Annotated in this window: 50 protein-coding genes (2 of these 50 running past the window's edge); 26 read left to right on the top strand and 24 right to left on the bottom strand. The window is 62.8% G+C overall.

Translation table 11 applies throughout. The annotated features are described in order from the left end of the window. Both EAO39_RS02020 and EAO39_RS02015 read right to left on the bottom strand, forming a co-directional pair. Window positions 1-697: the 5' portion of an acyl-CoA dehydrogenase family protein gene (locus EAO39_RS02020; protein WP_120965759.1), read on the bottom strand. The gene continues 452 nt to the left of window position 1, outside the view; 697 of the gene's 1,149 nt are visible here — the first part of the coding sequence; its start codon is at window positions 695-697; the stop codon falls past the left edge of the window. 43 nt (window positions 698-740) lie between these two features. Continuing rightward, on the bottom strand, window positions 741-1,973 hold the full coding sequence (locus tag EAO39_RS02015) for a CoA transferase (RefSeq protein ID WP_120965757.1): 1,233 nt from the start codon (window positions 1,971-1,973) through the stop codon (window positions 741-743). Between the two features lie 95 nt (window positions 1,974-2,068). On the opposite strand from EAO39_RS02015, the gene EAO39_RS02010 reads away from it, so the two are divergent. The 6 genes from EAO39_RS02010 to hutH all read left to right on the top strand — a co-directional run bounded on the left by EAO39_RS02010 (window position 2,069) and on the right by hutH (window position 8,230). After that, window positions 2,069-2,962 (top strand): LysR substrate-binding domain-containing protein, encoded by an 894-nt coding sequence (locus EAO39_RS02010; RefSeq protein WP_162989470.1) that lies wholly within the window; start codon window positions 2,069-2,071, stop codon window positions 2,960-2,962. A gap of 203 nt (window positions 2,963-3,165) precedes the next feature. Then, a complete protein-coding gene (locus tag EAO39_RS02005; RefSeq protein WP_120965753.1) occupies window positions 3,166-4,143 on the top strand; it encodes an ABC transporter substrate-binding protein in 978 nt (325 codons plus the stop codon). A gap of 129 nt (window positions 4,144-4,272) precedes the next feature. Continuing rightward, window positions 4,273-5,046 carry an ABC transporter permease gene (locus EAO39_RS02000; RefSeq protein WP_120965751.1) on the top strand — a complete coding sequence of 258 codons (774 nt, stop codon included), beginning with the start codon at window positions 4,273-4,275 and terminating at the stop codon, window positions 5,044-5,046. Then, complete coding sequence (locus EAO39_RS01995; RefSeq protein WP_120965749.1) at window positions 5,043-5,825, top strand: ABC transporter ATP-binding protein; 783 nt, start codon at window positions 5,043-5,045, stop codon at window positions 5,823-5,825. Before EAO39_RS02000 ends, EAO39_RS01995 begins: the two co-directional genes overlap by 4 nt. 26 nt (window positions 5,826-5,851) lie before the next feature. After that, the gene (gene hutC / locus EAO39_RS01990; RefSeq protein ID WP_120965747.1) at window positions 5,852-6,610 is read left to right on the top strand and encodes a histidine utilization repressor; all 759 of its coding nucleotides are present in this window, start codon (window positions 5,852-5,854) and stop codon (window positions 6,608-6,610) included. 66 nt (window positions 6,611-6,676) lie between these two features. Beyond that, window positions 6,677-8,230: a histidine ammonia-lyase gene (gene hutH / locus EAO39_RS01985; RefSeq protein WP_120965745.1), complete on the top strand. Its 1,554-nt coding sequence runs from the start codon at window positions 6,677-6,679 to the stop codon at window positions 8,228-8,230. Between the two features lie 119 nt (window positions 8,231-8,349). Here the strand turns inward: hutH and hutC (EAO39_RS01980) are convergent, their stop codons facing one another. Next, window positions 8,350-9,081, bottom strand: coding sequence for a histidine utilization repressor (gene hutC / locus EAO39_RS01980; RefSeq protein WP_120965743.1), 732 nt, complete (start codon window positions 9,079-9,081; stop codon window positions 8,350-8,352). Between the two features lie 145 nt (window positions 9,082-9,226). Between hutC (EAO39_RS01980) and EAO39_RS01975 the strand changes: the two genes are divergently transcribed. From EAO39_RS01975 to EAO39_RS01920, 12 genes are all read left to right on the top strand, one after another. Then, entirely contained in the window at window positions 9,227-10,687 is a 1,461-nt protein-coding gene (locus EAO39_RS01975) for a cytosine permease (protein WP_120965742.1), read from the top strand. Window positions 10,688-10,733: 46 nt separating this feature from the next. Continuing rightward, on the top strand, window positions 10,734-12,455 hold the full coding sequence (hutU, locus tag EAO39_RS01970) for a urocanate hydratase (protein ID WP_120970586.1): 1,722 nt from the start codon (window positions 10,734-10,736) through the stop codon (window positions 12,453-12,455). 153 nt (window positions 12,456-12,608) lie between these two features. Beyond that, entirely contained in the window at window positions 12,609-13,193 is a 585-nt protein-coding gene (locus EAO39_RS01965) for a HutD family protein (RefSeq protein WP_120965740.1), read from the top strand. Window positions 13,194-13,341: 148 nt separating this feature from the next. Beyond that, entirely contained in the window at window positions 13,342-14,616 is a 1,275-nt protein-coding gene (gene hutI / locus EAO39_RS01960; RefSeq protein WP_120965738.1) for an imidazolonepropionase, read from the top strand. A 28-nt stretch (window positions 14,617-14,644) separates the two neighbouring features. Further along, window positions 14,645-16,027, top strand: a complete 1,383-nt coding sequence (locus tag EAO39_RS01955; RefSeq protein ID WP_120965736.1) for an FAD-binding oxidoreductase — start codon at window positions 14,645-14,647, stop codon at window positions 16,025-16,027. A 57-nt stretch (window positions 16,028-16,084) separates the two neighbouring features. After that, on the top strand, window positions 16,085-17,509 hold the full coding sequence (locus tag EAO39_RS01950) for a formimidoylglutamate deiminase (RefSeq protein WP_120965734.1): 1,425 nt from the start codon (window positions 16,085-16,087) through the stop codon (window positions 17,507-17,509). A 45-nt stretch (window positions 17,510-17,554) separates the two neighbouring features. Continuing rightward, window positions 17,555-18,382 carry an N-formylglutamate deformylase gene (gene hutG, locus EAO39_RS01945; RefSeq protein WP_120965732.1) on the top strand — a complete coding sequence of 276 codons (828 nt, stop codon included), beginning with the start codon at window positions 17,555-17,557 and terminating at the stop codon, window positions 18,380-18,382. Window positions 18,383-18,486: 104 nt separating this feature from the next. After that, window positions 18,487-19,563 (top strand): homocysteine S-methyltransferase family protein, encoded by a 1,077-nt coding sequence (locus EAO39_RS01940; protein ID WP_120965730.1) that lies wholly within the window; start codon window positions 18,487-18,489, stop codon window positions 19,561-19,563. A 121-nt stretch (window positions 19,564-19,684) separates the two neighbouring features. Continuing rightward, window positions 19,685-20,866, top strand: a complete 1,182-nt coding sequence (locus tag EAO39_RS01935; protein ID WP_120965728.1) for a Fe-S oxidoreductase — start codon at window positions 19,685-19,687, stop codon at window positions 20,864-20,866. 443 nt (window positions 20,867-21,309) lie between these two features. Further along, complete coding sequence (locus EAO39_RS01930) at window positions 21,310-23,862, top strand: M66 family metalloprotease (protein WP_205589335.1); 2,553 nt, start codon at window positions 21,310-21,312, stop codon at window positions 23,860-23,862. Between the two features lie 273 nt (window positions 23,863-24,135). After that, a complete protein-coding gene (locus EAO39_RS01925; protein WP_120965724.1) occupies window positions 24,136-25,125 on the top strand; it encodes a porin in 990 nt (329 codons plus the stop codon). 172 nt (window positions 25,126-25,297) lie between these two features. Further along, a complete protein-coding gene (locus EAO39_RS01920) occupies window positions 25,298-25,642 on the top strand; it encodes a DUF4148 domain-containing protein (RefSeq protein ID WP_120965722.1) in 345 nt (114 codons plus the stop codon). A gap of 160 nt (window positions 25,643-25,802) precedes the next feature. Here the strand turns inward: EAO39_RS01920 and alr are convergent, their stop codons facing one another. Then, complete coding sequence (gene alr / locus EAO39_RS01915) at window positions 25,803-26,909, bottom strand: alanine racemase (RefSeq protein ID WP_120965720.1); 1,107 nt, start codon at window positions 26,907-26,909, stop codon at window positions 25,803-25,805. A gap of 132 nt (window positions 26,910-27,041) precedes the next feature. Between alr and lplT the strand changes: the two genes are divergently transcribed. Then, window positions 27,042-28,343 carry a lysophospholipid transporter LplT gene (gene lplT, locus EAO39_RS01910; RefSeq protein ID WP_120965718.1) on the top strand — a complete coding sequence of 434 codons (1,302 nt, stop codon included), beginning with the start codon at window positions 27,042-27,044 and terminating at the stop codon, window positions 28,341-28,343. A 79-nt stretch (window positions 28,344-28,422) separates the two neighbouring features. Then, window positions 28,423-29,307: a DMT family transporter gene (locus tag EAO39_RS01905; protein ID WP_120965716.1), complete on the top strand. Its 885-nt coding sequence runs from the start codon at window positions 28,423-28,425 to the stop codon at window positions 29,305-29,307. 63 nt (window positions 29,308-29,370) lie between these two features. On the opposite strand, the gene EAO39_RS01900 is transcribed toward EAO39_RS01905, so the two are convergent. The 10 genes from EAO39_RS01900 to EAO39_RS01855 form a co-directional block, all read right to left on the bottom strand. Then, window positions 29,371-29,886 (bottom strand): AmiS/UreI family transporter, encoded by a 516-nt coding sequence (locus EAO39_RS01900; protein ID WP_120965714.1) that lies wholly within the window; start codon window positions 29,884-29,886, stop codon window positions 29,371-29,373. Between the two features lie 290 nt (window positions 29,887-30,176). Beyond that, window positions 30,177-30,974 carry a ProQ/FinO family protein gene (locus EAO39_RS01895; protein WP_240466872.1) on the bottom strand — a complete coding sequence of 266 codons (798 nt, stop codon included), beginning with the start codon at window positions 30,972-30,974 and terminating at the stop codon, window positions 30,177-30,179. A gap of 105 nt (window positions 30,975-31,079) precedes the next feature. Continuing rightward, window positions 31,080-32,342, bottom strand: coding sequence for a glycolate oxidase subunit GlcF (glcF, locus tag EAO39_RS01890; RefSeq protein WP_120965712.1), 1,263 nt, complete (start codon window positions 32,340-32,342; stop codon window positions 31,080-31,082). Between the two features lie 17 nt (window positions 32,343-32,359). Beyond that, a complete protein-coding gene (gene glcE / locus EAO39_RS01885) occupies window positions 32,360-33,514 on the bottom strand; it encodes a glycolate oxidase subunit GlcE (RefSeq protein ID WP_120970582.1) in 1,155 nt (384 codons plus the stop codon). Between the two features lie 142 nt (window positions 33,515-33,656). After that, window positions 33,657-35,021, bottom strand: coding sequence for an ammonium transporter (amt, locus tag EAO39_RS01880; protein ID WP_120965710.1), 1,365 nt, complete (start codon window positions 35,019-35,021; stop codon window positions 33,657-33,659). Between the two features lie 41 nt (window positions 35,022-35,062). Further along, window positions 35,063-35,401, bottom strand: coding sequence for a P-II family nitrogen regulator (locus tag EAO39_RS01875; protein WP_120965708.1), 339 nt, complete (start codon window positions 35,399-35,401; stop codon window positions 35,063-35,065). Between the two features lie 17 nt (window positions 35,402-35,418). Further along, window positions 35,419-36,171 (bottom strand): TorF family putative porin, encoded by a 753-nt coding sequence (locus EAO39_RS01870; protein WP_120965706.1) that lies wholly within the window; start codon window positions 36,169-36,171, stop codon window positions 35,419-35,421. 377 nt (window positions 36,172-36,548) lie between these two features. Then, window positions 36,549-37,877 carry a sulfatase-like hydrolase/transferase gene (locus EAO39_RS01865; RefSeq protein ID WP_120970580.1) on the bottom strand — a complete coding sequence of 443 codons (1,329 nt, stop codon included), beginning with the start codon at window positions 37,875-37,877 and terminating at the stop codon, window positions 36,549-36,551. A gap of 249 nt (window positions 37,878-38,126) precedes the next feature. After that, on the bottom strand, window positions 38,127-39,119 hold the full coding sequence (locus EAO39_RS01860; RefSeq protein ID WP_120965704.1) for a Bug family tripartite tricarboxylate transporter substrate binding protein: 993 nt from the start codon (window positions 39,117-39,119) through the stop codon (window positions 38,127-38,129). 129 nt (window positions 39,120-39,248) lie between these two features. Next, window positions 39,249-40,235: a tripartite tricarboxylate transporter substrate binding protein gene (locus EAO39_RS01855; protein ID WP_120965702.1), complete on the bottom strand. Its 987-nt coding sequence runs from the start codon at window positions 40,233-40,235 to the stop codon at window positions 39,249-39,251. A gap of 92 nt (window positions 40,236-40,327) precedes the next feature. Here EAO39_RS01855 and EAO39_RS01850 point away from each other — a divergent pair, with 92 nt between their 5' ends. Next, window positions 40,328-40,876, top strand: a complete 549-nt coding sequence (locus EAO39_RS01850; protein ID WP_120965700.1) for a MarR family transcriptional regulator — start codon at window positions 40,328-40,330, stop codon at window positions 40,874-40,876. An 87-nt stretch (window positions 40,877-40,963) separates the two neighbouring features. Continuing rightward, window positions 40,964-42,520: a YifB family Mg chelatase-like AAA ATPase gene (locus tag EAO39_RS01845; protein WP_120965698.1), complete on the top strand. Its 1,557-nt coding sequence runs from the start codon at window positions 40,964-40,966 to the stop codon at window positions 42,518-42,520. Here the strand turns inward: EAO39_RS01845 and EAO39_RS01840 are convergent. From EAO39_RS01840 to EAO39_RS01830, 3 genes are all read right to left on the bottom strand, one after another. After that, complete coding sequence (locus EAO39_RS01840) at window positions 42,517-43,683, bottom strand: low temperature requirement protein A (RefSeq protein WP_120965696.1); 1,167 nt, start codon at window positions 43,681-43,683, stop codon at window positions 42,517-42,519. The genes EAO39_RS01845 and EAO39_RS01840 overlap by 4 nt on opposite strands. After that, window positions 43,673-43,945, bottom strand: coding sequence for a hypothetical protein (locus tag EAO39_RS01835; RefSeq protein ID WP_120965694.1), 273 nt, complete (start codon window positions 43,943-43,945; stop codon window positions 43,673-43,675). Before EAO39_RS01835 ends, EAO39_RS01840 begins: the two co-directional genes overlap by 11 nt. 67 nt (window positions 43,946-44,012) lie before the next feature. Then, on the bottom strand, window positions 44,013-44,897 hold the full coding sequence (locus EAO39_RS01830) for a LysR family transcriptional regulator (protein WP_120965692.1): 885 nt from the start codon (window positions 44,895-44,897) through the stop codon (window positions 44,013-44,015). Window positions 44,898-45,005: 108 nt separating this feature from the next. Here EAO39_RS01830 and EAO39_RS01825 point away from each other — a divergent pair, with 108 nt between their 5' ends. From EAO39_RS01825 to EAO39_RS01815, 3 genes are all read left to right on the top strand, one after another. After that, entirely contained in the window at window positions 45,006-46,190 is a 1,185-nt protein-coding gene (locus EAO39_RS01825) for a YbfB/YjiJ family MFS transporter (RefSeq protein WP_120965690.1), read from the top strand. 16 nt (window positions 46,191-46,206) lie between these two features. Beyond that, window positions 46,207-47,283, top strand: coding sequence for a nitronate monooxygenase (locus tag EAO39_RS01820; protein ID WP_120965688.1), 1,077 nt, complete (start codon window positions 46,207-46,209; stop codon window positions 47,281-47,283). A 184-nt stretch (window positions 47,284-47,467) separates the two neighbouring features. Next, a complete protein-coding gene (locus EAO39_RS01815) occupies window positions 47,468-48,325 on the top strand; it encodes an SDR family NAD(P)-dependent oxidoreductase (protein ID WP_120965686.1) in 858 nt (285 codons plus the stop codon). Between the two features lie 5 nt (window positions 48,326-48,330). Here the strand turns inward: EAO39_RS01815 and EAO39_RS01810 are convergent, their stop codons facing one another. The 4 genes from EAO39_RS01810 to EAO39_RS01795 all read right to left on the bottom strand — a co-directional run bounded on the left by EAO39_RS01810 (window position 48,331) and on the right by EAO39_RS01795 (window position 53,077). Beyond that, window positions 48,331-49,101: an ABC transporter ATP-binding protein gene (locus EAO39_RS01810; RefSeq protein WP_120965684.1), complete on the bottom strand. Its 771-nt coding sequence runs from the start codon at window positions 49,099-49,101 to the stop codon at window positions 48,331-48,333. Beyond that, entirely contained in the window at window positions 49,098-49,859 is a 762-nt protein-coding gene (locus tag EAO39_RS01805) for an ABC transporter ATP-binding protein (RefSeq protein WP_120965682.1), read from the bottom strand. The genes EAO39_RS01810 and EAO39_RS01805 overlap by 4 nt, the downstream gene beginning before the upstream one ends. Beyond that, complete coding sequence (locus tag EAO39_RS01800; RefSeq protein WP_120965680.1) at window positions 49,856-51,775, bottom strand: ABC transporter permease; 1,920 nt, start codon at window positions 51,773-51,775, stop codon at window positions 49,856-49,858. The genes EAO39_RS01805 and EAO39_RS01800 overlap by 4 nt, the downstream gene beginning before the upstream one ends. 102 nt (window positions 51,776-51,877) lie before the next feature. Beyond that, window positions 51,878-53,077: an ABC transporter substrate-binding protein gene (locus tag EAO39_RS01795; RefSeq protein WP_120970578.1), complete on the bottom strand. Its 1,200-nt coding sequence runs from the start codon at window positions 53,075-53,077 to the stop codon at window positions 51,878-51,880. Window positions 53,078-53,324: 247 nt separating this feature from the next. Between EAO39_RS01795 and EAO39_RS01790 the strand changes: the two genes are divergently transcribed. Then, a complete protein-coding gene (locus EAO39_RS01790) occupies window positions 53,325-54,098 on the top strand; it encodes a ferredoxin--NADP reductase (protein WP_120970576.1) in 774 nt (257 codons plus the stop codon). Between the two features lie 85 nt (window positions 54,099-54,183). Here the strand turns inward: EAO39_RS01790 and EAO39_RS01785 are convergent, their stop codons facing one another. The 3 genes from EAO39_RS01785 to EAO39_RS01770 form a co-directional block, all read right to left on the bottom strand. Beyond that, entirely contained in the window at window positions 54,184-55,161 is a 978-nt protein-coding gene (locus tag EAO39_RS01785) for a YihY/virulence factor BrkB family protein (RefSeq protein ID WP_120970574.1), read from the bottom strand. A 102-nt stretch (window positions 55,162-55,263) separates the two neighbouring features. Continuing rightward, entirely contained in the window at window positions 55,264-56,829 is a 1,566-nt protein-coding gene (gene garD / locus EAO39_RS01780; protein WP_120965678.1) for a galactarate dehydratase, read from the bottom strand. A gap of 201 nt (window positions 56,830-57,030) precedes the next feature. Continuing rightward, window positions 57,031-57,671: the 3' portion of a tripartite tricarboxylate transporter substrate binding protein gene (locus EAO39_RS01770; RefSeq protein WP_120965675.1), read on the bottom strand. The gene runs 361 nt beyond the window's last position; 641 of the gene's 1,002 nt are visible here — the last part of the coding sequence; its start codon lies off the right edge, out of view; its stop codon occupies window positions 57,031-57,033.

The following is a 57,671-nucleotide window of genomic DNA, read 5'->3' as shown; positions in this document are numbered from 1 at the left end:
CGCTGCCTTCGGCGCCCAACCGGTTGGCAGCGGGTACGCGCACGCCTTCCAAAGAGACCTCGAAAGCATGACCGCCGCGTATGCCCATCAGTTTTTCGGGCGATGAGATCTGTATGCCAGCCAGATTGCGCGGCACGATGAAAGCGCTGACGCCGCGCGCCCCGGCATTCATATCGGTCTTGGCAAACACGATCATGAAACTGGCTTCTGCCGCGTTGGAGATGAAATGCTTGACGCCCGTCAACACATACTCATCGCCATCCAGCACGGCCCGGGTGCGCATGTCGGCAGGGTGGGAGCCGCCGCGCGGCTCGGTCAAGGCAAACGCGGCCAGCCATTCGCCGCTGGCGCAACGCGGCAGCCATTGCTGGTGCTGCTCGGCGCTGCCGCCAATCAGCAAGGCATCGGTGCCCAGGTAGTGGGCGCCAATCATCGAAGACGTCGCGGCACAGGCTCGGGAAATCGCGACCAGCGACATCAGCATGGCCGTGGGTGTGACGCCGGGGCCGCCCAGACACTCGGGCAGGTTCATGCCCATCACGCCCAGTTGCGCCAGGCCGGGCACATGGCGGGTGGCAGAGAATGCTTCCTCGTCCATGGCCTGGGCCACGGGCGCCAGAGTTTCTTGCGCAAAACGGTCCACGGCATCGGCAATCGCCTGGTCTTCTTCGGTGCTGCCCAGTCGTAAAAAGCTCATGTTTTTCTCGCTATTCAAGGTAGGGATTGAGGTTGCAGATAACTCAGTGATGGGCGGTGCCCGTCGCACCCAGTGCACCGGCCTGGCGCAAGGCTTCAATGGCCTCGCGGCTGCGGCCCAGCCAGCTGCCGAGCAGCAACTCCGTGTGCTCACCCAGGGCCGGCGCTCTCTCGCTGCGGTTGGGCGCGCTGCCTTTGAAGTGCACGGGCTGGGTCGGCAAGCGCAGGCCGGGCAAGCGCTCGTCGTCCACCTCGTGCAGCAGGCCGCGGGAACGTATTTGCGGGGACTCCAGCGCCTGCTCGATATTCCATATCGGCGCCACGGGCACGCCGGCTGCATCCAGCGTGGCGACCACATCGGCCACATCGTGCTGGCAGCTCCAGCCCTCGATGGCACGGCGCAGCTCGGGCTCGTTAACCGAGCGCGTCTCATCGCTGGCAAAGCGCGGGTCATCGACCAGCTGCGGCAAGCCCATGGCCAGCACCGTGGCATCGAATAGTTTTTTATTGAGCACCGCCAGGGCAAAGTGGCCGTCGCGCGCCTTGTAGACGCCAAACGGCGCCGACAGCGGGTGGCGGTTGCCCACCCGCCTGGCAGGCTGGCCCGTGAACAGATAACGAGACACTGAGGTGGCCAGAAAAGTCAGCGTGGTATCGAACATGGCCACATCGACATGCTGGCCCTGGCCTGTGCGCTGCGCCTGCAGCAAGGCCGCCAGCGTGGCCCAGGAGGCAAACAGCCCCGCGACCACATCGCTGACCGCCTCTCCCACCAAGGTGGGGGCGCCATCGGCTTCGCCCGTCGCCTCCATCAGCCCGCTCATGGCCTGGACAATGATGTCGTAGGCCGGCCGGTGGGCCAGTGGCCCGGTCTGCCCAAAGCCGGAAACGCTGACATACACCAGCTTGGGGTTGAGGCTGCGCAGCTTTTCCGGGCCTATGCCCAGACGTTCGGCCACCCCGGGTCTGAAGTTCTCCACCACCACATCCGCTTTTTGCGCCAGCTGCTGCACGATTTCGGCAGCCTGCGGGTTCTTGAGATCCAGCACCAGACTTTGCTTGTTGCGGTTCATGACGGTGAACAGCGCGCTCTGCCCGTTCTTCATGGGCCCGATGGCGCGGTAGTCGTCACCCTGGGGCGGCTCCACCTTCACCACCTCGGCCCCCAGATCGGCCAGTAGCGCCGTGGACATGGGCCCGGCCAGCACCCGGGTGAAATCCAGAATGCGTATGCCGTCGAGAGGGCGGGATGCGGGTGTTTCAGCAGAGATAGACATGAGATTTGCGTTGCTCGCCTGAGAAGATGCAGAGATGCTGCGTGAAGTTTGAATTAATGGAAAATATTCATTTCACATCTTCTGAATTTAAAAAATTGATTCACATCAACCTGCGCCAACTGGAATATTTCGTCGCCGCCGCGCGCCATAGCAGCACGGCCAAGGCGGCCCAGGCCATCAACGTTTCGCAGCCCTCGGTGTCCAAGGCGGTGGCCGACCTCGAAGTCCATTGGGGCGAGCTGCTTTTTGTCAGACGGCATGGCAAAGGTCTGGACCTGACGGCAGCCGGTCTGAGCCGAAGCCGCGAAGCTCTGGCCTTGCTGGAGTCCGCAGAGAAACTGCAGGAACGCCGCAGCCAGAGCCTGTCCGGCGTGTTGCGTCTGGGCTTTCTCAGCACCCTTGGTGCGCTCTGGATTCCGCAAATCCTGTCGCAGATGCAAAAGCGCTACCCCGAGATCGCGCTGGAGCTCATAGAAGGCGATATCGAATCCCTGACCCGGCAAGTGGAGCGCGGGGAAATACATGCCGCGCTGCAGTACGAGCTGGGCCTGTCCAGACCCCGGATCAGCACGCACCCGGTGGCGGCCCTGGCACCCTATGTGCTCCTGCCGGCCAGGCACGCGCTGGCAGCAGCCACCAGCGTGAGTCTGGCCCAGCTGGCCCAATCCCCGGTGCTGCTGATCAAGCTGCCGCAAAGCAGGGAGTATTTTCTGTCCCTGTTTCGCGAGGCCGGCGTCACCCCCACCGTGGCTCATGAGTTCTCGTCCATCGAGCTGCTGCGCTCCATGGTGGCCAACGGCCATGGCGTCAGCATCTTGACCACGCGCCCCACGGTGGACAGAGCACATGACGGCAAGCGCCTGGTGTGCAAGCGCATCAAAGACAAGGTCGCCAAACAGGCGATTGTGCTGTCGGTGCCCAGCAGCAATGCCTCTTGCCTGATTGCACCATTCTTGAGCGTTGCCAAAAGCGTGATCGCACCACCGTAGCGCTAGGTTGGTCGATTTCCCGTCCCTACTCACGCATGCAATCTGGCATGCGGCTTGCAAGAGTTTGCTGGTCAGGCCTTTTCGGGTAAGCCTGTATATACAAGCCTGATCAACAAAAACACACTTTGCCGTCCGCGCTGGCTTCCGGCTGGCAAAGCCGTAACCAAAACCTTGCTGCACTCGCATTGACCGAGGAGGGTCATATGACATCGACACACACCACCCGTCGCTTCCCCATTTGGCAATGGGCTCTGGCCGCCGCCTGTCTGGCAACAGGGGCTCAGCAAGCCACGGCGCAGGAAACCAAGATCGTGCTTGGCATGTCTGGCTGGACCGGCTTTGCGCCCTTGACGCTGGCCGACAAGGCCGGCATCTTCAAGAAGAACGGGCTCAATGTCGAGCTGAAGATGATTCCGCAAAAGGATAGACACCTGGCGCTGGCCTCCGGTGCGGTGCAATGTGCAGCCACCACCATCGAGACGCATGTGGCATGGAACACCAATGGCGTGCCCATTGTGCAGATCTTCCAGATGGACAAGTCCTATGGCGCCGACGGCATTGCCGTGCGCAACGACGTCAAGAGCTTTGCCGACCTCAAGGGCAAGACAGTGGCCGTCAGCGCACCGGGCACCGCTCCCTACTTCGGCCTGGCCTGGATGCTGAACAAGAACGGCATGTCCATGAAGGACGTGAAAACCGTGTCGCTGGAGCCTCAGCCCGCCGCCCAGTCGTTTGTCTCCGGCCAGAACGATGCAGCCATGACGTATGAACCCTATCTGTCCACGGTTCGCGCCAACCCTGCGGCCGGCAAGATTCTGGCAACCACCATCGACTATCCCATGGTGATGGATACCGTGGGCTGCGATCCCAAATGGCTCAAGGCCAACACCGCAGCCGCCAAGGCGCTGACCCAGTCCTACTTTGATGCCGTGGCCATGATCAGAGCCGAGAAGGACAAGAGCTACGAAATCATGGGCACCGCCGTCAAGCAAAGCGGCGAACAGTTCGGCAAGTCTGCGGCCTTCCTCAAATGGTCGGACAAGGAAGCCAACCAGAAGTTCTTCGCCAATGATCTGCTGCCCTTCATGAAGGAAGCGGCAGTCATTCTCAAGGAAGCCGGCGTGATTCGCAGCATCCCCGAGAACTACAACGTCATGTACGACAACAGCTTCATCAAGTAAGCGAGCCAGAGGTTGCACATGAACGCGGTATCTTCTTCTGTCCCCTCTGCACCCGCCACGCCCCAGGGCGTGTCGACCGCTGTGCAGCCTCCTGTTCAGCCTTCCACCAAGCCGGTGCGCAGACGTTATATGGCTCCGCTGGAGCCTGTCAGCCACAGAGCCAAATGGCTGCTGGGCATCGGCTTTTTTGTCCTCTTCCTCATCGTCTGGTCTGCCGTCACCTTTGGCGGCATGGTGTCGCCCACCTTTCTTGCCAGTCCGCTGACCATGATGCGTGAAGGCATTCTGCTGTTCACCGAGTTCAACTTTCTGCATGACATAGGCATGACGGTCTGGCGTGTCATGGCCGGCTTTGTGCTGGCTTCTGCTGTCGCCGTGCCTCTGGGCATTGCCATGGGCGCCTGGAAGCCGGTAGAAGCGTTCTTTGAGCCCTTTGTCTCTTTTTGCCGCTATCTGCCAGCCTCGGCCTTCATTCCCCTGCTGATCCTCTGGGCCGGTGTGGGCGAGACGCAAAAGCTGCTGGTGATCTTCATAGGCTCGGTATTCCAGATCACGCTGATGGTTGCCGTCACCGTGGGTGGCGCACGCAAGGACCTGGTGGAGGCCGCCTACACCCTGGGCGCCAGCAACACCGGCATTGTTCGCCGCGTGCTGATTCCCGGCGCAGCGCCCGGCATCGCTGAAACCCTGAGACTGGTGCTGGGCTGGGCCTGGACCTATGTCATCGTGGCCGAGCTGATCGGTTCCTCATCCGGTATCGGTCACATGATCACCGACAGCCAGGCGCTGCTCAATACCGGCCAGATCATCTTCGGCATCATCGTGATCGGCCTGATCGGCCTGGTCTCCGATTTCATCTTCAAGACCATCAACCGTCGCATGTTCGAGTGGAGCACGCTGTGAAGAATTTACTGTCCATTCGCGGTGTTTCGCGCACGTTCACCAGCCACAAAGGCACGAGCACCCAGGCCTTGCTGCCGGTGGATTTCGAAGTCAAGGAAAACGACTTCGTCACCATCCTCGGCCCCTCGGGCTGCGGCAAATCCACCATGCTGCGCATCGTGGCTGGGCTGGACTTTCCGACCACCGGTCAGGTGCTGCTGGACGGCCATGTGGTGGACGGCCCGGGCGCCGACCGCGGCATGGTGTTCCAGAGCTACACGCTTTTTCCCTGGCTCACCGTGGCCCAGAACATTCGCTTCGGTCTGCGTGAAAAAGGCGTCAGCGAAGCCCTGCAAAAAGAGCGCAGCGACTACTTCATTGCCAAGGTGGGCCTCAGAGGTTTCGAGAACCACTTTCCCAAGCAGCTGTCGGGCGGCATGCAGCAGCGCACGGCCATTGCGCGGGCGCTGGCCAATGATCCGAAAATCTTGCTGATGGACGAGCCTTTTGGCGCATTGGACAACCAGACCCGCGTGCTGATGCAGGAATTGCTACTGGGCATCTGGGAAGCCGAGCGCAAAACCGTAATGTTCGTGACCCACGATATCGACGAAGCCATTTTCATGGCCAACCGGGTGGCCGTTTTCAGCGCCCGCCCCGGTCGCATCAAGGCAGACATTCCCGTCAACCTGCCCCACCCCCGGCACTACACCGTCAAGACCTCGCCGGAGTTCATGGAACTCAAGGCCAGACTGACCGAAGAAATTCGGGCCGAGTCCCTGGCCGCTGCTGCACACTGAGGGCTGTTGCAGAACCCGCTATCGTCATGAACTCCTGCCGCCCCCCCCGCACCCCTGCCCGCGATGTGCCCCTCGCGCTGTACCAGCAAGTGAAGGAGTATGTGCTGCGCAAGATCAGCGACGGTTCGTTGGCAGCGGGTGAACGCATTCCTTCGGAGCAGGAGCTGGTGCAGCAGTTTGGTGTGGCACGCATGACCGCCAACCGCGCCTTGCGCGAGCTGGCCGAGCAAGGCGTGATCGTGCGCGTGGCCGGCGTGGGATCGTTCGTGGCCGAGGAAAAACCGCAATCCACGCTGTTGCGCATTGCCAATATCGGCGAAGAGATTGCGCAGCGCGGCCACGACCACCGCTTCGAGCTCATCAGCATGAACCGCGAATCGGCCTCCCTGGAAGTGGCTGCCGCCCTGGATCTGAGCGTGGGCGCCTCGGTGTTTCATCTGCAAGGCGTGCACTTCGAAAACGAGGTCCCGGTTCAGCTGGAAGATCGCTATGTCAATCCGCGCCTGGTGCCGGATTTCATGAAGCAGGATTTCTCGGCAGTTCAGCCCTCGGTCTATCTGGTGCGCAATGTGCAGTACGACCAGATTGAACATGTGGTCGACGCCATGCTGCCCACTGCCGAGCAAGCGCAGTGGCTGCAGATGGCTGCCGACCAGCCCTGTCTGATGCTGACACGCCGCACCTGGCTGCGTGGCACTCCCATTACCTGGGTGCATTGCGTGCACCCGGGCATGCGCTACCGACTCGGTAGCCGGTTCCGCACCGATTCCGTGCACGGCGGCTAAGGCCTGCCCTGTCTTTGATCCTTGCGGATGTTTTGCTTGTTTTCAATTGTATATACAGGTATAGCCATGAACACCACTACCGAAAGCTTTTCCTCCTCTCTGGAGCTGCAACCCGGCCAGGTCACACTGACCCAGCTGCGCGCCATTCAAGGCGGTGGTCTGCAGCTGAGCATGGCCGCCTCGGCCTATGCAGACATGCGGGCGGCACAGGCGCATGTGCAACACATCGTGGATGAAGACCAGGTGGTCTATGGCATCAACACCGGGTTTGGCAAGCTGGCTTCAACCAAGATCGCGCACGAGCGCCTGGCCGAGCTGCAGCGCAATCTGGTGCTGTCGCACAGCGTGGGCACCGGCGAGCCTCTGCCCGACCATGTGGTGCGCCTGGTGCTGGCCACCAAGGCTGTCAGCCTGGCGCGCGGACATTCGGGTGCGCGCTCCGAGCTGGTGGACGCCTTGCTGGCACTGGTCAATGCCGATGTGCTGCCCGTGATCCCCTCCAAGGGCTCGGTAGGCGCCTCCGGCGATCTGGCACCGTTATCGCACCTGGCCTGCGTGCTGATCGGCGAAGGCCAGGCCAAGGTCAATGGCGTAGTGGTCTCGGGCCGCGAAGCCATGAAGCATGTGGGTTTCGAGCCTTTTGTGCTGGGTCCCAAGGAGGGACTGGCCCTGCTTAACGGCACCCAGGTCTCCACCGCCCTGGCCTTGTCCGGCCTATTCCAGGCCGAGAGCGTGCTGGCTGCCGGCCTGGTCGCCGGTTGCCTGACGCTGGAAGCGATTCAGGGCTCGGTCAAACCCTTTGATGCGCGCATCCACGCCGCACGCGGACAGCTGGGGCAGATCGCCGTGGCTGCGGCCGTGCGCGAGCTGCTCGACGGCAGCGCCATCGACCCTTCCCACCCCAACTGCGGCCGCGTGCAAGACCCCTATTCCATACGCTGCGTGCCGCAGGTCATGGGCGCCTGCCTGGACAACCTGACGCATGCTGCTCGCGTGCTGGTCATAGAAGCCAATGCCGCTTCGGACAACCCGCTGGTCTTCGATAACGGCGATGTGATCTCGGGCGGTAATTTTCACGCCGAACCCGTGGCTTTTGCGGCCGACATTCTTGCCCTGGCGCTGGCCGAAATCGGTGCGATCTCCGAACGCCGCATGGCCTTGCTGCTCGATACCGGTCTGTCGCGCCTGCCCGCCTTTCTGATTGAAGACAGCGGCGTCAACTCGGGCTTCATGATCGCCCAGGTCACGGCAGCTGCACTGGCGGCTGAAAACCAGTGCCTGGCCCACCCCAGCAGCGTGACCAGCCTGCCCACTTCCGCCAATCAGGAGGACCATGTGTCCATGGCCACCTATGGTGCGCGCCGCCTGGGTGAGATGGCCAAGAACACGGCCGTCATCGTGGGCGTTGAAGCCATGGCCGCTGCCCAGGGCATGGACTTTGATCGCCGCCTCAAAAGCTCGCCGCTGATCGAGGCGCAATATGCGCTGATCCGCAGCCAGGTGCCGTATCTGGACCAAGACCGTTTTCTGGCTCCCGACATCGAAACCATGCGCCTGTGGGCTTTGAATACGGCATGGCCGCAAACGCTGCAGCGCATTCTGCCCAGCACAGCGCTGTAAGAGCCAAGGTTCCAAAACCAGCATGCCCGAGGGCCAGAGACACCAAGCAAGAGCCTACGCCGGCCGCACCGCCTCGCAGCGAGGGTGTCGTCCCCGCGGCACAGCCGCTCAGGGGGTGATTAAAAACTACCGGTGAATTGGTAGCGCGACGCCGGATGCCACAGGGCCGACACCGAGGCTACCTGGCCTTGCGAGCGCGTGCACCGGCGCAGCACCAGACAGGGTTCGGTGATCTCCATGCGCAGCAGCTCGGCCACTTCGGGGCCGGGCATGCTGGCCTCTATGGCGTATTGCACACCCTGCAGCGGGGCCACGCGCGTCAGATAGGCATTAGGCGTCTGGCTACCGAAATCCTGGGCCATGTAATCAGGCGCCACCGCCGGGTTCACATAACGGTCCTCCACCTGTATCGGCACATCGTTTTCAAAGTGCACCACCACCGAGTGGAACAGCTGCTGCTGCGCCGCCGTCAACTCGAACTGGCGCAGCAGCGCCGCATCGGCCTTGTAGCGCTCCAGCCGCTGCAACTGGCCCCGATGCTGATGGCCGCGAGCGGAAATCTCATCCGCAATATTGCGCAGCTGCACCAGCGTGGACTGGTATTTCTGCTGCGCCACAAACGTGCCCGAGCCCTGCACGCGATTCAGCGTCTGCTCGTCGCTGAGTTCGCGCAGGGCGCGGTTCACCGTCATGCGCGCCACATTGAATTGCCTGGCCAGAGCCGCCTCGCTGGGAATGGCCTGTCCCTGCTGCCACTGGCCGCTCTGAATCTGTTGCAGCACATGGTCTTTGATGCGCTGAAAGGCCGGTGTTGCCGCGGCAACGACGGCTGTACTTGGGGTGCGAGACATAGGGTTTGTTCTGACAAAAACGCCCGTAAAGATGATTGACGCGGGGCTGAGTAAACCATGAAAATTGGTATAGACAACTTTAGATCATTAATCAAAAGTTGTATGGATATTTAGCGCAAGCATACCGAGATTGGAGACCGTCCAAATGAGCAATCAATCAACCGCAACGGGGCTGGCGAGCCATGTGGAGACCCGGACCATAGACATGGTTCCGGAGTCGGAACGCCACGGCACGCCGCACAGCCAGATGACGCTCTGGTTCGGCGCCAATCTGCAGATCACCGCCGTGGTCGATGGCGCACTGGCCGTGGTGTTTGGCGCCGAGGCCATGACGGCCATCATCGGCCTGCTGATAGGCAACATCCTGGGCGGCATCGTCATGGCACTGCACTCCGCCCAAGGCCCGCGCCTGGGTCTGCCGCAGATGATCTCCAGCCGGGTGCAGTTCGGCGTCAAGGGTGCAGCCCTGCCGCTGCTGCTGGTGATCCTGATGTATCTGGGCTTTGCCGCCACGGGCACCGTGCTTTCGGGCCAGGCCATCAACCGCATGCTGGGGGTGGAGACGCCCTATGTCGGCATCCTGATCTTCGGCGGCCTGACGGCTTTCGTCGCCGTCGTGGGCTACAAGCTGATCCACACCGTGGGCCGTATCGCCACCGTGATCGGCATCCTGGGCTTTGGCTACCTGGCCTGGCAGCTGTTCCACCAGTACGACGTGGCCACCGCCTTTGGTCAAAAGCCTTTCACCTGGGCCACCTTGCTGCTGAGCATGGCGCTGTCGGCCGGTTGGCAGATGACGTTTGCGCCCTATGTGGCCGACTATTCTCGCTACCTGCCTTCCAACACCTCGGTGTCCTCCTCGTTCTGGAACACCTTCCTGGGCAGCACCATCGGTGCTCAGCTGGCCATGACTTTTGGCGTGCTGGTGGCGGCCCTGGGCGGCAACTTCCTGAAGAACCAGGTCGGTTTCATGGGCGAACTGGCCGGCCCGCTGGCGGTGCTCATCTATCTGGTTATCGTCAGCGGCAAGCTGACAGTGAACTGCCTGAACGCCTATGGCGGCTTCATGAGCATTCTGACCACGGCCAGCGGCTTCAACGCCAAGAAACAGTTCTCGCCCACCACCCGTGTGGTCTACATCGTCGGCTTTGTGATGCTGTCCATGCTGGTGGCCTTGCTGGCCAGTTCGGACTTCCTGAACAATTTCAAGAATTTCGTGCTGCTGCTGCTGGCCGTGTTCGTGCCATGGAGCGCGGTCAATCTGGTGGACTACTACCTGGTCTCCAAGGAAAAAGTGGACATCCCTGCGCTGTACTCCGCCGAAGGCCGCTACGGCGCCTACAACTGGGTCGCCCTGGGCTGCTATGTGATGGGTGTCGTGATTCAGATTCCCTTTCTGAACCAGGCCATGTACAAAGGTCCCATCGCCGTGGCATTGCATGGTGCCGACATCTCCTGGATCGTGAGCTTGGTGGTGACCTCGCTGGTGTACTACCCCCTGGCCAAGCGCAGCATGAAAGTGCCGGCACAGATGATTTACCCAACGCCGGCAGCCGCGCCCGCCGCCGCTTCCCGCGCCTCCGAACTCCGAACCTCTCTGGCCTGATCCGCAGGCCGACTGCTCCCCCAATTCCAACCTGAAGGACATGAACATGAACGCCAACGACGCCATCCTCAGCGCCTCCAAGCAAGATCCACGCTACGACGCCAGCCGCGAAATCCGCGCGCCTCGCGGCAGCGAGCTGCACTGCAAGAACTGGCTGGCCGAAGCCGCCTACCGCATGCTGCAGAACAATCTGGACCCCGATGTGGCCGAGAACCCCAAGGCTCTGGTGGTGTACGGCGGCATCGGCCGCGCGGCCCGCAACTGGGAGTGCTATGACGAAATTCTGGCCCAACTCAAGAAGCTGGAAGCCGACGAATCGTTGTTGATCCAGTCCGGCAAGCCCGTGGGCGTGTTCAAGACCCATCCCGATGCACCGCGCGTGCTGCTGGCCAACTCCAATCTGGTGCCCAAGTGGGCCAACTGGGAAAAGTTCAACGAGCTGGACCAGAAGGGTCTGTTCATGTACGGCCAGATGACGGCCGGCAGCTGGATTTACATCGGCGCACAAGGCATTGTGCAAGGCACGTTCGAGACCTTTGTCGAAGCCGGCCGCCAGCATTACAACAACGACCTGACCGGCAAGTGGATTCTGACGGCCGGCCTGGGCGGCATGGGCGGCGCACAGCCTCTGGCAGGCGTGCTGGCCGGTGCCTGCGTGCTGGCCATCGAATGCAAGCAGTCCAGCATCGACTTCCGTCTGCGCACCCGCTATGTGGACAAGCAGGCCAAGGACATCGACGACGCTCTGGCCCTGATCAAGCACCACACCGAAAAGGGTGAAGCCGTGTCCATCGCCCTGCTGGGCAATGCGGCCGAAATCCTGCCCGAGCTGGTCAAGCGCGCCAAGGCCGGCGGCCCTAAGCCCGATATCGTGACCGACCAGACCTCGGCTCACGACCTGGTCAACGGCTACCTGCCCGTGGGCTGGACCGTGGAGCAATGGAACGCCGCTGCCGCCGACCCCGGCCAGCACCCCACCCTGACCAAGGCTGCGGCCAAGGGCTGCGCCGTACACGTGCAAGCCATGCTGGACTTCCAGGCCATGGGCATTCCCACGGTGGACTACGGCAACAACATCCGCCAGGTGGCGCTGGACGAAGGCGTGAAGAACGCTTTCGACTTCCCCGGCTTTGTGCCCGCCTACATCCGTCCGCTGTTCTGCGAAGGCAAGGGCCCGTTCCGCTGGGTCGCTCTGTCCGGCGATCCCGAGGACATCTACAAGACCGACGCCAAGATCAAGGAACTGTTCCCCGACAACAAGCACACCCACCGCTGGCTGGACATGGCGCGCGAGCGCATCGCCTTCCAGGGCCTGCCATCGCGCATCTGCTGGCTGGGCCTGGGCGAGCGCCACAAAGCGGCTCTGGCCTTCAATGAAATGGTCAAGAACGGCGAACTCAAGGCCCCCGTCGTGATCGGCCGCGATCACCTGGACTGCGGCTCCGTTGCCAGCCCCAACCGCGAAACCGAAGCCATGAAGGACGGCACCGATGCCGTGTCCGACTGGCCGCTGCTCAACGCCCTGCTGAACACCGCCGGCGGCGCCACCTGGGTCAGCCTGCACCACGGCGGTGGCGTGGGCATGGGCTACTCGCAACACGCCGGCGTGGTCATCGTGGCCGACGGTACCGATGAAGCCGCAGCCCGCCTGAACCGCGTGCTGTGGAACGACCCCGCCACCGGCGTGATGCGCCATGCCGATGCCGGCTACGAGATCGCCGTGGAAGCCTCCAAGCGCCATGGCCTGAATCTGCCGATGGTGAAGTGATCGTTACCCCCTGAGGCGCTTGCGCGCCTTCCCCCAAGGGGGACGATGCCCTTTGCTGCGGGGCGGCGGGGCCGCCCAGGCCCTTGCCGGGCATCTCGCGCATGGGGCATGCTTGTTTTCAACGCTTTGGCGACATTCAAGAACCTTTGATCCATGCAACGTTTTGATCTGAACCAGATTCCCCACAGCCCCTGGAAGAACGGGGGCGGCAGCACGCGCGAGATCGTGTGTTTTCCACCGGGGGCGGGCATGGACAGTTTTGCCTGGCGCGTCAGCGTGGCGACGATTGCCCAGGCGGGGCCGTTTTCGGCGTTTGCCGGCATTGACCGGCAGATCATGCTGCTGGACGGCGACGGCGTACAACTGGTCGCTCACCAGGCCGGCATCCATCACGCGCTGCAGCGACGCTGGCAGCCGTTTGCGTTTTCTGGCGATGTGGCGCTGGACTGCACGCTGCTGGGCGGCACCTCCACCGACTTCAATGTGATGACCCGGCGCGGACAATGGAGTGCTGCGGTGCAAGTCATGTCGGCCGAGCACGGCAGCCTGACCCCCGACAGCCCGGCAGGCCTGTGCATGGTGCTGGACGGCCGCTGGAAAGCCGCCGCCGAGACGCTGCTGGAGCCCTGCCAGGGCCTGTGGTGGTCGCCATCCCAGCCCCTGCCCGAGACGCTCACTTTGACGCCACAGCAAACAGGCGCTCATCTGGTATGGGTCAGCCTGACACCATCGCTATAAAAATAAAAGCGTATGGCACTTGTCAGTGTTCAAACTACAAATAAAACCAGCTTGAAACTGAACAAGATCATGCGCTACTCGCTATGAAATTCCTTGTTTCATGGCGCATCCACGCCCATCGATTGACTCGTCGCACCGGAGTGCCCTTATGACGCCCACCTTCCCCGAACCTGCAGCCCCCTCCTCGGCCGATGGACGCTGGCACAACCTGCGTCTGGCACCGGGCCTGTTCAAGACCGATGCTGCCGATGCCGCCATTGCCGACGGCGCGCTGGCCAGCATCGTGGTGCAGCAGGGCCAAGTGGTCTGGGTGGGCGCGCAAGAGGCTCTGCCCGCGCAATACCAGGGCTTGCCTGCGCATGACGGAGGCGGCCAGTTGGTCACGCCGGGCCTGATCGACTGCCATACCCATCTGGTCTATGGCGGCGAGCGCGCCAACGAATTTGCCATGCGCCTGGCCGGCGCCAGCTATGAAGAGGTGGCCAAGGCCGGCGGTGGCATTGTCTCCAGCGTCAAGGCCACACGCGAGGCCAGCGAGGACGAGCTGCTGGCGCTGGCCCTGCCGCGCCTGCAGCAGTTGCTGGATGAAGGCGTGACGGCCATCGAGATCAAGTCGGGCTACGGCCTGGCACTGGAGCATGAACGCAAGCAGCTGCGCGTGGCGCGCCGCCTGGGCCAGCTGTGCGGCGTGACGGTGCGTACCACGTTTCTGGGTGCCCACGCCTTGCCGCCCGAGTATGCGGGCCGCAGCCAGGAATACACCGATCTGGTCAGCAAGGTGATGCTGCCCGCGCTAGCCGCCGAAGGGCTGGTCGACGCAGTGGACGTGTTCTGCGAGCGCATTGCTTTTTCGCTGGCCGAGACCGAACAGGTCTTCCAGGCCGCCAAGGCCCTGGGCCTGCCTGTCAAGCTGCATGCCGAGCAGTTGTCGAACATGGAAGGCGCGGCATTGGCGGCGCAGTACGGCGCCCTGTCTTGCGACCATATCGAGCATTTGTCCGAGCACGGCATTGCCGAAATGAAGGCCGCCGGCACCGTGGCCGTGCTGCTGCCCGGCGCTTTTTATACGCTGCGCGACACCAAAGTGCCGCCGATTGACGCTTTGAGAGCCGCCAAGGTGCCGATGGCCGTTTCTACGGATCACAATCCCGGCACGTCTCCGTGTTTGAGTCTGCTGCTGATGGCCAATATGGCCTGCACGCTGTTTCGCCTGACCGTGCCCGAGGCACTGGCCGGCATCACCACCCATGCGGCGCAGGCCCTGGGTCTGCAGCATGAGCAAGGCCTGATCGCCGCCCAGCGCCCGGCCAACTTCGTGTTGTGGCCGGTGCAACATGCGGCCGAGCTGGCCTACTGGTTTGGCAGCAAGCCCCGCTGTACCATCGTGCGACAAGGCAAGGTATTTGCACCGGCAAAGGCTTGAGCAGGGAGAAAGCACTAGAAAGGCTTTTATGTCCCGCGAACAATTTCTTGAGCAACTGATTTCCACCCTGGGCGCCGATGTGGCGCAGCGCGGCGCCGAAGTGCCCGAGCGCTTCTGGACCGACTGGAGCGGCACGCCGCCCGTGCAGCCCCTGGCCCTGGTGCGCCCGCGCAGCACCGAGGACGTGAGCGCGCTGCTGCGCCTGTGCAGCCAGCACCGGGTGGCGGTCGTGCCCCAGGGCGGCCTCACCGGTCTAGCTGGCGCGGCCGTGCCCGCGCAAGACGCGGTGGCAGTGTCTCTGGAGCGCATGAACACCATTGAGGAAGTCAATGCACAGACTGGCCTGATGCAGGTGCAGGCTGGCGTCACCCTGCAGACCGTGCAGGAAGCCGCCGTCAATGTCGGCATGGTGTTTGGCGTGGATCTGGGTGCGCGCGGCAGCTGCCAGATTGGCGGCAATGTCTCCACCAACGCCGGCGGCAACGGCGTGTTGCAGCACGGCATGATGCGCGATCAGGTGCTGGGCCTGGAAGTGGTGCTGGCCGATGGCAGCGTGCTGCCCATGCTGCGCCCCATGATCAAGAACAACACCGGCTACGACCTCAAGCAGTTCTTCATAGGCGCCGAAGGCACGCTGGGCATCGTCACCCGCGTGCTGCTGCGCCTGCGTCCCGCCCCTCAGGCCACGGCAACCACGCTCGTGGCCATGCCCGACTTCGATTCGGCCCTGGCCGTGCTCAAGCGCATGCAATCGCGCTTCGGCAACAGCGTGGCCGCCTATGAGCTGATGTGGGACAGCTTTGTCCAGGCCTCTCTGTCCTGGCTCAAGCTCGGCGCGCCGTTTGCCGAACGCCACCCCCTGCTGGCCTTGATCAATGTCGATGGCAAGGACGAAGCCCAGCTGCAGTCCGAAGTGCAGGAAGTGCTGGAGCAGGCCATGGAGGCCGGCGAGGTGCTGGACGCCATCGTCGCCCAGTCCGTGGCCCAGGCCCAGACGCTGTGGAAGCTGCGCGAGGCCCCCGCCGAGCTCAACAACCACATGCACCCGGCCATCAACTTTGATGTGAGCCTGCCCCAGGCCGATATCGGCCGCTTTGCCGATGCCTGCGAGGCCGCGTTCACGGCCCGCTGGCCCGGCAAGCATTCCCTGTATTTCGGCCATGTGGGCGACGGCAATCTGCATGTCTCCGTCGACGGCAAGACCGTCAACGGCGAATGCGATGCCGTCGAGGAAGAGCTGTACGACCTGGTCGCCGCCTTCAAGGGCAGCGTCTCGGCCGAGCACGGCATAGGTCTGCACAAAAAACCGTATCTGTATGCCAGCCGCACGCCCCAAGAGCTGGCTGCCATGCGCGCCATCAAGCTGGCGCTCGATCCCTTGTCGCTGATGAACCCCGGAAAGGTGTTCTAGACCATGGATGAATTTTTTGCCGCCTGAGCTTTATCCGTCTTACCGAGAACCATCACCATGACTGCTTCTTCCTCCATTTCACGCACCTTGTTTGCTGCAGATGCCTTGCTGCCCACGGGATGGGCGCGCAATGTACTGCTGAGCTGGAACCAGAGCGGTCAGCTGATCGAAGTGCTGACCGGTGTGGACCCACAAAGCGGCGAAGCCGGCGAGGCGGAGGACGCCGCCAAGGCCAGCGGCCCGGTGATTCCCGGCATGCCCAATCTGCACTCGCATGCGTTTCAGCGCGCGTTCGGCGGCTTGACGGAATTTCGCGGCCAGGCGCAGGACAGCTTCTGGAGCTGGCGCAACCTGATGTACGGCTTTGCCAACCGCATGTCGCCCGAGGCACTGGAGGCGATTGCCACCTGGCTTTACCTGGAGATGCTGGAAGCCGGCTACACCTCGGTTTGCGAGTTCCACTACGTGCACCACGACCTGGGCGGCCAGCCTTATGCCGACGACGCCACGCTGTCGCGGGCCCTGCTGCGCGCGGCGCAAAAGACCGGAATTGGCATGACGCTGCTGCCCGTGCTCTACCAGACCAGCGGTTTTGGCGGCAAGCCGCCGCGTGAGGATCAGGCCCGCTTTATTCGCAGCACCGACAACATGCTAGCGCTTTTGCAGCAGCTGGCGCCTATCTGCAAAGCACAAGAAGCCAATCTGGGCCTGGCTCCGCATTCGCTGCGGGCCGTACCGCCGGACAGCCTGCAAGCCGCTGTTGCCGGTCTGCACGCCATGCTACCCAAGGCTCCGGTGCATATCCACATTGCCGAGCAGACCCAGGAAGTGGACGACTGCCTGGTCTGGAGCGGCCAGCGCCCCGTGCAGTGGCTGATGGAGCATGCCGCCGTCGATCAACGCTGGTGCCTGATTCATGCCACGCATATGACGCCCGAGGAATACGCCAGCGCCGCCAGAAGCGGGGCCGTGGCCGGCATCTGCCCGACCACCGAGGCCAATCTGGGCGACGGCATTTTTGACATGCCTTTGTGGCTGCAAAATGGGGGCCGCTGGGGCGTGGGCTCCGACAGCCATGCCACGGTGAATGCGGCCGAGGAGCTGCTGATGCTGGAATACAGCCAGCGTCTGGCTCTGCGCCAGCGCAATGTGCTGGGCGGTGCGGGCCAACCCCAGGTGGCCACCGCCATGACTTTGCAGGCCGTGGCTGGCGGTGCCCAGGCTTCGGGGCGTGCCATTGCCGGTCTGGCCGTGGGCCAGCAAGCCGATTTTGTGGTGCTGGATGGCGAACATGTGGCCCTGGCCGGCCTGCCTGCCGACAGTGCCCATGCCGGCCATGTGTTTGCCAGCCACCGAACCTCGGCCGTGGCCGAGGTCTGGGTGGGCGGCAAGCAGCGCGTGCAGGCCGGCCGTCACCCGCAGCACGAAATCGCACAACAGGCTTTTGTTCGGGCCCGTAGCCAGTTGCTGCGTAGTGCCTGATCTCCATGCCTGACCTCCGTATTTGATAGCAAGGAAAATCGCTCCATGAGCCCATCCACCCCTCCCTTTGTTTTTCACCAGGGCACGGCCCCTCTGCTGATTTCCATGCCCCACACCGGCACCCATGTGCCGGCCGACATTGCCGCCAAGCTCACGCCTGAAAGCCGCGAGGTGCATGACACGGACTGGCATATGCCCACGCTGTATGAGTTTGCCAAGCAGCTGGGAGCCTCCATCCTGGTGGCCACGCATTCGCGCTATGTGATCGACCTGAATCGCGACCCCAGCGGCGCCAGCCTCTATCCCGGCCAAAGCGTGACCAGCCTGTGCCCCGTGGACAGCTTTGACGACACGCCGCTGTACGTCAGCAAGGACGCCGAGCCCGACGACGCCGAGATTGCCCGCCGCCGCGAACTCTACTGGCAGCCTTACCACGGCCAATTGCGCGCCGAGCTGGACCGCATGCATGACGAGCATGGCGTGGCCATGCTCTGGGATGCGCACAGCATCCGCTCCGTGCTGCCGCGCTTTTTCGAAGGCAAGCTGCCCGACATGAACCTGGGCACGGGCAAGGGCAGCAGTTGCAATCTGCAACTGGCCGAAGAGCTGCTGGCGATTGCCCAGCAATCCACTGCGCACACCAGCGTGCTCAACGGCCGCTTTACCGGCGGCTACATCACGCGCAACTACGGCCAGCCCGACAAGGGCTACCACGCCGTGCAGATGGAAATGACCCAGTCCAGCTATATGCAGGAGCAGATGCCGTTTGACTACCTGCCCCAGGTGGCGGCGCAGATTCAGCCCACGCTGCAGCGCATGCTGCAAGCCGTGCTGGCATTTGCCCAAACCCAGTCGGCATCCCAGGCAGCCTGAAGCCCCTGTCCCGAGGTGATCACCCTCCCCGATCACCTTGGGCATGACTGGTTTACCCAAACACTGGGAGTCGTCAGCTCCCGACCTTCCTACAATGGCAGGCTATGAGCCAGCCGCAAAACCTTCCTGTGTACACCCGGGCCCAAGAGCTGCCCGCCACTCTTGCCAAGCGCCTTGTCATTCTGGACGGTGCCATGGGCACCATGATTCAGCGCTTCAAGCTGGGCGAGGCCCAGTACCGTGGCGAGGGCTTCAGCGGCGTCGATGGCGCGGGCGAGCGCTTCAAGGACTTTGCCTATGACGTGAAGGGCAACAACGAGCTGCTGTCCATCACCCGCCCGGACGTGATCCGCGACATTCACGAAAAATACCTGGCCGCCGGAGCCGACCTGATCGAAACCAATACCTTTGGTGCGACCACGATTGCGCAGGAGGACTATCACATGGCCGATCTGGCCTATGAAATGAACCTCAAAAGCGCCCAGCTGGCCCGCGCCGCCTGCGACAAATACAGCACGCCCGAACACAAGCGCTATGTGGCCGGTGCCCTGGGCCCCACGCCCAAGACCGCCTCCATCAGCCCCGATGTGAACGACCCCGGTGCGCGCAACGTGACTTTTGAATCGCTGCGCCAGGCCTATCTGGAACAGACGCTGGCCCTCATCGAAGGCGGCTCCGACGTGATTCTGGTCGAGACCATTTTCGACACCCTCAACGCCAAGGCCGCCCTGTTTGCCGTGGACGAAGCCTTCGAGCAGACCGGCCAGATCCTGCCCATCATGATCAGCGGCACGGTGACCGACGCCTCGGGCCGCATTCTGTCGGGTCAGACCGTGACCGCCTTCTGGCACAGCGTGCGCCATGCCAACCCGCTGTCCATAGGCCTGAACTGCGCCCTGGGTGCCACGCTGATGCGCCCCTATGTGCAGGAGCTGAACAAGGCAGCGCCCGATACCTTCATCAGCTGCTACCCCAATGCCGGTCTGCCCAACCCCATGAGCGACACCGGATTTGATGAAACGCCCGAGATCACCAGCCGTCTGGTGCATGAGTTTGCAGCCGAAGGCCTGGTCAACATCGTGGGCGGCTGCTGCGGCACCACGCCCGATCACATCGGTGCCATTGCCAAGGCGGTGCAAACCACCACCACGCGCAAGCTCTTCTATCCGGCTGAAGCCTGATTTCAAGCCAAACACGGCTCAAGCGCTTATCCATCAGGCGCTTGTAGCTCTGTTTTTGATAGCTCAAGCGCGGAACGGCACAATGGAGCAATCCCTGTTTTGCGATTGATCCCGGATCGTCATGACTGCGCCTCTGAGTCCCGTCCTCCCCGTGCTGCCGGTGTCTGCCCCTACCGGGCAGGCGCAAGCGGCGGCAGCTGCGTTGACGCCTCTGCCCGCAGCCGCCTTGGCTGCAGCAGGCCAGGCGCAAGCCACGACGCCCGCAACTCCGGTGACCAGCAGCGTGCAATGGTCGGCGCAGACCTTGCAAAACCTCAAGCTGCAGGCCTTTGAGTATTTGATTGCCCAACTGGCTCTGCAAATTCAGAGCAGCCCCGGTGCAGCGCCAGCCACCTGGCCCACCCAGGGTCTGCCAGCGACCACACAGCAGTTTTTGCAGAAGTTGCTGGCGCAGATCCTGGTCACCATTCAAGGCCAGACTCAACCCTTGCAGCTGCTGGCCGGGCAGCAGGGCTCGGTGGCCTTGATGCAGGCGCTGGTGCAGGCCGCTTCTGCCCAGTCCGGTCCCACCGCTCCCAGATCGGCCTTGCAGACGGCAGCCGCACTCTCTCCCACGGCCGCAGCCGCGCTGGAGCAAGCCGGGCGCAGCCCGGAAGTCACCGCTTCAGCTCCCCGCCTGCCGCTGCTGCAAAACTGGCTGGTACAACAAGGCACGCTGCTCACCGCCCAGGGCGAGCGCGGCTTTTCGCTGACGCTGCAAGTACCTGCTGCATGGGCGCAAGCCGTGGGTGCTGCTGCGCCTTCAGCCAGCCAGATACCTGGCCCGGTGCCAGGCCCGGCACCAGGCCTGGCTCCCATGCGCTTGCCGTTGGACAGCTCTGCCCTGCCTGCCTTGCCCAGCGGCCCGCTGGCACTGGTGCTGCAGCCGCAGGCAGCGGTTGCCGGCGGCACTGCAGGCTTGGCCACCAGTGCCCTGCTCTGGCTGGAGTTGCAGCCGGTCAGCGCCGCAGCTGCGCCCTCCACGCCGGCGCAGCTTGCCAGTCTGCCACTGACCATGCAAGCCCCCGCACTGGCCCAGGAAGTGCAGCAACTGCTGCAGAACAAATCGGACCCCTGGCTGATGATGGCCGCAGCGCAGGCCGCTAACGCCTTGCCCATCCCTCGCCGCAACAACGAACACCGCTCGCATCTGTGCATGACCGGCGGCTGCCAGTACCAGGGCCTGGCACCGTGCGCCCAGCCGTTTTGCAGCGAGATGAACCGCATCTGGGCGAGCACAGGCGTGGACGGCCGCAACGGATAGCTGCGGCGAAGCGCATGGCGCTTGCAGTGAGTATTTGCTGCTGCCCGCTGTGACCTAAATCAATCAGGTCATAGAAAATTCGCTCATATTTTTGAAGCACTTGGTGATGTGAGCACGCGCTTGTCACTTTATTACATAGTCTTTCAAATGCGGCTTCGTTTTCCGCTTTCCAGCAGCAAAGCGCTTCCTAGAATCCCCCGGCTCATAAGACGAGGGAGTTCATGCAAAAGCTATATAAGGCGGCCTTTTTAGGCACGCTCATCACTTTTTTGGCAGGATGCGGAGGAGGCGAAGACGGGGGTAATTCAGTTTCAAAACCGCCAACAGACAATGGCCAACCCTCCATCCCGATAGCACCGCCGGTTGGTGGTGGCAGCGAAGGCGGCAACAACGGTGATGCAGGCAGCGGTGGGAATGGCGGGTCCGACGTTCAGCCTCCTGCCGTGGTTCAGCCTTATCCAGAGCCGCTGGGCGGCAAGTACGCCATGCTCAAGGCTCTGGGCTTTTACGACCATGACAAGACCGGCCAGGATCGTGCGGTAAGAAACGACCTGGGCGGCAGCCTGCCGGCCATGGTGCAGTTTGCCCAGAGCCACACGGTAGACCCTTCGGGAAATACCGCCAGGCATATGCCGACCTTGACCAGCGAGCGCGAAGCGCTGCTGCTGGTCACGCCCGATCCATCGCTGCAGGACGTGAATGGGCTGACGGTGACGGTATCCGTGAACGGGCTCAGCATGGGCACGCTGCAGCTGCGCCACCCCAACGAGATATTCCGCTCCGACTATGCCAACCAGGATGGTCGCCCTGACTATGTGTACTCACGCCGCGCCTGGTCTGCGGTGCTGCCGTGGGACTGGGTCAAGCCTGGCCTGGAATTGCGGGTCAGCGATGCCAAAAACCGCAGTGGCACGCTGACGGCGAATGCGATTGAGTTTGCCGCACCGGCCGAGCTGGTGGTGCACAGCATTGAGCTGGGCATGTTGACGGATGCGCCATCGAGCTCCGACGATCACTGGTTTCTCAATCAGCCAGCCAAGGCTGCGACGGATTACTTTCAGACCGTTCCGCTGGCCAAGCTGACGGCCGCATATTACGAGCGCGTGCGGCTGAGCAAGGTCATGGTGGCCAGCGGCAGCATTTACGAAACCGCCAGCGCGGTCACTGGCGGCACGTATGACGGCGACATGCGCGAGAACACCGCCAAAGCCACTTTCAGCACCGGCATCAACCTGGCCAATTTTGGTGTCACCAGCTCGGGCATGCAGTCACAACAGCAGCCTCAGGTCTTTCAAAGCGCGGTGGCTCACCATGCTCGTGGTCTGTACGCAAACGGCGTACAAGGCCACGGCCTTAGCGGCGGCAACGGCATTCTCACGCTGTATGCCACGCGGGGTAACGAGTTCAGCCATGAGATCGGCCATCACTATGGTCTGGGGCATTACCCGGGAGAGCAAAACGGCAATCGTTTTTGGTCGGGTCACCACCATGACAGCGGCTGGGGCTATATAGGCTATCGCAAACGCATGCGCGCCAATCTGCACTGGACTCGGGCCAAGGATGCGGGCTTAGAAGGCATGCCGGTGTTTGAGAACACTTACAGCTTTGCTTCGGATGCCATGTCGGGCGGTCATTATGAAAGCGCACTGTCCCTCTATACCCACTACACGGGCTATAGCACGCAGATGAAGATCCAGCCCAGTCTGGACAAGCCGGTACTGACTCCAGGCTCTGCCACGGGTTACACCAAGTGGAACGCCAGCTCCCGAAGCATGCAGGCTTTTGCTCCCGCCGTGCCCACGAATCAGTCCACCGTCTGGTACAACAGCGCCAGCGGTCTGTTTCTGGCTCCACGCCTGCAAGGCGTGCCGGTGATCACCTTGCTGGGCGGATATGACCCCGAGACCGACAAGGCGCTGATCTATCCCGCTGCACGCAGCAACTGGGGCAATGTTTTCGAACTGCCACAGCAAGCCGCTTCCAAGACCGAGGCGCGTCAGTGCTGGCTGGATGTGAGCTTTGCCGGTCGCGCCAATCAGCGCATCGCCGTGGCCGGCAAGCGCATGCAGACCGGGCTTGTCAACAAATTGCATGTGAATCTGGCGCAAAGCGAGCAACCCACGGGCGCCCAGTTGTACTGCCAGACAGGGGCGGCCAGCCCCAGCTTGCTTTACACACTGCAGATTGCGCAGAACCTGCCGGTCATGCCCCCGCCGGTGGTGGTTGGCAAGGGCGCTGCTTACACCGCGATCCGCAAGGTAGAGCTGCCCGAGCTGGAGAAGGGATTGCTGGCGCTGGAAGGCAAGAAGGTGCTGGCACTCAGCAGCGCCGACCAGCTGCTGTACGACAGCTATGCCGATTACGCGCGTGAGCTGGGTGCTGGCGCCTACCAGCAATTCGAGCGCTACACCGAGCAAAAGCAAAGTGCACAACGCCTGAATCGCTGGCTTGCGGCCTATGCCGACCAGCTGGATCAGCCGTCGGCACAGCTGGCCTTGCTGGCGCTCATCCAGAAGCTGGGGCTGAATAGCCAGCCCTTGATTCCGGCCGCCCAATCCATGCTTATGCCCAACGGCAACTGCATCCAGAAAGTGGGAGCCAATGTGCAAGTGGCGGGCAAGAGCCTGTGCCGCGGAGATGTGAACGAGCAGTGGATTCTCGATGGTCGCGGCAGCATTCGCAGCCGTGCTGATCTGGGAATGTGCCTGACGGATCAGGGCGGCAACAGCGCCATCAAGCTCCAGGCCTGCGACATCACCAAGGACAGCCAGGTCTGGGACACCAGCGTTGCCAAACGCATTGCGCGCGGCAATCGTTGCATGGACTTGAATACCGGGCACCTGACCAACAATGTGGGCACGCTCATCACCTACGGTTGCAACGGCGGCAGCAACCAGCAATGGAATGGGCTGGTTGCGGGCGACAGCATGGTCATGAGCTTGCTCGACAGTGACAAGGTGCGCTATCTGGAAGCCTTGGCCAACACAAGGCGCTGAAAGCAGGCCTGCAGACTGAACAGCTGAATAGCTGCTGACGGCGGGCTGGACTTGCGCCAGGCCCGTCTTTCATAATTTCGAAACCACCTATTTCTAGGTAGGTCTTGGATTTCATGGCGCGGCACTACAACAGGCATTGCGCACCAAGAATCCGGCGGCTCTTGCCGCCGCTGTCATACGGGGACTTCGCGCCCCTCTCTCTCAACCAAATTTCACTGTGGCCTGCGTGCCATGGATGAAGTCATTTGCTTTCAAAAAAGGAATATCTGCCGCATGCATCGCAGTCATTTGCTGTCCCTCGGTTGTTTCACGATTTTCTCCACGGCCCTGCCCGCAGCTGCCCAGTCTCAGGTCAGCATCAACGGCCTGCTCGATGGCGGCATCTACCGGAGCTTTGACGGCACCGGCCAGGCAGGCACGATTCAGCGCAGCCATCTGTCCATTGCCGGATATGAAGATCTGGGCGGCGGCCTCAAGGCCAGCTTTCGCCTGAGCACCCGCTTTGACCTGGATACCGGCCTGACGGAAGACCACGGCAAAAAACCGTTCTGGCATGACGAATCCTCCGTTGGACTGCAAGGCAGTTTCGGCCACGTGCGCCTGGGCCGCGCGCTGTCGGCCATGTGGTCGCAGGACTGGAAGTTCGACCCCTGGGGCAACTTCAACCGCATTGCCTCGCCTGCCTGGCATCAATGGCATTACCTCACGCCCACCAACCGCTACAGCAATAACGGCACGGCGGAATACGGGCGCATGGCCAATGGCATCTTCTACGACTCGCCCACGGTGGGCGGCTTTACCTTGCACCTGAGCGCATCGCCGGAGCGCACCGAAGTGCCGCTCAGCCTGCGCCGCGAAGGGCGCGGCTACTCGGCCTCGCTCAATTACGACTCCGACAGCTTGAGCGGCATGCTGGCCTTCGAGCGCAACAGCAGCGGTGACAAGGACAGTTTTGCAGCCCTCAAATACCGCTTTGGCGCCGCCGCCGTGATGGGTGCCTGGGACTATAGCCGCACGGCCCAGAACGCCAGCACCGCCAAAGCTCTCACACTGGGTGCCACCTACCAGATAGGGCTGACCACGCTCAAGGCCGGCTATGGCCGCCAGCGCCTGCAGGCGCAGAGCAACCATTTCTATTCGCTGGGCGCGGACTACGCCATGTCCAAACGAACGACGCTGTACGCCAGCCTGGGCCGCAAGAGCTATGCACACCGCGCAGACTCAGGCACCTCGTTTGGTCTTGGCATGGCCCACGCGTTTTAAGAAGGCGTTGGCGAGCTGCTCGGCGCACGTCCGCGCTATGAAAGATGACAGGAATATCACCGTGCTGTCCTGATTCTGTGGGGTTCGGCTTTCTAGGATGAAGCCATCTACTCACCACATAGCCAAGCCATGTGAGGTCTAGGTTTCATCCACATCCATCAGGAGTCGCAACATGTCCCAACGTCATCTGTCCATTTCCTTGCTGCTTGCCAACGCTGCCGCTGTGGTGGCCCTGGGCCTGCCCGGCCTGGCCTCTGCGGCCTACGAGCACCCGACCACCACGGAAAAAGGTGTCGTCGTTCACCCCGACCATTTCATCAGCCAGAAAACGCGTGACCAGGTCAAGGCGGAGACAGCGGCTGCGATGCGACAAGGCCTGCTGGCCTACGGTGACAGCAACTACCCCATGCCTATCGCCGCCAAGGGAGCAGGCAAGACACGTGAAGCCGTGGTCAATGAGCTGCGCAGCGAAACGCCGGCACAGCGTGAGGCACGCAACCGGGCCATGGCGGGTTAATGGCCGCTAAGCCCAAAGGCGTACCAGACGCCACCGAGGCAGAGATAAAAAGGCACCGAATCCAGTTCAGGAAACGGTGCCTTTTTGCGCTGAGTAAGGTTTAGAGCGCGATTGGTCTTTCACACCTGCCGCAGAGTGCTGCGGCTTTGCAGCTGCAGGCCTATTTGCCCTGGCCTTCAATCACCTTGGGCACGCGCGGGGCCACGGCGCACATCAGCTCATAGCCCAGGGTGCCGGCGGCGGCGGCCACCTCGTCAATCGGCAGCACTGCCCCGTTGCTGGCGCGGCCCCAGAGCGTAACTTCGCTGCCCAAACCGGCCTTGGGAATGTCTGTCAGATCCACCGCCAGCATGTCCATGCTGACCCGGCCCAAAGTGCGGGTGCGCATGCCGTTGACCAGCACCGGCGTGCCCGTGTTGCAGTGGCGCGGATAGCCGTCGGCATAGCCGCAAGCCACCACGCCCAGGCGCATGCAGCCTTCGGCCTGGAACTTGGAGCCATAGCCCACGGAGTCACCAGCCTGCAGCTCCTGTACGGCAATGATCTTGGAGGACAGCGTCATCGCGGGCTGCAGATTCCAGTGCGCGATATCGTGCGCAGGGAAATCGGGCGAGCTGCCATACAGCACGATGCCGGGTCGCACCCAGTCGCAACGCACCTGGCTTTGATCGCCATGCAGCATGGTGGCAGCGCTGTTGCTGATGCTGCGCTCGCCGGGCAGGTCCTCGGTGATCTTGTGGAAGATTTCCAGCTGCTGGTCCATGCCATGGTCCACATCGGCATCGCTGAAATGGGTCATGAAGGAGATTTCGTCCACCTGAGGTAGAGCATTCAGGCGCGCATAGGCCGCGCGAAAGCGCTCGGGCGTGAAGCCTAGGCGGTTCATGCCGCTGTTCATCTTGAGGAAGACGCGATGGCCGACCTGGGTCTTGTGGGCGGCCAGCCAGTCGATCTGCTCGTCGCAGTGCACGGTATGCCAGATGGACAGGCGCGAGCACAGTTCCAGATCGCGGAGCTCGAACACCCCTTCCAGCAGCAAAAGAGGCCCGCGCCAGCCCAGAGTGCGCAGACGCTGCGCTTCGTCCAGGTCCAGCATGGCAAAGCCATCGGTCGCCCGCAGGCCTTCGAACACGTTTTCTATACCGTGGCCATAGGCGTTGGCTTTGACCACGGTCCACAATTTGGCGTCGGGAACGGCTTGCTGTACCTGTGCCAGATTGTGGCGAACGGCTTCAGGATGTATGGTGGCAATGATGGGGCGCGGCATGTTTTTTCTCAGTCAGACCTACGGGATTCTGGCACTGTCAGCCCGGGACTGCGTGATATAACCGCCAGTCACTTGTCACGGGGCTTCTTATTTCTCGGCATCGCCCCGGCCGATGCCGATTTCAGCTAATCCATGAAGCGCGGTTTCTACACCATCATGTCGGCGCAGTTTTTCAGCTCGCTGGCAGACAACGCCTTGTTTGTAACCGCAGTAGAGCTGTTGCGTGCCAATGGCGCCCCCGAGTGGCAACGTGCCGCCCTGGTGCCCATGTTCGCCCTGTTCTATGTGGTCCTGGCACCCTTTGTCGGAGCGTTTGCGGACGCTCTTCCCAAGGGGCGGGTCATGTTCATCAGCAATGCCATCAAGGTGGTGGGCTGCCTGATGATGCTGTTCGGCCATCACCCGCTGATCGCCTATGCGGTGATCGGTCTGGGCGCCGCGGCCTATTCCCCTGCCAAGTACGGCATCCTGACCGAGCTGCTGCCGGCCTCCCAGCTGGTCAAGGCCAATGGCTGGATCGAGGGACTGACCATCACCTCCATCATCCTGGGCGTGCTGGTGGGCGGCCAGTTGGTGGGCCCCATGATTTCCCACCATCTGCTGGCCTTCAACTTCCCCTATATAGACACCGGCGTGGATACGCCTGCCGAAGCGGCGATTGCCGTGCTGATCCTGATCTACGCCATTGCCGCCTGGTTCAATCTGCACATTCCGCTGACCGGCGTGGCCATGCGCCCCATGCGTCAGGACCCGAACAAGGGTCTGCTGTCCAATATCGTCGGTCTGCTGCCCGACTTCTGGCTGTGCAGCAAGCGTCTGTGGGCCGACAAGCTGGGCCAGATTTCGCTGTCCACCACCACCTTGTTCTGGGGTGCGTCGGGCAATCTGCGCTACATCGTGCTGGCCTGGGGCGCTGCGGCTCTGGGCTATAGCACCACCCAGGCCTCGGCCCTGGTCGGCGTGGTTGCCATAGGCACGGCCGTGGGCGCGGTGGCAGCCTCCATGCGCATGCGCCTGGACAACGCCACCAGCGTGATTCCGCTGGGCATACTCATGGGTCTGCTGGTGGTGTGCATGATCTATATCGACAACCTCTGGCTGGCCGTTCCCTTTCTGATCGTGATGGGCGGCCTGGGCGGTTTTCTGGTGGTGCCCATGAACGCGCTGCTGCAGCATCGGGGCCATAACCTCATGGGCGCGGGCCGCTCGATTGCAGTGCAGAACTTCAATGAGCAGGCTGCCATTTTGGCCATGGGCGCTTTCTACAGCCTCTCCACCAAGTTCGGCCTCTCCGCTTTTGGCGCCATCACCGTCTTCGGTCTGGTGGTGGCAGGCATCATGATTCTGATAGGCATGTGGCACCGCAACAATTGCCGCAAGCACCCCCAGGAAATCACCCGCCTGCTGGATATTGCCCGCAAGGACTGCCACTGATTCCCGCAGCCCACCAGGCTGCATTCACGAAAATCAATAGCTTCTAGCCCTTGCCGGACAAGGGTTAGAAGCATTTTTTATGCATAGTCCACTCCCTGTTTTTGCTCTGCTGTTCAACGCCCTGATCTGGGGGCTGTCCTGGTGGCCGTTTCGCCTCATGCATGAAGCCGGCCTGCATCCGCTCTGGGCCACGGCGCTGATGTATGCGCTGGTACTGACGGGGCTCATCGCTTTGCGTCCGGCCAGCCTCAAGCAGGCCTGGCAGTACCCGGTGTTGCTGCTGCTGGCGGCCAGCTCGGGCCTGAACAATGTGGCGTTCAACTGGGCCGTGACCGTGGGTGACGTGGTTCGCGTCATCCTGCTGTTCTATCTCATGCCGGCCTGGGCCGTGCTGCTGGCCTGGAAGATTCTGGGCGAGCGTCCCACGCCCGCCGCCTTGCTGCGCCTGCTGCTGGCCTTTGGCGGCGTGGTGCTGGTGCTGCTGCCCGCCGATGCATCGCTGACCGGACTGGTGCAAGGTCTGTCCCTGGCCGACGCACTGGCCGTCTTTGGCGGCTTCATGTTTGCGCTGACCAATGTGCTGCTGCGCCGCTTTCAGGGCATTCCCAGCCAGGCCCGCATGCTGGCCATGTTTGCGGGCTGCATGAGCATGGCACTGCTAACGGCCTTGACGGCCAACAGCGCCGGTCTGGTGCCGGCCTTCCCGGCATTCAACACCCACTGGGCAGCCGTCGCCGTGCTGCTGTCCGTCTTGCTGATGGTGGGCAACTGGGCGCTGCAGTTTGGCGCATCGCGCCTGCCCTCGGGCGTGACGTCCGTGGTCATGTTGTCCGAAGTCGTCTTTGCCAGCGTCTCTTCGGTACTGATCGCCCAGGAGCAGCTTGCGGCTCGCACCCTGCTGGGCGGCGCCTGCATCATGAGCGCGGCGCTGCTGACGACGCTGGGCAGAGCGAAGAAAGCCTGACCCCGCCAAGCCAGAGGGGCAACCCCTCAGCGCAGACATAGGCCCGGAGAAGGCTCCGAGAAGTTAGACCAGCTTTCCAGCCAAAATCAGATAGCCCGGCACCCAGCCCGTGAGCACGCCCTGGACAATGCACAGCCAGCCTGTCATGCGCTCAATGGGCTTTTTCAGCGCCAGCAGGGCAAAGAACAGCGCCCAGAGTACAGCCCAGGCCGCCCAGTTGATGCCCATCCACCAGTCCAGGCCGGTTTTCGCGCTTGTCAGCGTGTCAACGGCCACGGGCACGGCCGTGATTGCCACAAACAGACTGAACCAGCCCAGACCCCGCCCGTCAGCGCCTGAGAAGCGGTTGAAGGCCACCCACAGATAGGTGAAGGCAAACAGCAGCGTGAGCGCTCCGCTTTTGACGGACGCAGCATCGGCTGCCGGCCCGAAGATGCTGGCCAGCCCTATGCACAGCGACACCACGCCGGTGAAGATATTGATGACCCAGATTTCCTTGTCGGCAATCTTGCCCAGCATCCACAGGCCGTTCAAAAACAACACGGCGCCCACATAGAACAACGACAGCCCCAACCACATACCCGTCTCCTTTTTCATTTCGTCAACAAACCACTGTGGGCGGGTTGATGCATGAAGTCAGAAGAACCGCGCACAGCACAAGGCCTGCCGCCCTCAGGTCAGGGCTGCAGTCCGGCAATCGTCCTCGGGCCCACCTGCGCTGCGGCTGCTGCGCGCCTATGGCTGCAGTGCCGCCTGCGGGGCAGGTATGCCGCAGCCGCCTTGAGCTGGCGGTCTGCGGGCTGGTGATGTGATGCAGGCTTTTTCCGGCTTGCGGGCCTGCAAGCTCAGGCTATCGCCTGAAGCGAAGATCAGGCCGCTTTTTGCTGACGGCGACGGGCGCGGTCCAGCTGCTGCGCCACCTGGCGCGGGTTCATGCCATACATCTCGGCAAAATCCTGCTCCGAAGTCTGACCGCTGAGCGTGAAGGAGCGCAGCAGGGCTTCGTCCTTGGCGGCACGGGCATCGGCTTCGGCCAGCGCATCGGCTACCAGCGCATTGGTGGCTTCGTTCTTGCCGAGCACGCGTTCGGCATAGTCTTCCCGCGCGAGGCCGGAGGCTTCGTAGGCGACGACGATGCGGTTGCGCAATTTGGGCGTCAGGTCTTCGGCCGTGCGCTGCTGGCGGCGACGGAAGACTTCGATCAGAGCATGGTGCACATGCTCGGGCAGCGTGGCTTCCACGGGCTGACCGCTCAGGTCATGACGGGCCTGGCCCGATGCCATGGCAGCCAGATAGCGACCGGAGCGCGTGTGCTGCTGCAACGCAGACTTGAGCGCTTCCTTGTCCAACTCGGGGTGGGCCGCCAGCAGATCTTCGAAAATGCCGCGCTTGAAGGGCAGCAACTGCTCGCCAAACAGGGCCGGGTGCCACTGCGCCAGCTGCTCTAGCAGCGGGTTCAGCGGACGTGGCGCGGCTTGGGCCTGCTCGGCCTGAGCGGGCTTGCCAGCATTGCCACCGCTGCGGCCACGGCCGCCGCGACGCGAGCGCTGACGAGGCTCTTGATTCTGGTTGGACACGGCTGTGCCTTGCTGCACGGCTTGCGCAACGTTCTGGGCCTCGGGCTGCTCTACAGCGGCCTGGGCATTGTGTTCTTGTGGTTCAGACACGATTTCAGTCATGGCAAAGCCCGTGGGCTTGGGGAGAAACAAAACCCCTAATCATGCCAGCATTGCAAACTGCAGTGCAAAACGGGGGTGCAAAGAGCCCTGGGGTTACCGGGTTCCAGCGGCTGACAGCGCCTCATCGATCAGCTCTATCCAGTGCATGACGGGCACCTGCGTGCCGTTTTGCAGATGGACGATACAGCCCATATTGGCCGAGAGAATGGCGGCCGGTTTTTCGGGGGCAAAAGGCTCATCCAGTGCGGCGATCTTGCGGTCGCGCAGCTGATGGGAGATTTCGGGCTGCAGCACCGAATAGGTCCCGGCCGAGCCGCAGCACAGATGCGACTCGGTGCGGGCCACGCGCACATCGAAGCCCAGCTCGCGCAGATGCTTCTCCACGCCGCCGCGCAGCTGCTGGCCGTGCTGCAGCGTGCAAGGCGGGTGGTAAGCCACGGGCGCCTTGGGTATTGCCAGCTGATCTTTCAACCGGGTCGCCAGTTCGGGCAACAAATCAGGCAACAGCTCGCTCAAGTCGCGGGTCAGCGCGCTGATGCGCACGGCTTTTTCCGCGTACTGCGCATCGTGCTTGAGCAGATGGCCGTATTCCTTGACCGTCACGCCGCAGCCCGAGGCATTCATCACGATCGCCTCCACCTCGCCGCATGCGACCAGCGGCCACCAGGCATCGATATTGGCGCGCATCTGGGCCTTGCCGCCCTCCTGGTCGTTGAGGTGAAATTTCACCGCCCCGCAGCAACCAGCCTTGTCGGCAATCACGGATTGAATGCCGGCCGCATCGAGCACGCGTGCTGTGGCGTAGTTGATGCGCGGCATCATGGCCGGTTGCACGCAGCCGGCCAGCATCAGCACCTTGCGGCGATGCTCCCGCGTAGGCCAGTGGCCGGCCTGCTGGGCCGGCGGAATTTTTTCGGCCAGTGCCTCGGGCAGCAAGCCGCGCACGGCACGGCCTAACGACAGAGCGGGCGCAAACAGCGAGGACGTCATGCCCTCCTTGAGGGCCCAGCGCTGCAGCTTCTCGCCCAAGGGGCGCTCAACTTGCTCATCCACAATCTTGCGACCTATATCGACCAGATGGCCGTACTGCACGCCGCTGGGGCAGGTGGATTCGCAGTTGCGGCAAGTCAGGCAGCGATCCAGATGCTGCTGCGTGGCGCGTGTGGGCTTGTGGCCTTCCAGTACCTGCTTGATCAGGTAGATGCGGCCGCGCGGGCCGTCCAGCTCATCGCCCAGGGTTTGATAGGTGGGGCATGTGGCCGTGCAAAAGCCGCAGTGCACGCATTTGCGCAGAATGGCTTCAGCTTCCTGGCCTTCGGGCGTGGCACGGAATTCGGGGGCGAGATTGGTTTGCATGGGCTCAGTCCTTGTTCTTACCAGTTCGCCGACAAACGGCCCACATTGAAAATACCTGCCGGATCAAAAGCCTGCTTGAGCCGCGCATGAATCTGCGCCGCCGTGCGCCCCGCCGCGCTGCCTTGCGCAAACACATCAAAGTCGGCCACACCGCTTATTTGATCTGCGCTTTCAGCTCTGAAAAGAGAAGCAAAACCACCCACAGACTGGGCCAGTTGCTGCAATGCCGCCGCAGCGCTGCGCGGCGCCTGCACCCAGCGCTGTGCGCCCAGCCAGTCCACCAGCGGGCCCACGCAGCCTGCGGGCAGTTGCAGCGGTGCTGTAGTGGCAGGCACGGACAGGCGCCACAGACAGTGATCGCCGGCCCTTGCACCGAACCAGGGCAGGCTCAGATCACGGCTGGCTGACCAGTCGGCGGCTACGGCATCGGTGTCCAGGCGCTCGCCGCCCAGCTTGAGGCAGGCAGCCTGCACCGCAGCCTGGGCCCCGCGCAGGCGCAGATACAGCGAGCCACCCGCTTGGCCAGCCTCATGCAGCCAGTTGCTGGCATTGAGCGGCAGCGGCTGGCCGCCCCATTGATTGAGCCACTGCAGTGCCTGCTGCTGGCTGCACTCGTCAAAGCGCAGCGTGGCCTCAGCCGGGGCCACGGGCAAGACCTTGAGGCTGACCTCGGTGATCACGCCCAGCGTGCCCCAGCTGCCGGCCATCAGACGCGAGACGTCATAGCCCGCCACGTTCTTCATTACCTGGCCGCCAAAGCGCAGCAGTTCGCCCCGCCCGTTGATCATCTCCAGGCCCAGAACGAAATCACGTACCGCTCCTACGCTGGCGCGCGACGGGCCGGAAAGGCCGGCCGCCACCATGCCGCCTACGGTGCTGCCGGGGCCGAAGTGCGGCGGCTCGAAGGCCAGACACTGGCCTTGGCCAGCCAGCTCGGCTTCCAGTTCGACCAGCGCAGTGCCGGCACGCACGGTCACGACCAGCTCGCTGGGCTCGTAGCTGACGATGCCGCTCAGGCTTCGCATGTCCAGCAGCTCGCCTTGCAGGGCATGGGCATAAAAGTCCTTGCTACCGCCGCCGCGTATGCGCAACGGTGTTTGGTCGGCAGCAGCGGCGCGTATGCGCTCGGTGATGGCTTGAAGGGCGTTGATTTGGCGGGTGGCTGAATCCATGGCTGCATGGTAGCGGCAGCGGTCGCCATAGAACCATGCTGCGCTTTTGATTTTTTTGAAACGCGAGCATGAATAAAAAAGGCCCCGCAGCATGCACTGCGGGGCCAACGTAATGAAACTGAACTAAAGCGAAAGGCTTGGCTTAGCGGGTATAGGCAACCTCCCCGTGAGAGCTGATGTCTAGACCTTGGCGCTCGGTTTCCTCGGAAACACGCAGACCCACGGTCAGAGCAGCAATCTTGTAGGCCACAAAGGACACCACACCGGACCAGACGATGGTCACCAGCACGCTCTCGACCTGCACCCACACTTGGTGAGCCATGTTGTAGCCTTCGGGCTCGATACCGCCCAGACCCTTGGCGCAGAACACGCCGGTCAGGATGGCACCCAGGATACCGCCCACGCCGTGGACGCCGAAGACGTCGCAGACATCGTCAACCTTGAGCATGTGCTTGAGGCCGGACACGCCCCAGAAGCACAAAGGGCCTGCAATGATGCCCATGACGATGGAACCCATTGGGCCGACAAAACCGGCAGCGGGCGTAATGGTCACCAGACCGGCCACGGCACCCGAAGCAGCACCCAGCATGGAGGCTTTGCCGCGCAGCAGGGCTTCGGCCACGATCCAGGAGATGGCGGCAGCGCCGGTCGCCAGGATGGTGTTGATGAAGGCCAGGCCGGCAATGCCGTTGGCGGCACCGGCGGAGCCGGCGTTGAAGCCGAACCAGCCCACCCACAGCAAAGAGGCACCCACCATGGTCAGCGTCAGGCTGTGCGGAGGCAGGGCCTCCTTGCCGAAACCGATACGCTTGCCCAGCATGTAGGCACCTACCAAACCGGCCACGGCCGCGTTGATGTGCACCACGGTGCCGCCGGCAAAGTCCAGCGCGCCATCGGCACCCAGCAGACCGCCGCCCCACACCATGTGGGCCATGGGGATGTAGCTGAAGGTGAACCACAGCACGGAGAACACGATCACGGCAGCGAACTTGATGCGCTCGGCAAACGCACCCACGATCAGCGCCACGGTGATGGCGGCGAAAGTGGACTGGAAGGCCACGAACACATACTCGGGGATGGTCTTGAGCGCGCTGGACAGCGTGTCCGGCGTGATGCCCATCAGGAACAGCTTGTCGAAGTTGGCGAAGAACTTGCCTTCGCCACCAAATGCCAGCGAATAGCCGTACACGGCCCACAGCACGGTGATCAAGGAAAAGACGACAAACACCTGCGCCAGCACAGACAGCATGTTCTTGGAGCGCACCAGGCCGCCGTAGAACAGTGCCAGGCCGGGAATGATCATCAAGATCACCAGCATGGTGGAGGTCAGCATCCAGGCGGTATCACCGGCGCTCAGGGTAGGCACGGCCTCTACGACGGCGGCAGCTTCGACCGCGGCCACCACCGCAGGCGCTGCTGCAGCTGCGGCACCGTCCTGCGCAAACACGGCTGCGCTGGCTGCCAACAGACCCAATCCAAGGCCTGCACTCAATAGCTTCTTGGTCATGGCAATCTTTCTCAAAAATGATTCCTGAGACGCTGCGGCGCTCAGAGGGCGGAGTCGCCGGTTTCGCCAGTGCGGATACGGATGGATTGCTCCAGCGCCTGCACAAAAATCTTGCCGTCGCCGATCTTGCCGGTGCGCGCCGCGCCTTCAATGGCGTCGATGGCCGCGTCCACCAGATCATCGGCAATGGCCGCCTCGATCTTGAGCTTGGGCAGGAAGTCCACCACGTACTCGGCACCGCGATACAGCTCGGTGTGGCCCTTCTGACGGCCGAAGCCCTTGACTTCGGTCACCGTGATACCTTGCACGCCGATCTGGGACAGTGCTTCACGCACTTCATCGAGCTTGAAGGGTTTGATGATGGCAATCACCATTTTCATGACAGGCTCCTGAGAAATTAAAAAGTCTTGGCCAGCGTCAGGATCAGACGCGCCTTGTTTACATCGCCAAAATAGGCTTTCTTGTTGGCACCAGCCACAGCTGCAGCCACAGAGAATCCGTCGCCCAGGTCATAGGCACCGCCCACGCTGTAATCCACGTAGTTGGGCACACCCAGGCTCTTGATGTCGCTGGAGAAATGTGTGTAACCAAGTGATGCTTTGAGTGTCACCTTGCTCATCACTTCCTGGCTGTAGGAGAACTGCAGATAACCGCTGTTGCGGCCCTTCAGACCCGAACCGGCCTTGGCACCGGCCCAGCCGAAGTAATCCTTGGACACGGTGTGCGAGTACTTGGCCGTGAAAGGGCCGTAGGTACCGGCACCGTAAATCTCCGTGGTGTTGCCGTTGGAGTTGCCCGAGTACACATAGGTCAGTGCGCCCACATCCCAGTCCACATCAGCGGCCTTGAATTTGTAGCCGCCGTAGAAGTCGGTTTCCAGCGAGTTGCCGGGCAGCCAGTCCACGGAGGAATTCCAGTTGCCCACGTAGAAGCCGCTGTCGCCGAAGCTATAGTCAAAACCGCCTTGCAGCGCAGGCTTGACGGCGCGCGTGCGGCTGGCGTCCTGATCCTGACCACGGAACTTGTAGTTGGTGGTCAAAGCCACATTGGCAGTGAGTTGTGCGTGAGCCCACATGGGGGCGGCAACGACGCAGGCCAATGCGGCAGTCTTGGCGAAGGTCTTGAAACGGCTAACAGCGATGCGGGTCATTCTGGCTTCCTCCGGTTTGAAAAAATTTGTGTTAACCGGTGAAAAGCACAGACCGTGCCAACATTGAGTTGCACTTCAATACGGCCTGTTTGTTGACCGATTTATTGGTATGAAAGTGCCATGCAGCCCTTGATCGAAAAGCGCTTCAAGCTATCAAAATCAATAGACGACGGGCGCCATCCAACGCAGGCTTGGCCATGCCCTGTGATGAGGCACGCAGGCAATGCGCGAATTTGGTGCGCAAGCAGGCTGGGCTCCTCGCACGAGCTCAATGCACTTAATTGGTGCAAATCAAGGGCGCAAAAAAGCCCGAGGCCTTGGGCACCCGGGCTTGGCAGCAAAAGCTGACTGCTTGATGGCGCGGATGGACGGCGCTTTCAGTAACTGGCTTGCGGCAGCTCGTTTCTGGTGAACACCAGTGACACCTTGGCCTCTTCGGGAATGGCGGGCAGCGCCGCATTCCAGTCCAGCCATGCCTGGCGCAGCTCGGCCAGTTTTTCGGGCTCGCGCTCACGCAGATTGGCGCGCTCGCGTGGGTCGGCGCTCACATTGAACAGGTATTCAATGCCTTCCACCTGCAGATACTTCCAGTCGCCACGCACCAACGCCCGCTGCTCGCGGTGCTTCATGCGCCAGGCCAGATCACGCTCGGGGCTCCAGCTGGCGTCCTTCATCACCGGCAGCAGGCTGATGCCGTCCAGCGGATAGTCGGCATGCGCGGCCACGTCGGCTGCGGCCAAAAAGGTGGCCGACCAGTCCATGGTCAGACTGGGCATATCGCTGACGACACCGGCTGCAATGCGCTCGGGCCAGCGCGCTACCAGAGGCACGCGAATGCCGCCTTCCAGCAAGTCCATCTTCTGGCCCACAAACGGCCAGTTATTGGAGAAGCGCTCACCACCGTTGTCGCTGGTAAAGACGATCAGCGTGTTCTCACTCAGGCCTTTTTTCTCCAGCGCATCCAGCACCCAACCAATGCCTTCATCCATGTGGTGAATCATGCGCTGGTAGGTTTCGATGGAGCCGCCGTCCGTGTGCTTGCCAATGCCGGCAATACGCTGGGCTTCCTCGCGGTCCTCACGGGTCAGCCAGGGCCAGTGCGGTGCGCTGTAGTGCAGGGACAGAAAGAAAGGCTTGTCCGCCGTCTGACGCTCGACAAAGTCCACGGCGCGCTGGCTCAGCAGGTCGGTCAGATAGCCGTCTTCCTGGTGCGGCTCTTCATTGATCCAGAAGTCCGGGCGGCCGCGCGGGTCGCAATGGGCAAAGTAATCATTGCCGCCGGCGTGAAAACCGTAGAACTCTTCATAGCCCGACAGGCGCGGGCCGAAATGCGGGGGGTAGCCCAGATGCCACTTGCCCACCAGGGCCGTGGCGTAGCCGGCGTCCTTGAGCAGCGAGGCCACCGTGGGGTGGTCTGGCGGCAGGCCCAGCACCTTGTCGCCGTGCACGCTGGCAATCGGCTCCTCGGCCGCGCCGCGCAAGCGGTACTGCCAGCGGCCCGTGGCCAGCGCAAAGCGGGTGGGCGAGCACACCGCCGAGTTGGAGTAGCCACGGGTAAAGCGCATGCCTTCACGCGCCATGGCATCCAGGCGGGGCGAGACATCGGTGGCATTGCTGTGCGCATCGCGTGCACCCGTGCAACCCAGGTCGGCATAGCCTATGTCATCGGCCAGGATAAAAATCAGATTGGGGCGGGAATCGGTCATGGGAGAAATCACAGAGAAGACACAAAAACAGGAGCAGCTATCGCCTGCAATCAATTGATTCAACGAAGTTTTAATGCTTGAACCAAAGCAAACCAAGCATTTGATGCTCCTAAAACCTCGGGCACTTGGCGCGGCGCTTGCAACTAGCAAGCCCCAAGCGCGAGACGGCCGGCAAGGGCCGCCCCGCAGCAAAGGCCGTCGTCCCCCTTCCAGGGGGAAGGCGCGGAGCGCCTCAGGGGGTATTGCCTCTCATGGCTTAAAGCCTGAACGTTTGACCGCTGGTGCCCATTGCGCACGATAGGCCTTGAGCATGCGATCAGTCTCCTGGGCGCTGCTGACCACAGGATCCAGCTTGGAAGCCGCAAATTTCTGCTGCGTATCGGCCTCCTTCATCACCTCCTGCACCAACTCGGACAGGCGCTGCACCGTGGCCGGCGCCATGCTTTGCGGCGCAAACAAGGTGTTCCAGCCGGTGCCGACCAGGCTCACACCCAGTTCCTTGAGCGTGGGAATCTCGGGCGCCATGGGGCTGCGCTTGTCGCCGGAGACGGCCAGTATCCGCAGCTTGCCGGCTTCATGCTGGGCAATCTGGGTGTCCAGGGTATCGACGGCAATCGGCACCTGACCGCCCATCAGGTCGGTCAGCAGCGGAGCCGAGCCCTTGTAGCCCACGACTTCGACCGGAACCTTGGCGCTCTCGCCCAGCATCAGCGCAAAAAAGTGCGGCAGGCTGCCGGTGGCAGGCACGCCGAAATTGGCGCGTTCCGGGTTGGCCTTGAGCCAGGCAAACAGATGAGACAGCTCTTTGACCGGCACGGCGCTAGCAACGGCCAGACCGAAGTCATAGCGGTTGACTTCGCTGATGGGCCTGAAGTCCTTCTCGGGGTCGTAGCCGGAGTCAGCAAACACCAGCGGTGCCACCACCATCACGGCAGGATTGGCCAGCAAAATCGCGGGCTGTGCGGCAGGGGCGTTCTTGACGTACTGGGCCGACAGACGGCCGCCCGCACCGGGCTTGTTCTCCACGATGACGGGGCTGCCCAGCTTGCTCTGCAGCTTGTCGGCCACGATGCGGGCCACGCGATCGGTGGCACCGCCGGGCGGGTAGCCCACCACGATGCGCAAAGGCGTCTTGCCCGGAAACAGCGGCGCCACGGCTTGCGCCTGCGCCAGAGCTGTACCCAGCAAACCGGCAGCCAACCCGGCACCGATTGCCCACTTGCCCAAGGTTCTTCTTTGCATTGCGACCATCTCCTTGTCCTTACGGCGAACCGCTCGCGCAAAAGTTATTCTTCATCAACAAAACTGGCAGTGTAAGGCGCCGGGCGGGCGGTACCGGTGAGCTTTTTCATGCCGTTTTCGTTCATCGCCCTACTCCGCCGTGAGCTTGATCTTGCGCACCAGAGCGCCCCATTTGTCCGACAGCTCCCTGGCTTTCTGCTGCGCCTGCTCGGGCGTGCTGCCCACCATCTCTATGTCCACGGACTTGACCTTTTCCTGCTGCCCAGGCGAGCGAATGGCCTGGGCCATGGCATCCAGAAAGCGCTTCTGGATCTCGGGCGGAACCCCCTTGGGCGCGGCCAGCAAGAGCCAGAACGTGCCGTCAAACTCCGGATAGCCGGATTCGGCAATCGTGGGTAGCTGGGGCAGTAGCGCAGAGCGCGTCTTGCCCGAAGTGGCCAGCGCCGTCACGCGGCCGCTCTGGATCTGGGGCAGCACCGTGGGCGCAGCCAGAAAGCCGCAGTCGACCTGACCGCCCATGAGATCCTGCATGGCGGGCGCCGGGCCCTTGTAAGGAACATGCACCATTTTTGTACCCGTGGCGGAAAGCAAGGACTCCATCACCAGATGACCGGGCGAGCCGGCGCCGCCGGTGGCATAGGTCAGCTCCCGGGTACGAGTAGCGTCCACCATGTCCTTGACGGACTTGAAGCCCAGGGCGGGGTTGCAAATCAGTGTCTGCGAGAACCGGGCCGCCGCATTAAGCACCACGATCGCGTCACCGGCATAGCCCTGGTTCTTGTAGATGTGCTTGTTGACCGTGAGCACCGGGTCCATGGCCCAGAACCAGGTGTAGCCGTCGGCCGGGGCCCGGGCGACTTCGGCTGCGCCGATATTGCCGTTGGCGCCGGGCTTGTTTTCCACAATCACCGGCTGGCCCAGCACTTTTTGCACCGCCGCAGCCAGGGGACGAATGGCGATGTCGGAAGGGCCGGCGGGCGGGTTGGGCACGATGATGCGTATGGGCTTGGCAGGCCAGGCATCGGAGGCATGGGCCACTGCCCCCCATTGAGCGGCCAGCAAACTCGCTGCTCCCAGCATTCCCAAGGCGCGACGGGTCATACGAAAGCAAGGCATGGTGTCTCCTGTAGATGTCTTTGGAGCCACTGTAAGCAGTGCCTGGATAATGAATCTAATCCATCATCCCTAGAGAAAACCCACAGAGCCTCATGCCCAAGGAACCAAGCCACCCATGGCGGCAAGCATCCAAGCTGGACGACTTGTTTCTCTATCACCTGGCACGGCTGATGAGCTCGGCAGGCTCCATGGTGGTACGCATGTGCGAGGGAGGTTTTGGCATCACCCGGCGTGAATGGCGACTCATAGGTCTGTTGGCCGACCAAGGGCCTATGCAGCCTTCACAGCTGGCAGAACATGCACAGCTGGACCGTACCCGCACCTCGCGCACCATCTCCACCCTGATCGCCAAGGGCCTGCTGCAAAAGCAGGGCATTGCCGGAGACGGACGCCAGGCGCTGGTACAGCTGTCGGCCGCCGGTCTGGCTCTGCACGCCCAGTTGTTTCCCCAGGTACGGCAGATCAATCAGGAGCTGCTCGGCGACATCAGCGATGCCGAGCTGCAGCTGCTGTCGCAGATGTTTACCCGCATAGGGGCGCGGGCCGCCCTGATGCAGCAGCAAGGCGACTTCCCCAAGGCGGAGCGTAGACGCGGGCGCTTGACGCCACGGCCGCCGCCGCGAGACGACACAGCGCGCTGACGGTTTGCGCTCCCTCTGCACTCACCCTCTTGCCTGTGTGCAAGGCTTGCGCCTACCCTAGGGCCTTCAATGCGGATCGAGGGACTTATGGGACTTGCCTTAGTTCAGAGTCGTGCCTTGCTGGGCCTGCAGGCGCCGCGCGTCACGGTGGAAGTGCATCTGGCCAACGGTCTGCCCTCGTTCACGCTGGTAGGTCTGGCCGATGTGGAAGTCAAGGAAGCCCGCGAGCGCGTGCGGGCCGCCATACTCAATGCAGGGCTGGAATTTCCCAATAACCAGCGCCCAACCGTCAATCTGGCGCCCGCCGACCTGCCCAAGGATTCAGGACGATTTGACTTGCCGATTGCCCTGGGCATTCTGGCCGCCAGCGGGCAGATTGAAGCCGGCCGCCTGGCCGACTATGAGTTTGCGGGCGAGCTATCCCTGACCGGCGCGCTGCGCCCCGTGCGCGGTGCCCTGGCCACGGCGCTGGCCCTGCAGCGCCAGCAGCAGCACACGCGCTTGGTGCTGCCGCCCGAGAGCGCCCAGGAAGCGGCTTTTGTCGCCGGCACCGAAGTGTTCTGCGCCCGGCATCTGCTGGATGTGGCACGGCAGTTCATGGCCCATGCGGCGCCTGAGGAGGGCGACCCGGAGCTGGCGCAAGAGCCAGGCTGGCAGCGCATGGCCCCCACCGAGGCCGTGGCCGCCCCTCAGACTCTGGATCTGCGCGAAGTACGCGGCCAGGCCCAGGCCAAGCGCGCTCTCGCAATTGCAGCAGCTGGCGCACATGGCGTCTTGATGGTAGGCCCGCCAGGCTCTGGGAAATCCATGCTGGCCCAGCGCTTTGCTGCCTTGCTGCCGCCCATGACGGATGAAGAAGCGCTGGAAGCGGCTGCCATTGCCAGCCTCAGCGGCCGTTTCACACCGGCCCAGTGGCGGCAGCGCCCGTTTGCTGCGCCACACCACACGGCCAGCTCGGTGGCGCTGGTCGGCGGCGGCTCGCCCCCCAGACCGGGCGAAATTTCTTACGCGCATTGTGGCGCCCTGTTCTTGGATGAACTGCCCGAATTTCAGCGCAGTGCCCTGGAAGCACTGCGCGAACCGCTAGAGACCGGGCGCATCACCATCGTGCGCGCCGCACAGCGTGCGGAGTTTCCGGCCCGCTTTCAGTTGGTGGCCGCCATGAACCCCTGTCCCTGTGGCTACTGGGGCTCGCGCCTGCGCGCCTGCCGCTGCACGCCCGATCAGGTCGCGCGCTATCAGTCGCGCATCAGCGGCCCCCTGCTAGATCGCATTGATCTGCATGTGGAAGTGGCCGCCTTGCCGCCCGAGGAATTGCTGGCCGCGCCCGAGGGCGACGACAGTCGCACCGTCCAGGCCCGCGTCACGGCGGCGCGCAGCAAGGCTTTGCAACGCCAGGCCATGCCCAACCATTTGCTGCAGGGCGCGCAACTCGATGCCCACCTGCAGCTCACGCCCGAAGCCCTGGCCTTTGCCCACAAGGCGGCCACACGCCTGGGCTGGTCGGCCCGCGGCACGCACCGGGCGCTGAAGGTGGCGCGCACCATTGCCGATCTGGCCGACGCCGACACCATCAGCCAGGCCCATGTGGCCGAGGCACTGCAATACCGCCGGGCACTCATGCAGTCCCTGGTCCTCGGTTAGCGCTTTGGGCGCAGATCCCACCAAGCCACGGCCAACAGCACCAGCGTAGTCAACCAGCCGGTGGTCAGCAGATCCAAGCCAAAGGACAAAGGGACCAGCACCAGCAGCACGGCCGCGCCAAGCACATGCGACAGGGGAATCCTGCCGTACACCACGTTCTTGTAGATGGCGCTGCCCAAAAGGTAGACAGCAGGCCCGCCTACCAGAACAGCCGCATAAGCGGGTTTCATCGCCTCATGCGGGTGGGCCATGATCAGGTCATTGGCCACGGCACTGCCGATAATGCCGGCCACCAGCACCGCATGGATGTAGTGGAAGTAGGCTCCGACGCGCCCCGGATCGCTGGATTTGACGATCAGCTCGGTCGCATCCTTGCTGGCCGTACCGAAATAAAGCCACCAGAGCGCCAACGTTCCCAGAAACGTGGCCAGCAGTGCCGAAATCACGGCCGTATTCCACTCGCCATCGGCGAACATGGCCCCGCTGGCCAGCAAGGTTTCCCCCAGCGCCACGATCACGAAAAGCTGGCAGCGCTCGGCCAGATGAGCGCCTTCGATAGTCCAGTCCCGGGTAGAGGAGCGACCCAGACCCGGCAGTGCAAAACCCCACATGGGAGAGACATACTCGCAAAGTGCGGCCACTATCCACAAGACAATGCGCCACTCGTGCTCCGCCAGACCGCCCGCAATCCAGAAACCGGCCGAGATCACCAGCCATCCCAGCATGCGCGCATAGTTCTGCCGCAGGGCGCTGCTCCTGGGCAGCATCCACAGCACCAGCGCGGTTCTCCCCACCTGCATGCAGACATAGGCCACGGCAAAGACCAGGCCGCGCGAGCCGAATGCCTGGGGAAGGCTGGACGCCATGACCAGGGCCAGCAGCATGGTGACGAACAGCAGGCCGCGTACGCGCGGGGTCTCCGGATTCAACCAGTTGGTGACCCAGCAGGTGTATTGCCAGCCCAGCCAGACGGCAAACCAGAGCACCAGCGTTTCAAGCAAGCCCTTGAGCGTCAGGTTGTGCAGCAACTCATGGCTGATCTGCGTCACCGCGAATACATAGACCAGATCGAAGAACAGCTCTTCAAAAGTGACTTTGGCGTGATGCCCGTCACGCTGGCGCAGCACCTCTACGGTGCCGGCCGATGGAGACTTAGCTGCCATGGGAAAGCCTCCAGGCCAGCAGCGCAGCAATGACCGCAGGCACTGCAATATTGAGCAGCAGGATAGGAAACTCCTGCCTTGCCGTATAGCCGGCATGGGCCACGCCGACCCACATATTGGCGGCAGCGACCAGGCACCAAAGCGGGATGAACCACCTGGCAGCCGACGCCATGGCAGCGCTGCTGCCGCCCCACAACCAGCCGAACAGCACAAAGACCGCCAACTGCAAGACACCACCGGTCATCACCAATAGAACATGCATTGCATCGCCCTCCGCAAAGTGATTGCTGCTGGCTATTATTCTTGGGAAGTGCCGTCCGCCCAAAGTTTCATGCGGCAGTGCTGTCAATCCCCAACACTTTCGCAAAAGCAAACAAGGCCGGCGACCATCCTGCTGTGCCGCCCGTGACAAAGTAGGTGTCGACCCAGGCCAGCTCCTGCGGCAAGTCCATGCAGTGCACGGCAAAGCGCTGTTGCTGCGCCTCCACCAGAGCGCGTGAAAGCAGCGCATAGCCCATGCCTGCGGCCACGCAGCCCAGGATGGTGTCCAGCATGCCCAGCTCCATGATGCGCACCGCTGCCACGCCTTGCGAAGCCATCAACAGCTCGATGCGCTGGCGATAGCTGCAGCCCTGCCTGAAAGCCAGAAACACCGAAGAGCAGAACTCCTCGGCCGTGGGAAAACGCGTGAACGGCTGGCCGCTGACCAGCACCAGCTCCTCCCTGAACACCGGCCAGGAATGCAGCTCGGGCTGGGGAGCTGCACCATTGACAAAAGCACAGTCGATGCGCCCGGCCGTCAGCTCGGTCAGCAAGGCTGCCGTGGGCTGGGCATCCAGCTCCAGATCGATGCCCGGATGCTGCTTGCGCAGCTGGGTCAGCAACGTTGGCAGCCGCAGCGCGGCCGTGGTTTCCATCGAGCCTATGCGCAGCCTGCCCTTGGCCTGGCCGGCATCGAGCTGGCGCGACTGCAACTGGGCCAGCGCCTGATCATGGGCATGCAGCATCTGCTGTGCATACTGCAGCAGAGTGCGTCCCGCCGGGGTGGGAAAAACGGGATTGGCACGCATCAGCAATTGCGCGCCTACTTCGTCTTCCAGCTTTTTGATGTGGGCCGTGACATTGGACTGCACGGTGTGCAGCTGCTGGGCGGCAGCCCCGAAACTGCCGCTGAGGCAGACGGCGTCGAACATGCGCAGGGATTTGAGTTGCATGGTGCGCTACAAAATCTCATAAAACGATATCAACAATCATTTTGAATCATTGGACATGATTACACCACTGCGCTTAGGCTTGAGTCCTCACTGCAAGAGAAACGACCCGTGATTCAACCCAAGGAATGGCCTCTTTTCTGGACCGGCTTCATGGCCACGCTCAGCGGCGTGGGTCTGGCCCGTTTTGCCTATACGGCGCTGATGCCGCAAATGGTGCATGCGGGCTGGTTCAACGGCGAGCAGGTGGCCTATCTGGGCGCCGCCAATCTGCTGGGCTATCTGATTGGCGCCCTGGCCGCCGCCCCCTGGGCCGAACGCATGGGCGCGGTGCGCGTGCTGCTGATCTGCTGGATTGCCGTGGCGCTGAGCTTTGCCGGCTGCAGCCTGCCCCAGCCCATGGCGGTGTTCTTTGTCTGGCGGCTGATTTCGGGCATTGCCGGAGCCACGCTGATGGTGCTGGGCCCCTCGGTCGCCATGTCCGCCGCCATGTCCCAGCGCCGTGCCACGCTGGGGCCGCTGATGTTTTGCGGCATCGGTGTGGGAGCCTTGTTGGCCGCCACTCTGGGGCCGGTGTTTGCGCGCCTCAGCCTCAGCGCCGTTTGGTGGGCACTGACGGCCTTGTGCGTGCTGGCGCTGTGGACCGGTTGGCGCTGCGCCCGCCAGATCCACGTGCCCGCACCGGTGGCCATCACGCCCACGCATACGGCCGCTGCACCGCCCACCTCGCTGTGGAGCATGGCCGTGATCCTGGTTTTTCTGGCCTATACCTGCGATGCTTTCGGCTTTGTGCCCCATACCGTGTTCTGGGTGGACTATCTGGATCGCGAGTTGCAGCAGGGCTCAGCCTATGCCGCCACCCAATGGGCTTTTTTCAGCCTGGGCGCCATTGCCGGGCCTTTGTGTGCCGCCTTTTGCGCCACGCGCTGGGGCTGGTGGGGCACAACCACGGGAGCTTATGCCCTCAAGGCCGTAGCCATTGGCTTGCCCCTGGTCTGGGCCGGGTTTGCCGGCCATGCGATCTCGGGCTTTCTGGTCGGCGCCCTGTCGCCCGGCATGGCTGCCATCACCTCGGGCTATCTGATGCAGCTGATTGGCCCGGCCCAACACAAGAAAATGTGGGGCTATGCCACGGCCGCGTTTGCGCTGCTGCAAGCCACGTCGGGCTATCTCATGGCTTTTATCTACGCCAGCACGGGCAGCTACCGCCAGCTGTTTGTGCTGGGTTGCGCCGCACTGCTGCTGGGCGCGCTGCTGGTGGCCGGCAGCCGCTCGGCGCAGACTCTTCGTTCCTGATTGCCCGCCTCCTCCTATGACAAATTCCGCCCCCTGGATGACCCGCCTGGGTCTGCAGCATCCCCTTATTCAAGCCCCCATGGCCGGCACCTCCACGCCGCAGCTGGCCGCCGCCGTCAGCAACGTCGGAGCTCTGGGCTCGGTGGGCATTGGGGCCTATGGGTTGGAGCAGGCCCACCAACATATTGCCCAGACACAGGCACTGAGTTCGCGTGCCTTGAACGTGAATCTGTTCTGCCACCAGCAGCCCACGGCCGATGCCCAACGGGAAGCGGCATGGCTGCACTATCTGGCGCCAGAATTTGCCCGCTTCGGCGCACAGCCGCCAGCCGGCCTGCGCTGCATTTACGAATCGGCGCTGGGCAACACCGCGCTGCAAGCCATGGTGCTTCAGCTGCGCCCTGCGGTGGTCAGCTTTCATTTCGGCCTGCCCGAGCAAAGCTTTATCGATGCCTTGCGCGCCTCAGGCATCGTCACGCTGGCATGTGCCACCAGCCTGGCTGAAGCCCGGCAGATCGAACAGGCCGGCGTGGATGTCATCGTGGCCCAGGGCATGGAAGCCGGCGGCCACCGCGGCGCCTTTGTGCCCGAAACAGATCTGCTGCTGGGCACGATGGCCCTGGTGCGCCTGCTGGCGCGCGAATGCAGCCTGCCCGTGGTGGCCGCCGGCGGCATCATGGATGGAAATGGCATTGCCGCCGCATTGCAGCTAGGCGCTTGCGCCGTGCAAATGGGTACGGCTTTCATCCTCTGCCCCGAATCCGCCGCCAGCCCCGCCTACCGGGCCGAGCTGCAAAGCGAAAAAGCGCTGCACACCGGCATCACTCCCGCCATTTCGGGCCGCCCCGCACGCGGCATGTTCAACCGCCTGCACCAGTTGGGCCTTGACTATGGCCAGCCCCTGCCGGCCTACCCCATGGTCTATGACGCCGGCAAAGCCCTGCACCAGGCGGCCAGCGCTCAAGGCAGCAGCGACTATGCCGCCCACTGGGCCGGACAAGGCGCAGCTCTGGCCCGCGCCATGCCTGCCGCCGAGTTGGTGCATACCTTGGCGCAGGAGCTGGCCCAGGCCCTGAAATCTCCGACGGTTTAGCAGGGCAGACTGCGCTTGAAGCGACTTCACAATCCATAGCAACAAGCGCTTTCATTGATTCGACTCAAGGCTGCTTCGCTTGAAAATCCATCCCAAGGCAAGCCAACGCCCATAGTCCTGACAGACGTAGCCCCGCGGGCACGCATGGTCCAAATTCATTCTGCAAAAACACCGAGGAGACAGAATGAAAACAGCATTGGTATGCGTGGTCACCGGCGCCAGCCGGGGAGTGGGTCGGGGCGTGGCCCTGGCTTTGGGTGCGGCAGGTGCCACCGTCTATGTGACGGGGCGCAGCGTGAATGAAGGCGATTCACCCCTGCCGGGCACCGTGGGCCAGACGGCGGCCGATGTCAGTGCCGCAGGCGGCACCGGCATTGCCGTGGCCTGCGACCATGGCGACGATGCCCAGGTGACAGCCTTGTTCAAGCGCGTGCGCCGCGAGCACGGCAAGCTGGACATTCTGGTCAACAGCGCCATTGCCATTCCCGACCCGCTGATCGAAGTCGCGCCCTTCTGGCAAAAGCCGCTGTCCATGACATCCCTGCTGGACGTGGGCCTGCGCTCCAGCTATGTGGCCTGCCACCTCGGTGCCGATTTGCTGCTGGCGGCAGGCGGTCTGATCGTCAATATCTCTTCTGCCGGCAGCCGCTGCTATATGCACGGCCCGGCCTATGGCGCCGGCAAGGCCGGCACGGACAAGATGACGTTTGACATGGCCCATGACTTCAAGCCCCACGGCGTGAGCGTGGTCTCGCTCTGGCCGGGTCTGGTCAAGACCGAGCGCTCAGAGCGCGTCTGCGCCGCCTCGCCCGACAAATACGGCAACAGCTTTGACACGGCCGAAACTCCGCAGTTCATAGGCCGCGTGGTGCTGGCCCTGCACGGCGACCCAAATTGCCTGGAGGCCCGCTCGGGCCGCACCTTCTACACCGCCGAGCTGGCCAGCCAGTACGGCGTGCAAGATGTGGATGGCGCACAACCGCCCTCGCCCCGCGCCTGGTTTGGTGCACCGCCGGAGTTTTCGCCCGTGGTGGTGGAGTGAGCGGTTCAGACGCCCAGATATTGCTTGCGCACCGCATCGTCACCCGCCAGCTCCGCCATGCTGGCCTGGTGCACGATCTGGCCCTTTTCCAGCACATAGGCGCGGTCGGCCACGACTTCGGCAAATGGCAGATTCTGCTCGCTGAGCAAGATGCCAATGCCCTGGGCCTTGAGCTCCAAAATCGTGCGCGCCATCTGTTCCACAATCAGCGGCGCCACGCCTTCCGAAGGCTCGTCGAGCAGCACCAGACAGGGTTGGCCCATCAGCGTGCGGGCCACGGACAGCATCTGCTGCTCGCCGCCGCTCATGCGGCCGCCCAGGCGATCCGGCATTTCGCCCAGATTGGGAAACAGGGTGAACAGTTTTCCCGGCGTCCAGTGCGGCAGAGCCGTTCCATCCGGCCACTGGCGTGGCTTCTGGCGACCGACTTCCAGGTTTTCCAGCACCGTCAGCTCGGTAAAAATGCGCCGATCCTCGGGCACATAGCCCAGGCCGCGCTGCGCAATCTGGTGCGAGGCTTTTTGATCGATGGCCTGGCCCATAAAGCTGATCGTTCCCTCCCGGCGCGGCACCAGCGCAGCAATGCTTTTGAGCGTGGTAGATTTGCCCGCGCCATTGCGCCCCATCAGCGCCACGACTTCGCCGCGCCCCACGTTCAAGCTGACGCCATGCAGGATATGCGCCGCGCCATACCAGGCGTTCAAATCGAGCACTTCAAGCATTTTCTGGCTCTGGCCTTTGCCCATCATGCGGGGCCTGCTATGGTTTTTATTCACTTCTGTTTTTCCAATACCAAGCCCGTGCCCAGGTAGGCCTGCTGCACTCTGGCATCGGCGCGAATCTGCTGCGGCGTGCCTTCGGCCAGCAACTGGCCGCGCACCAACACGGCCACGCGGTCGGCCTGGCCGAAGACCACGTCCATGCTGTGCTCGGTAAACAGCACGCCCATCTGGCGCTGCCGTGCAATGCGCCGGGCCAGCTGCATCAAGGCCACGCGTTCTCCGGGCGCCATGCCGGCCGTGGGCTCGTCCATCAGCAGCAATTGCGGGTCGTGCGCCAATGCCATGGCCAGCTCCACACGCTTCACATCGCCGTAAGCCAGTTCGCTGCAAGGGCGCTCGGCCTGGGCCTGCATGCCGACTTGCTCCAGCAGCGCCAGCGCATCGCTGCGGCGATGGCCGGCCGCACGCGGCCACCAGCTGAAAATCTTGCGGTCGGCAGACAGTAACGCCATCTGCACGTTCTCCACCACGGTCAGCGAGGCAAAAGTCTGGGCAATCTGAAACGTGCGTCCCACGCCCAGCCGCCAGATGGCGCGCGGCGCCAGCCCGCTGATGTTCTTGCCGCCCAGCAGCACCTGACCGCTGTCGGCTGCCAACTGCCCGCCCACCAGGTTGAAGGTGGTGGTCTTGCCCGCTCCATTGGGGCCTATCAGGGCCAGCAGCTCGCCGGCCTGCAACGCAAACGACACGTTCTGCACGGCTTTGACGCCGCCGAAGGCCTTGCTGATGTTTTGCACTTGCAACAGGCTCATGGCTGGGCTCCTTGCGCTTTTTTCATAGCTACTCTCGCCCACAGCATCTGCGCAAAACCCGAAATCCCCTGAGGGAACAGCAGCACCAGAGCCAGCATGATGGCGCCCATCAGCGCACGCCAGTACTCGGTGTTGCGCGCCACCGTGTCGTGCAGCCAGGTAAAGGCCGCCGCGCCGACCACAGGGCCGGCCAGCGTCTGCACGCCGCCCAGCAGCACCATGACCAGCGCATCGACGGATTTGGTGACCGACATGGCATCGGGCGCCACGCCGCCCTTGCTGAAGGCAAACAGCGCACCGGCCAGCCCGGCAAACCAGGCGGCAATGACAAACGCCGTCCACTGCACGCGGCGCACAGCTATGCCGATGGCATCGGCCCGCAAGGCCGAATCGCGGCTGGCACGCAAGGCATAGCCCAGTGGCGAGAACAGCAGGCGCCGCAGCAGATAAATGCCCAGAGCGCAAACCGCCAGCGCCAGCCAGTAAAAGACCGCGCCGTGCGGCGCCCACGTGATTTGCCATTCCGGCGGCCACACGCCGGTAAGTCCATTGCTGCCGCCGGTGAACGCGTCCCACTGAAAGACGATGGCCCAGCTGATTTGCGCAAACGCCAGCGTCAGCATGGTCAGGTACACGCCGGACAGGCGCACGCAGAACCAGCCATAAAGCAGGCCACCGGCAGCCGCCACCAAGGGGCCCAACAGCAGCACGGCAGGCAGGGGCAGATCCAGCAGACGCACCAGCAGCGCCGCGCCATAGGCACCCAGGCCAAAGTAAGCCGCATGGCCGAAGGAATGCATGCCGCCAGGGCCGAGGATGAAGTGCAGACTGGCCGCCAGCAGCGCGGCAATAAAGATATCCGTCAGCAGCACGGTGCTGTAGCCGCCGGCCTCACCAGCCACCAGAGGCAGCAGGACCAAGGCCAGCAGCAAGCCCAGCCACGCCGCACGCGCACCACGGCCTGCGCTGCGTAGCGGCAGTTCGGGCTCGCCACCGCTACGGGCCAGCGCCTGGGGCTTGCCCAGCAAGCCCCAGGGCCGCCAGACCAGCACCACGGCCATGACCAGAAACTCCACCACCAGGGTGAGCTTGGAAAACGAGATTTCCACGCCGGCAATCTGCTGCACGCCCAGCCAGATACAGACGGCTTTCAATTCCGCCACCAATAGCGCGGCCACAAACGCTCCCGGAATGCTGCCCATGCCGCCCACGACGACCACCACAAAGGCTGCGCCAATGGTCAACATGTCCATCTCCAGGCTGGCCGGCTCGCGCGGCAGCTGCAGCGCACCGCCCAGACCCGCCAGCAGCGTGCCCAGGGCAAATACGGCCGTGAACAGCCAGGCCTGGTTCACGCCCAGTGCGCCCACCATTTCACGGTCCTGCGTGGCGGCACGCACCAGGGTGCCGAAGCGGGTCTTGGTCAGCAACAGCGTCAGACCCAGTAAAACCATGGGGCCAGCCGCTATCAAAAGCAGATCGTAAGTAGGGAACTCACGCCCCAGAATGGCCACCGAGCCTTCGAAACCGGCAGCGCGCGGACCGAACAACTCCTCGGGCCCCCACAGCCAAAGCACCGCGTCCTTGATCACCAGTACCAGGGCAAACGTGGCCAGCAGCTGAAACAGCTCGGGCGCCTTGTAGATGCGGCGCAGCAGCAGTATCTCGGTGATGGCGCCCAACACTGCGCAGGCCAGCGGGGCCAACAGCAGCGCAGGCCAGAAGCCGATATAGGGCGAGAGCACCTCCACGCTGCTGTAGGCCATGAAGGCACCCAGCATGTAGAACGAGCCATGGGCAAAGTTGATGGTGCGGGTGACGCCAAAAATCAGCGACAGCCCCACCGACACCAGAAACAGCGACGATGCGCTGGCCAGGCCGTTGAGCAGCTGGGCCAGCAGGCCGGATGCGCTCATGCTGCGTCTCCCCTTGTCATCAACTCACTCCCTGCAGGTATGAAAAAAGCCACCCTCGCGGGGTGGCCTGTGTATTTTCGCAAGAATTTTCACCCCTGCGCGTCAGTTCGCCGCGGCGGGTCGCAGCTTCTTCACTTCCTCGTCCGAAGGCTGATAGTCCTTGCCATCGGCATAGCGGTATTTGACCAGCACGCCGCGTTTGAGCTTGTCGTCATAAGCCGTCTTGCCCACATAGGCGCCCATGGTGGACTGGTGATCCTGGGCGCGGTAGGTGATGCGGCCAAAAGGCGTGGCCACTTCCAGGCCCTTGAAGGCGGCAATCAGCTTTTCGGTATCGGGGTCGCCACCGGTCTTGCGCAGACCCGCAGCAATCGACTGGATGGCGTTGTAGCCCACGATGGTGCCCAGGCGCGGATAGTCCTTGAATCGGGCCTGATAGGCCTTGAGGAAGGCGGCATGCTCGGGCGTGTTGATGGAGTACCAGGGATAGCCGGTCACCGTCCAGCCCTCGGGGGCTTCCTTCTTGAGCGGGTCCAGGTATTCGGGCTCGGCCGTCAGCAGACCCACCACTTCGCGGCCCTTGAACAGGCCGCGGGTATTGCCTTCGCGCACAAACTTGCCCAGATCGGTGGCAAACAGCACGTTGAAGACCGCATCGGGCTTGGCGTCGGCCAAGGCCTGTACCACGGAGCCGGCATCGATCTTGCCCAGCGCCGGCGCCTGCTCGGCCACAAATTCGATATCGGGCTGCTTTTCCTTCATCAGCTTCTTGAAGGTGGCGACGGCCGACTGTCCGTATTCGTAGTTGGGATAGACGATGGCCCAGCGCTTTTTCTTGAGCTTGAGTGCTTCCTCCACCAGCATGGCGGTCTGCATATAGGTGGAGCCGCGCAGACGGAAGGTGTAGTGATTGCCGTTGGCCCAGACGATTTTGTCGGTCAGCGGCTCGGACGCCAGGAAGAAACGTTTTTTCTGGTTGGCGTAGTCCGTCAGCGCCAGACCCACATGCGAGAGAAAGCTGCCGGTGAGCACGTCGATCTTTTCGCGGCTGTAGAGCTCTTCGGCGGCGCGCACGGCATCGCCAGGCGTGGCGTTGTCGTCACGAACTACCAGTTGCAGCTTTTTGCCCGCCACGCCGCCGGCGGCGTTGACCTGCTCCACCGCCAATTCCATGCCTTTTTTATAGGGTTCCAGAAAGGCCGGCTGGGCCTTGTAACTATTGATTTCGCCAATCTTGATCACGCCCTGCGCGGCGGCAGATTGCCAGGCAGGAAGAGCGGCCAGAGCGAATGCCGGAGTCATCCAGCGCATGTGAAAACCCATCGTCATTCTCCTTATCACTATTCAGTATCAAGACATTGGCGAGCAATGTACCCGTTTAAGACCATATTGCCGGACAATATGTAGCTAGTCCCGCTTGGCAACCGGCAGCTACCGCGTCAGCCACCGCTTGTGTGCTGGCGCTCCGCCACCGCCCGCCCCCAGGCGAATGCCGGGCATTTTCTCTGCAGGTCCGCCCTGCTCCAAAGTCTTTTTTTGTCAGACGATCATGAGTGCTTTTCTTGAAGAACGCGTGCTGTCCGTCCATCACTGGACTGACCGTCTTTTTTCCTTCACAACGACACGCGACACCTCGCTGCGTTTCTCCAACGGTCACTTCACCATGATTGGCCTGAAGGTGGACGGCAAGAACTTGCTGCGCGCCTACTCGATTGCCAGCCCCAATTACGAAGAGCACCTGGAGTTTCTGTCCATCAAGGTGCCCGACGGCCCGTTGACCTCCAAGCTGCAGAACATCAAGGTGGGCGACACCATCATCGTGGGCAAAAAACCCACCGGTACGCTGCTCATCGACTATCTGCTGCCCGGCAAGAATCTGTACATGATCGGCACCGGCACCGGTCTGGCACCCTGGCTCTCCGTCGCCCGCGACCCCGAGACCTATGAGCGCTTCGAGAAGGTCGTGATCGTGCATGGCGTGCGCCATATCAACGAGCTGGCCTATCAGGAGCTGCTGGAAAAAGAGCTGCCCGAGCACGAGCTGCTGGGCGACATCATCAAGGACAAGCTGGTGTACTACCCCACGGTGACGCGCGAACCCTTCCGCAACCATGGCCGTATCTCCACCCAGATCAACAACGGCACCTTCCCGCAAAACATCGGTCTGCCCGATCTCAACCCCGAGACCGATCGCGTGATGCTCTGCGGCAGCCCCGCCATGCTGGCCGAACTCAAGGAGTTGCTGGAACACCGCGGCTTCAAGGAAGGCAACACCACCACGCCTGGCGACTTTGTCGTTGAACGCGCGTTTGTGGAAAAGTAAAGCGCCAGGCTGAGCACAGCCTCGGCCCGGCCCTGACAAAAGCCACGCTCGCCCCTCTTGTTCGCAAGAGTGGCGACGTGGCTTTTTAAATATTCTCGCCAGCGGTCTTGGGCAAGGTTTGGGGGTCGACAGTTGACGGTGCACCGGCCTGCGAGGCAAAAGGCCGCCTGAACCTCAGCCCGGCCTTGCTGCAGGCCTTGGCCGTGGCGGCCGAGAACAGCAAGATGGCCGAGGTGAAGTAAAACCACATCAGCACCACCACCAGCGAGCCCGCCGCGCCATAGGCCGAAACCACAGCTGCGGTGGACAGATACCAGGCCAGCCCCTGCTTGCCCAGGGTGAACAGCACAGCACCCGTCATGGCTCCCATGAGCAGATAGCGCATGGACGGCTTGATGCCGGCGCCCATGCGCATCAAGCCCAGAAACAGCAGCACCGAGATACCCAGGGACACCAATTCATTGACCAAGCCCAGCAGCGGGCCCATGGGCACCAGTTGAAGCTCATCGCTGGCCCATTTGGTGACCATCTGGATGGCCGTTGACAGCAGCATGGACACCAGCAGCAAAAAGCCCAGGCCGGCCACATAACTGAGCCCCCGCAAACGCGATACCGCCATGCTCCACCAGGCAGCGCGGGTCTGGGGCACAGGTTCCTCGCCCATGGACCACAACTTGTCCAGCGAGGCCTGCAGCTCCACAAACACGCCGGTCGCCCCCGAGAGCATCATCACCAGACCCAGCACCGAGGCCAGAGTACCCTCACCCGAATTCTGGGCGCTAGACAGCGCGCCTTGAATCACCTGTGCCGCGCGCTCGCCCACCACGGCCTGCACCTGACTGATCAGCGTGTTCTCCACATAGCTGCGATCCAGCCACCAGCCCAGCAAGCCCACCACCGCCAGCAACAGCGGCGCCAGACTCAGAATGCCGTAGAAAGACATCGCCGCGCTCATGCGCAGACCGTCGGCCTGCAGCCACAGCTGTACGGCGTCTATCAGGGGTTGAACAGGTCGACTCCAGCGCTCGAGTCGCTGCTTCCATAAAGAAACTTGCAGTGCCATGCGGCATTGTGTCGTCATTCACCGACATTGGCCTGTCAGTCCACGCCGACGCTGAAATTGCAGGCAGTCCAGATGGCGGCTTCGGCTCTCTGGAAACGCCTCTCAGGTCACGGGCGCGGGGTTGAACAGCACCAGCGCGTTATGCAACTTCCACTGCTCGGCCCAGGTCTTTTTTCTCCCGCTGGCCACATCCAGCATCAGTCTGAACATTTCCCAGCCTATGTCCTCTATCGTGGCTTCGCCGTCGGCAATGCGTCCGGCGTTGACATCCATCAGGTCATGCCAGCGCCGCGCAAGGTCGCTGCGCGTGGCGACCTTGATCACCGGCACCTGGGCCAGGCCGTAAGGCGTGCCACGGCCCGTGGTGAAGACATGCAGATTCATACCAGCCGCCAGTTGCAGCGTGCCGCAGATAAAGTCGCTGGCCGGAGTGGCTGCGTAGACCAGACCGCGTGTTATGCCGCGATCCGCCAACCGCTGACCCGGCGACAGCACGCCCGTGATGGGGGCGGTACCGCTCTTGATGATGGAGCCCATGGCCTTCTCGACGATGTTGGAGAGACCGCCTTTTTTGTTGCCCGGCGTGGTGTTGGCACTGCGATCCACCTTGCCCTTGTCCAGGTAAGCGTCGTACCAGGCCATTTCCGCGATCATGGCCTCGGCCACTTCGGGGCTGGAGGCGCGCGAGGTGAGCTGATCTATGCCGTCGCGCACCTCGGTCACTTCGCTAAACATCACGGTGGCACCGGCGCGCACCAGCAGGTCGGTGCAAAAGCCCACGGCCGGGTTGGCCGTAACGCCGCTGAAGGCATCGCTGCCACCGCACTGCACGCCCACGACCAGTGCACTGGCGTGTACGGTTTCGCGTCGGCGCGCGTTGAGCCGCTCCAGATGGACTTTGGCCCGCTGCATGATGGAGTCGATCATGGACATAAAGCCCACATGGGCCTCGTCCTGCAGAAAAACCACATCCAGCGCGGACTCACGCTCATCGACGATGGGAAAGCTACCCGGCGGCAGCAGCCGCTCGGGTTGCAGCTTTTCGCAGCCCAGGCTGACCACCATGACCTCACCACCGAAGTTCGGGTTGTGGCTGATGTTGCGCAGCGTGCGCTGCGGAATCTCGGCGCCCACGGCATCAATCGCCACGCCACAGCCATAGCTGTGCTCCAGTCCGACCACGTCATCGACATTCGGATAGCGCGGCAGCAACTCGGCCTTGATGCGACCCACCGCAAAATCCAGCACTCCGGCCACGCATTGCACCGTGGTGGTAATGGCCAGGATGTTGCGCGTGCCCACCGTGCCGTCGGCATTGCGATAGCCTTCGAAGGTATAGCCTTCCAGCGGCTCCAGCGCGGGCGGCTTGACCGTGGCAATGGGCAAGCCTTCCAGCGAAAGCGCACCGGGCATTTTGAGCAGGCGTTCATGCACCCAGCTGCCGGCCGCAATCGATTGCAGCGCATAACCTATGACCACGTTATAGCGGCGCACCGCTCCGCCTTCGGGAATGTCTTCCAGCGCCACCTTGTGCGCCTGCGGCACCTTGTCGACCAGCACCAGGCCGCCGGGCAGCACGGTGCCGGCCGGCAGGCCGCCGTCGTTGGCAATGATGGCCACGTTGTCGGCCGGATGCATGCTGATGGAAAGTGGGGCTGGGGTACTCATGGCAATCTCATCTCAATTTTCTATTTCGCAACCTTGGGCCGCATCAGCCCGGCAACTGGCAAAGCCCCCGCAACTGACGCTGGCCCAAACCAGAGACACTGAGGAAGGGCCTAGGCGGCCCCGCACCGAGGGTGTCGTCTCCCTCCGCGAAGCGAGAGAGGGCGCCGTGCAACGGGGGAAGCGGCGCAGCCGCTCAGGGGGTCAATCCGCTTTTATTCCAGCCGCCTTGATCACCTTGGCCCACTTGGCCACTTCGGCCTTCTGGTAATCGGCCAACTCGGCGGGCGTCATATGGGAAGGCAGCATGCCAAAGTTCTTGAGGCGAGCCTGGACTTCGGGTGTGGCGACGATTTTCATGATCTCGGCATGTAGTCGGTCCACGATGGGCTTGGGTGTGCCTGCGGGCGCGAACACCGCCTGCCACGATCCCATGTCAAAGCCCTTCTCACCCGCTTCGGCAATGGTCGGCACATCGGGCAGCGACTCCAGGCGCTTGGAACTGGTCACAGCAATGGGGCGCAGCTTGCCAGACTGTATATGCGGGCCGACGACCAGGGCGGTGTCGAACATCATGTCCACCTGGCCGCCCATCACATCCTGAACCGCCGGGCCGCTGCCCTTGTAGGGCACATGGGTGAACTTCACGCCGCTCTGGTAGGCCAGCAATTCCAGCGCCATATGGTTGGAGGTGCCGTTGCCAGGCGAAGCCGAAGTCAGACCACCGGCAGCCGCCTTGGCCTTGCTGCCGGCCAGCACGTCGGCCAGCGTCTTGTAGGAGCTGGCGGCCGGTACCACCAACACCAGCGGCCCGGAACCCAGCATGGCGACCGGTGTAAAGGATT

The organism is Comamonas sp. lk (assembly GCF_900564145.1).
Classification (GTDB): Bacteria; Pseudomonadota; Gammaproteobacteria; order Burkholderiales; family Burkholderiaceae_C; genus Comamonas.
The sequence above is the reverse complement of the archived record's forward strand: the minus strand, read 5'-3'. Positions and strand labels throughout refer to the sequence as shown.

What these genes read in the sequence shown, in the direction of transcription:
- EAO39_RS02015 (WP_120965757.1), bottom strand. Translation starts at nt 1,973, where the DNA reads ATGTCTATCTCTGCTGAAACACCCGCATCCCGCCCTCTCGACGGCATA.
- EAO39_RS02005 (WP_120965753.1), top strand. Translation starts at nt 3,166, where the DNA reads ATGACATCGACACACACCACCCGTCGCTTCCCCATTTGGCAATGGGCT.
- EAO39_RS02000 (WP_120965751.1), top strand. Translation starts at nt 4,273, where the DNA reads ATGGCTCCGCTGGAGCCTGTCAGCCACAGAGCCAAATGGCTGCTGGGC.
- hutC (WP_120965747.1), top strand. Translation starts at nt 5,852, where the DNA reads ATGAACTCCTGCCGCCCCCCCCGCACCCCTGCCCGCGATGTGCCCCTC.
- hutH (WP_120965745.1), top strand. Translation starts at nt 6,677, where the DNA reads ATGAACACCACTACCGAAAGCTTTTCCTCCTCTCTGGAGCTGCAACCC.
- hutC (WP_120965743.1), bottom strand. Translation starts at nt 9,081, where the DNA reads ATGTCTCGCACCCCAAGTACAGCCGTCGTTGCCGCGGCAACACCGGCC.
- EAO39_RS01975 (WP_120965742.1), top strand. Translation starts at nt 9,227, where the DNA reads ATGAGCAATCAATCAACCGCAACGGGGCTGGCGAGCCATGTGGAGACC.
- hutU (WP_120970586.1), top strand. Translation starts at nt 10,734, where the DNA reads ATGAACGCCAACGACGCCATCCTCAGCGCCTCCAAGCAAGATCCACGC.
- EAO39_RS01965 (WP_120965740.1), top strand. Translation starts at nt 12,609, where the DNA reads ATGCAACGTTTTGATCTGAACCAGATTCCCCACAGCCCCTGGAAGAAC.
- hutI (WP_120965738.1), top strand. Translation starts at nt 13,342, where the DNA reads ATGACGCCCACCTTCCCCGAACCTGCAGCCCCCTCCTCGGCCGATGGA.
- EAO39_RS01955 (WP_120965736.1), top strand. Translation starts at nt 14,645, where the DNA reads ATGTCCCGCGAACAATTTCTTGAGCAACTGATTTCCACCCTGGGCGCC.
- EAO39_RS01950 (WP_120965734.1), top strand. Translation starts at nt 16,085, where the DNA reads ATGACTGCTTCTTCCTCCATTTCACGCACCTTGTTTGCTGCAGATGCC.
- hutG (WP_120965732.1), top strand. Translation starts at nt 17,555, where the DNA reads ATGAGCCCATCCACCCCTCCCTTTGTTTTTCACCAGGGCACGGCCCCT.
- EAO39_RS01940 (WP_120965730.1), top strand. Translation starts at nt 18,487, where the DNA reads ATGAGCCAGCCGCAAAACCTTCCTGTGTACACCCGGGCCCAAGAGCTG.
- EAO39_RS01935 (WP_120965728.1), top strand. Translation starts at nt 19,685, where the DNA reads ATGACTGCGCCTCTGAGTCCCGTCCTCCCCGTGCTGCCGGTGTCTGCC.
- EAO39_RS01925 (WP_120965724.1), top strand. Translation starts at nt 24,136, where the DNA reads ATGCATCGCAGTCATTTGCTGTCCCTCGGTTGTTTCACGATTTTCTCC.
- EAO39_RS01920 (WP_120965722.1), top strand. Translation starts at nt 25,298, where the DNA reads ATGTCCCAACGTCATCTGTCCATTTCCTTGCTGCTTGCCAACGCTGCC.
- alr (WP_120965720.1), bottom strand. Translation starts at nt 26,909, where the DNA reads ATGCCGCGCCCCATCATTGCCACCATACATCCTGAAGCCGTTCGCCAC.
- lplT (WP_120965718.1), top strand. Translation starts at nt 27,042, where the DNA reads ATGAAGCGCGGTTTCTACACCATCATGTCGGCGCAGTTTTTCAGCTCG.
- EAO39_RS01905 (WP_120965716.1), top strand. Translation starts at nt 28,423, where the DNA reads ATGCATAGTCCACTCCCTGTTTTTGCTCTGCTGTTCAACGCCCTGATC.
- EAO39_RS01900 (WP_120965714.1), bottom strand. Translation starts at nt 29,886, where the DNA reads ATGTGGTTGGGGCTGTCGTTGTTCTATGTGGGCGCCGTGTTGTTTTTG.
- glcF (WP_120965712.1), bottom strand. Translation starts at nt 32,342, where the DNA reads ATGCAAACCAATCTCGCCCCCGAATTCCGTGCCACGCCCGAAGGCCAG.
- glcE (WP_120970582.1), bottom strand. Translation starts at nt 33,514, where the DNA reads ATGGATTCAGCCACCCGCCAAATCAACGCCCTTCAAGCCATCACCGAG.
- amt (WP_120965710.1), bottom strand. Translation starts at nt 35,021, where the DNA reads ATGACCAAGAAGCTATTGAGTGCAGGCCTTGGATTGGGTCTGTTGGCA.
- EAO39_RS01875 (WP_120965708.1), bottom strand. Translation starts at nt 35,401, where the DNA reads ATGAAAATGGTGATTGCCATCATCAAACCCTTCAAGCTCGATGAAGTG.
- EAO39_RS01870 (WP_120965706.1), bottom strand. Translation starts at nt 36,171, where the DNA reads ATGACCCGCATCGCTGTTAGCCGTTTCAAGACCTTCGCCAAGACTGCC.
- EAO39_RS01865 (WP_120970580.1), bottom strand. Translation starts at nt 37,877, where the DNA reads ATGACCGATTCCCGCCCCAATCTGATTTTTATCCTGGCCGATGACATA.
- EAO39_RS01860 (WP_120965704.1), bottom strand. Translation starts at nt 39,119, where the DNA reads ATGCAAAGAAGAACCTTGGGCAAGTGGGCAATCGGTGCCGGGTTGGCT.
- EAO39_RS01855 (WP_120965702.1), bottom strand. Translation starts at nt 40,235, where the DNA reads ATGCCTTGCTTTCGTATGACCCGTCGCGCCTTGGGAATGCTGGGAGCA.
- EAO39_RS01850 (WP_120965700.1), top strand. Translation starts at nt 40,328, where the DNA reads ATGCCCAAGGAACCAAGCCACCCATGGCGGCAAGCATCCAAGCTGGAC.
- EAO39_RS01845 (WP_120965698.1), top strand. Translation starts at nt 40,964, where the DNA reads ATGGGACTTGCCTTAGTTCAGAGTCGTGCCTTGCTGGGCCTGCAGGCG.
- EAO39_RS01840 (WP_120965696.1), bottom strand. Translation starts at nt 43,683, where the DNA reads ATGGCAGCTAAGTCTCCATCGGCCGGCACCGTAGAGGTGCTGCGCCAG.
- EAO39_RS01835 (WP_120965694.1), bottom strand. Translation starts at nt 43,945, where the DNA reads ATGCATGTTCTATTGGTGATGACCGGTGGTGTCTTGCAGTTGGCGGTC.
- EAO39_RS01830 (WP_120965692.1), bottom strand. Translation starts at nt 44,897, where the DNA reads ATGCAACTCAAATCCCTGCGCATGTTCGACGCCGTCTGCCTCAGCGGC.
- EAO39_RS01820 (WP_120965688.1), top strand. Translation starts at nt 46,207, where the DNA reads ATGACAAATTCCGCCCCCTGGATGACCCGCCTGGGTCTGCAGCATCCC.
- EAO39_RS01815 (WP_120965686.1), top strand. Translation starts at nt 47,468, where the DNA reads ATGAAAACAGCATTGGTATGCGTGGTCACCGGCGCCAGCCGGGGAGTG.
- EAO39_RS01805 (WP_120965682.1), bottom strand. Translation starts at nt 49,859, where the DNA reads ATGAGCCTGTTGCAAGTGCAAAACATCAGCAAGGCCTTCGGCGGCGTC.
- EAO39_RS01800 (WP_120965680.1), bottom strand. Translation starts at nt 51,775, where the DNA reads ATGAGCGCATCCGGCCTGCTGGCCCAGCTGCTCAACGGCCTGGCCAGC.
- EAO39_RS01795 (WP_120970578.1), bottom strand. Translation starts at nt 53,077, where the DNA reads ATGACTCCGGCATTCGCTCTGGCCGCTCTTCCTGCCTGGCAATCTGCC.
- EAO39_RS01790 (WP_120970576.1), top strand. Translation starts at nt 53,325, where the DNA reads ATGAGTGCTTTTCTTGAAGAACGCGTGCTGTCCGTCCATCACTGGACT.
- EAO39_RS01785 (WP_120970574.1), bottom strand. Translation starts at nt 55,161, where the DNA reads ATGGCACTGCAAGTTTCTTTATGGAAGCAGCGACTCGAGCGCTGGAGT.
- garD (WP_120965678.1), bottom strand. Translation starts at nt 56,829, where the DNA reads ATGAGTACCCCAGCCCCACTTTCCATCAGCATGCATCCGGCCGACAAC.